The 41,297-nt window shown below is 66.8% G+C and carries 46 protein-coding genes and 1 pseudogene (1 of these 47 only partly in view); 20 read left to right on the top strand and 27 right to left on the bottom strand.

From position 1 onward, the window contains the following. Window positions 1-162: 162 nt before the first annotated feature. Window positions 163-2,466, bottom strand: a complete 2,304-nt coding sequence (locus C5F44_RS06450; protein ID WP_107672678.1) for a DNA topoisomerase IV subunit A — start codon at window positions 2,464-2,466, stop codon at window positions 163-165. Window positions 2,467-2,611: 145 nt separating this feature from the next. Here C5F44_RS06450 and C5F44_RS06445 point away from each other — a divergent pair, with 145 nt between their 5' ends. The 7 genes from C5F44_RS06445 to C5F44_RS06415 all read left to right on the top strand — a co-directional run bounded on the left by C5F44_RS06445 (window position 2,612) and on the right by C5F44_RS06415 (window position 7,848). Then, window positions 2,612-3,202 (top strand): SH3 domain-containing protein, encoded by a 591-nt coding sequence (locus tag C5F44_RS06445; protein ID WP_107672677.1) that lies wholly within the window; start codon window positions 2,612-2,614, stop codon window positions 3,200-3,202. 92 nt (window positions 3,203-3,294) lie between these two features. After that, window positions 3,295-4,125, top strand: a complete 831-nt coding sequence (locus C5F44_RS06440) for an SDR family NAD(P)-dependent oxidoreductase (RefSeq protein WP_107672676.1) — start codon at window positions 3,295-3,297, stop codon at window positions 4,123-4,125. Between the two features lie 78 nt (window positions 4,126-4,203). After that, a complete protein-coding gene (locus tag C5F44_RS06435; protein WP_107672675.1) occupies window positions 4,204-4,407 on the top strand; it encodes a twin transmembrane helix small protein in 204 nt (67 codons plus the stop codon). 3 nt (window positions 4,408-4,410) lie between these two features. Beyond that, a complete protein-coding gene (locus C5F44_RS06430; RefSeq protein ID WP_107672674.1) occupies window positions 4,411-4,983 on the top strand; it encodes a cob(I)yrinic acid a,c-diamide adenosyltransferase in 573 nt (190 codons plus the stop codon). Window positions 4,984-5,153: 170 nt separating this feature from the next. Beyond that, a complete protein-coding gene (locus tag C5F44_RS06425; protein ID WP_107672673.1) occupies window positions 5,154-5,915 on the top strand; it encodes an electron transfer flavoprotein subunit beta/FixA family protein in 762 nt (253 codons plus the stop codon). Then, complete coding sequence (locus C5F44_RS06420; RefSeq protein ID WP_107672672.1) at window positions 5,915-6,841, top strand: electron transfer flavoprotein subunit alpha/FixB family protein; 927 nt, start codon at window positions 5,915-5,917, stop codon at window positions 6,839-6,841. Before C5F44_RS06425 ends, C5F44_RS06420 begins: the two co-directional genes overlap by 1 nt. Window positions 6,842-6,972: 131 nt before the next feature. After that, entirely contained in the window at window positions 6,973-7,848 is an 876-nt protein-coding gene (locus C5F44_RS06415; protein ID WP_107672671.1) for a 3-hydroxybutyryl-CoA dehydrogenase, read from the top strand. Window positions 7,849-8,178: 330 nt separating this feature from the next. Here the strand turns inward: C5F44_RS06415 and C5F44_RS17795 are convergent, their stop codons facing one another. From C5F44_RS17795 to C5F44_RS06380, 8 genes and pseudogenes are all read right to left on the bottom strand, one after another. Continuing rightward, window positions 8,179-8,733 (bottom strand): hypothetical protein, encoded by a 555-nt coding sequence (locus tag C5F44_RS17795; protein ID WP_146161910.1) that lies wholly within the window; start codon window positions 8,731-8,733, stop codon window positions 8,179-8,181. Window positions 8,734-8,867: 134 nt separating this feature from the next. Beyond that, window positions 8,868-9,791 (bottom strand): lysophospholipid acyltransferase family protein, encoded by a 924-nt coding sequence (locus C5F44_RS06410; RefSeq protein ID WP_235822545.1) that lies wholly within the window; start codon window positions 9,789-9,791, stop codon window positions 8,868-8,870. Next, on the bottom strand, window positions 9,788-10,057 hold the full coding sequence (locus C5F44_RS06405) for an HPr family phosphocarrier protein (protein WP_107672670.1): 270 nt from the start codon (window positions 10,055-10,057) through the stop codon (window positions 9,788-9,790). The genes C5F44_RS06410 and C5F44_RS06405 overlap by 4 nt, the downstream gene beginning before the upstream one ends. A gap of 11 nt (window positions 10,058-10,068) precedes the next feature. Further along, window positions 10,069-10,464 (bottom strand): PTS sugar transporter subunit IIA, encoded by a 396-nt coding sequence (locus C5F44_RS06400; protein WP_107672669.1) that lies wholly within the window; start codon window positions 10,462-10,464, stop codon window positions 10,069-10,071. Beyond that, window positions 10,461-11,369, bottom strand: a complete 909-nt coding sequence (rapZ, locus tag C5F44_RS06395) for an RNase adapter RapZ (RefSeq protein ID WP_107672668.1) — start codon at window positions 11,367-11,369, stop codon at window positions 10,461-10,463. Before rapZ ends, C5F44_RS06400 begins: the two co-directional genes overlap by 4 nt. A gap of 3 nt (window positions 11,370-11,372) precedes the next feature. Beyond that, a complete protein-coding gene (locus C5F44_RS06390) occupies window positions 11,373-11,777 on the bottom strand; it encodes an HPr kinase/phosphorylase (protein ID WP_235822542.1) in 405 nt (134 codons plus the stop codon). 27 nt (window positions 11,778-11,804) lie between these two features. Further along, window positions 11,805-13,497: pseudogene (locus C5F44_RS06385) on the bottom strand (sensor histidine kinase). Beyond that, the gene (locus C5F44_RS06380; RefSeq protein ID WP_107672667.1) at window positions 13,494-14,195 is read right to left on the bottom strand and encodes a response regulator transcription factor; all 702 of its coding nucleotides are present in this window, start codon (window positions 14,193-14,195) and stop codon (window positions 13,494-13,496) included. The pseudogene C5F44_RS06385 and the gene C5F44_RS06380 overlap by 4 nt, the downstream one beginning before the upstream one ends. A 351-nt stretch (window positions 14,196-14,546) precedes the next feature. Here C5F44_RS06380 and C5F44_RS06375 point away from each other — a divergent pair, with 351 nt between their 5' ends. Beyond that, window positions 14,547-16,145: a phosphoenolpyruvate carboxykinase gene (locus tag C5F44_RS06375; RefSeq protein WP_107672666.1), complete on the top strand. Its 1,599-nt coding sequence runs from the start codon at window positions 14,547-14,549 to the stop codon at window positions 16,143-16,145. 101 nt (window positions 16,146-16,246) lie between these two features. Here the strand turns inward: C5F44_RS06375 and C5F44_RS06370 are convergent, their stop codons facing one another. Beyond that, a complete protein-coding gene (locus C5F44_RS06370) occupies window positions 16,247-17,014 on the bottom strand; it encodes a sulfite exporter TauE/SafE family protein (RefSeq protein ID WP_235822541.1) in 768 nt (255 codons plus the stop codon). A 207-nt stretch (window positions 17,015-17,221) separates the two neighbouring features. Between C5F44_RS06370 and C5F44_RS06365 the strand changes: the two genes are divergently transcribed. The 3 genes from C5F44_RS06365 (at window position 17,222) to C5F44_RS06355 (ending at window position 21,258) form a co-directional block, all read left to right on the top strand. Continuing rightward, window positions 17,222-18,886: an acyl-CoA dehydrogenase family protein gene (locus C5F44_RS06365; RefSeq protein ID WP_107672665.1), complete on the top strand. Its 1,665-nt coding sequence runs from the start codon at window positions 17,222-17,224 to the stop codon at window positions 18,884-18,886. 93 nt (window positions 18,887-18,979) lie between these two features. Beyond that, window positions 18,980-20,170, top strand: coding sequence for a Hint domain-containing protein (locus tag C5F44_RS06360; protein ID WP_107672664.1), 1,191 nt, complete (start codon window positions 18,980-18,982; stop codon window positions 20,168-20,170). 71 nt (window positions 20,171-20,241) lie between these two features. Beyond that, window positions 20,242-21,258, top strand: coding sequence for an SDR family oxidoreductase (locus C5F44_RS06355; protein WP_107672663.1), 1,017 nt, complete (start codon window positions 20,242-20,244; stop codon window positions 21,256-21,258). Between the two features lie 9 nt (window positions 21,259-21,267). On the opposite strand, the gene C5F44_RS06350 is transcribed toward C5F44_RS06355, so the two are convergent. From C5F44_RS06350 to folK, 15 genes are all read right to left on the bottom strand, one after another. Beyond that, window positions 21,268-22,488 carry an MFS transporter gene (locus tag C5F44_RS06350; protein WP_107672662.1) on the bottom strand — a complete coding sequence of 407 codons (1,221 nt, stop codon included), beginning with the start codon at window positions 22,486-22,488 and terminating at the stop codon, window positions 21,268-21,270. Between the two features lie 78 nt (window positions 22,489-22,566). Continuing rightward, window positions 22,567-23,286 carry a DNA repair protein RecO gene (gene recO, locus C5F44_RS06345; RefSeq protein ID WP_107672661.1) on the bottom strand — a complete coding sequence of 240 codons (720 nt, stop codon included), beginning with the start codon at window positions 23,284-23,286 and terminating at the stop codon, window positions 22,567-22,569. A 58-nt stretch (window positions 23,287-23,344) separates the two neighbouring features. Next, a complete protein-coding gene (locus C5F44_RS06340; RefSeq protein WP_107672660.1) occupies window positions 23,345-23,695 on the bottom strand; it encodes a hypothetical protein in 351 nt (116 codons plus the stop codon). A gap of 94 nt (window positions 23,696-23,789) precedes the next feature. Next, window positions 23,790-24,128 carry a DUF1491 family protein gene (locus tag C5F44_RS06335; protein WP_107672659.1) on the bottom strand — a complete coding sequence of 113 codons (339 nt, stop codon included), beginning with the start codon at window positions 24,126-24,128 and terminating at the stop codon, window positions 23,790-23,792. A gap of 57 nt (window positions 24,129-24,185) precedes the next feature. Then, a complete protein-coding gene (era, locus tag C5F44_RS06330) occupies window positions 24,186-25,103 on the bottom strand; it encodes a GTPase Era (protein WP_107672658.1) in 918 nt (305 codons plus the stop codon). Then, window positions 25,096-25,785 (bottom strand): ribonuclease III, encoded by a 690-nt coding sequence (gene rnc, locus C5F44_RS06325; protein ID WP_107672657.1) that lies wholly within the window; start codon window positions 25,783-25,785, stop codon window positions 25,096-25,098. Before rnc ends, era begins: the two co-directional genes overlap by 8 nt. Next, entirely contained in the window at window positions 25,782-26,570 is a 789-nt protein-coding gene (gene lepB, locus C5F44_RS06320) for a signal peptidase I (RefSeq protein WP_107672656.1), read from the bottom strand. The genes rnc and lepB overlap by 4 nt, the downstream gene beginning before the upstream one ends. A gap of 63 nt (window positions 26,571-26,633) precedes the next feature. Next, window positions 26,634-27,053 carry a holo-ACP synthase gene (acpS, locus tag C5F44_RS06315; protein ID WP_107672655.1) on the bottom strand — a complete coding sequence of 140 codons (420 nt, stop codon included), beginning with the start codon at window positions 27,051-27,053 and terminating at the stop codon, window positions 26,634-26,636. Window positions 27,054-27,072: 19 nt separating this feature from the next. Next, the gene (locus C5F44_RS06310; RefSeq protein WP_107672654.1) at window positions 27,073-27,828 is read right to left on the bottom strand and encodes a pyridoxine 5'-phosphate synthase; all 756 of its coding nucleotides are present in this window, start codon (window positions 27,826-27,828) and stop codon (window positions 27,073-27,075) included. Between the two features lie 119 nt (window positions 27,829-27,947). After that, window positions 27,948-29,570 (bottom strand): Hint domain-containing protein, encoded by a 1,623-nt coding sequence (locus C5F44_RS06305; RefSeq protein ID WP_107672653.1) that lies wholly within the window; start codon window positions 29,568-29,570, stop codon window positions 27,948-27,950. 204 nt (window positions 29,571-29,774) lie between these two features. Continuing rightward, window positions 29,775-30,470, bottom strand: a complete 696-nt coding sequence (locus tag C5F44_RS06300; protein WP_228156729.1) for a DUF2062 domain-containing protein — start codon at window positions 30,468-30,470, stop codon at window positions 29,775-29,777. A 300-nt stretch (window positions 30,471-30,770) separates the two neighbouring features. Beyond that, window positions 30,771-31,430 (bottom strand): DUF2062 domain-containing protein, encoded by a 660-nt coding sequence (locus C5F44_RS06295; RefSeq protein ID WP_235822540.1) that lies wholly within the window; start codon window positions 31,428-31,430, stop codon window positions 30,771-30,773. Between the two features lie 38 nt (window positions 31,431-31,468). After that, complete coding sequence (locus C5F44_RS06290) at window positions 31,469-33,586, bottom strand: RelA/SpoT family protein (protein WP_107672652.1); 2,118 nt, start codon at window positions 33,584-33,586, stop codon at window positions 31,469-31,471. A 43-nt stretch (window positions 33,587-33,629) separates the two neighbouring features. Then, window positions 33,630-33,983: a DNA-directed RNA polymerase subunit omega gene (gene rpoZ, locus C5F44_RS06285; protein WP_107672651.1), complete on the bottom strand. Its 354-nt coding sequence runs from the start codon at window positions 33,981-33,983 to the stop codon at window positions 33,630-33,632. 91 nt (window positions 33,984-34,074) lie between these two features. Beyond that, window positions 34,075-34,644 (bottom strand): 2-amino-4-hydroxy-6-hydroxymethyldihydropteridine diphosphokinase, encoded by a 570-nt coding sequence (gene folK, locus C5F44_RS06280; protein WP_235822538.1) that lies wholly within the window; start codon window positions 34,642-34,644, stop codon window positions 34,075-34,077. A gap of 158 nt (window positions 34,645-34,802) precedes the next feature. Here folK and C5F44_RS06275 point away from each other — a divergent pair, with 158 nt between their 5' ends. The 9 genes from C5F44_RS06275 (at window position 34,803) to C5F44_RS06235 (ending at window position 40,133) form a co-directional block, all read left to right on the top strand. Then, window positions 34,803-35,378 carry a LabA-like NYN domain-containing protein gene (locus C5F44_RS06275; protein WP_107672649.1) on the top strand — a complete coding sequence of 192 codons (576 nt, stop codon included), beginning with the start codon at window positions 34,803-34,805 and terminating at the stop codon, window positions 35,376-35,378. Window positions 35,379-35,437: 59 nt separating this feature from the next. Then, the gene (locus tag C5F44_RS06270) at window positions 35,438-35,875 is read left to right on the top strand and encodes a YqaA family protein (protein ID WP_107672707.1); all 438 of its coding nucleotides are present in this window, start codon (window positions 35,438-35,440) and stop codon (window positions 35,873-35,875) included. A 72-nt stretch (window positions 35,876-35,947) separates the two neighbouring features. After that, entirely contained in the window at window positions 35,948-36,895 is a 948-nt protein-coding gene (gene ispH / locus C5F44_RS06265; protein ID WP_107672648.1) for a 4-hydroxy-3-methylbut-2-enyl diphosphate reductase, read from the top strand. A 9-nt stretch (window positions 36,896-36,904) separates the two neighbouring features. After that, complete coding sequence (locus C5F44_RS06260; RefSeq protein WP_107672647.1) at window positions 36,905-37,384, top strand: hypothetical protein; 480 nt, start codon at window positions 36,905-36,907, stop codon at window positions 37,382-37,384. A gap of 22 nt (window positions 37,385-37,406) precedes the next feature. Beyond that, entirely contained in the window at window positions 37,407-38,024 is a 618-nt protein-coding gene (locus C5F44_RS06255) for a LysE family translocator (RefSeq protein ID WP_107672646.1), read from the top strand. Next, window positions 38,021-38,476 carry a DUF3429 domain-containing protein gene (locus C5F44_RS06250; RefSeq protein ID WP_107672645.1) on the top strand — a complete coding sequence of 152 codons (456 nt, stop codon included), beginning with the start codon at window positions 38,021-38,023 and terminating at the stop codon, window positions 38,474-38,476. The genes C5F44_RS06255 and C5F44_RS06250 overlap by 4 nt, the downstream gene beginning before the upstream one ends. Next, window positions 38,476-38,937: a ribonuclease HI gene (gene rnhA, locus C5F44_RS06245; protein WP_107672644.1), complete on the top strand. Its 462-nt coding sequence runs from the start codon at window positions 38,476-38,478 to the stop codon at window positions 38,935-38,937. Before C5F44_RS06250 ends, rnhA begins: the two co-directional genes overlap by 1 nt. Then, complete coding sequence (locus tag C5F44_RS06240) at window positions 38,934-39,584, top strand: trimeric intracellular cation channel family protein (RefSeq protein WP_107672643.1); 651 nt, start codon at window positions 38,934-38,936, stop codon at window positions 39,582-39,584. Before rnhA ends, C5F44_RS06240 begins: the two co-directional genes overlap by 4 nt. A 48-nt stretch (window positions 39,585-39,632) precedes the next feature. Then, window positions 39,633-40,133, top strand: coding sequence for a TetR/AcrR family transcriptional regulator (locus C5F44_RS06235; RefSeq protein ID WP_107672642.1), 501 nt, complete (start codon window positions 39,633-39,635; stop codon window positions 40,131-40,133). Here the strand turns inward: C5F44_RS06235 and C5F44_RS06230 are convergent. After that, a complete protein-coding gene (locus tag C5F44_RS06230) occupies window positions 40,126-40,359 on the bottom strand; it encodes a GlsB/YeaQ/YmgE family stress response membrane protein (protein ID WP_107672641.1) in 234 nt (77 codons plus the stop codon). The two genes, C5F44_RS06235 and C5F44_RS06230, sit on opposite strands and share 8 nt — an antisense overlap. Before the next feature lie 65 nt (window positions 40,360-40,424). Next, window positions 40,425-41,297, bottom strand: the 3' portion of a protein-coding gene (gene fmt, locus C5F44_RS06225) for a methionyl-tRNA formyltransferase (RefSeq protein ID WP_107672640.1). The gene runs 24 nt beyond the window's last position; the window shows 873 of its 897 coding nt (coding positions 25-897); its start codon lies off the right edge, out of view — the gene reads right to left on this strand; the stop codon is at window positions 40,425-40,427.

Genomic DNA, 41,297 nt, shown 5'->3' with positions numbered 1-41,297 from the left:
GGACCCCCAGGATATTTGAGGACAGATGAAAGGGCAAAGGCGGCGCCGGCCTTCATCTGTCTGGAAATATCCCCGCCGGAGGCGCGCCCGAGCCGGTTGGCGCGGAACGCGCCAGAGGCGAGAGACCGGACGTGCAGCCGCGCCCTGGCGCGGCTGCGCCGTTCAGGTAAAGCGGTTGTCGCGGGGGAAGCCGCGCGGGGCCATCTTGCCCGCCCCGGCGCGGGCGCCCTGCCATTCGGTCAGGTCGGCCTCGGTCCGGGTCCGGCCGGCGGGGTCTTTCCACGTCAGGCCCTCGGACAGGGTGAAGGTGATCGCGTCCGACAGGCCGCCGTCCTTGTATTTCTGCAACCGCACGCCCTTGCCCCGCGCCATTTCCGGCAGATCGGCCAGCGGGAAGACCAGAAGTTTGCGATTGTCGCCCACCACGGCCACATGATCGCCGCGCACCGGCAGGCAGACCCGGGCCTTTTCGCCCTCTTTCACGTTCAGCACCTGCTTGCCCGTCTTGGTCTGGGCCAGCAATTCCTCGGCCGGAACAACGAAGCCGTCGCCCGCGGTCGAGGCCAGCAGGTATTTCACCCCGGGCCGGAACACGATCATGTCGGTGATGCCGGTGTCATTCGGCAGATCGACCATCAGGCGCAGCGGTTCACCCATGCCGCGCCCCCCCGGCAGGTTGGCGCCAAGAAGGGTGTAGAACCGGCCATTCTCGGCCACGACCAGGATCTTGTCGGTGGTCTCGGCATGGAAGGCGAAACGGGGGCCGTCACCATCCTTGAACTTCTGTTCGGCGGCCAGATCGACATGGCCCTTCATCGCGCGGATCCAGCCCATGCGGGAACAGATCACGGTGATCGGCTCGCGCTCGATCATCGCCTCGACGGGAACCTCCTCGATCTCGCCCGCCTCGGCAAAACTTGTGCGGCGGTCGCCCAGCACGGTGCCCTTGCCGAACTTCTTGCGAATCTCTTCCAGCTCGGCGCCGATCTTCTTCCATTGCAGCCGGTCGCTTTCCAGCAGGTCGGCCAGCCCGGCGCGTTCCTGCATCAGCTCATCGCGCTCGCGGCGCAGCTCCATCTCTTCCAGCCGGCGCAGACTGCGCAGGCGCATGTTGAGAATGGCCTCGGCCTGCACCTCGGTCAGCTCGCCCTCGCCCGCCGGCGGGGTGCGGTAGTCCTTTTCCGAAACGGCGCGCGGATGGTCGCGGCCCCAGTCCTCGCGCATCAGGGCGGAACGGGGATCGTCGTCGTAGCGGATGATGTCGATCACCCGGTCAAGGTTCAGGTAGGCAATGATGAAGCCTTCCAGCACCTCAAGGCGGGCGTCGATCTTCTCGATCCGGTGCTCCGACCGGCGGCGCAGCACTTCGCGGCGGTGGTCCAGAAAGGCGCGCAGCACTTCCTTCAGCGAACAGACCTTGGGCACGCGGCCGTCGATCAGCACGTTCATGTTCAGCGAGAACCGGGTTTCAAGGTCGCTGTTGCGGAACAGCATCCCCATCAGAACCTCGGGGTCCACGGTGCGGGCGCGGGGTTCCAGCACGATGCGCAGGTCTTCGGCAGATTCGTCGCGCACATCGGCCAGCAGCGGCACCTTCTTCAGTTCGATCAGCTCGGCCAGCTTTTCGATCAGCTTGGACTTGGCCACCTGGAACGGAATTTCGGTCACGACGATCTGCCAGGTGCCGCGCCCCAGATCCTCGACCTGCCATCTGGCGCGGGTGCGGAAACTGCCGCGCCCCGTTTCATAGGCTTCGAGAATCGCCTCCTTCGGTTCGACCATGACCCCGCCGGTGGGGAAATCGGGGCCGGGAATATGGGCAACCAGATCGGCGGTGGTCGCCTCGGGGTTCTTCAGCAGCAGGTGGCAGCCCTGGATCAGCTCATCCAGATTGTGCGGCGGAATGTTCGTCGCCATGCCCACCGCAATGCCGCTGGACCCGTTGGCCAGCAGGTTCGGAAAGGCGGCCGGCATCACCACCGGCTCTTCCAGCGTGCCGTCGTAATTCGGGCGGAAATCGACCGAATTCTCGGCCAGACCTTCCATCAGCGTCTCGGCGATGGCGGTCAGCCGGGCCTCGGTGTAGCGGCTGGCGGCGGGGCTGTCGCCGTCGATGTTGCCAAAGTTGCCCTGCCCGTCAACCAGCGGATAGCGAACGTTGAAATCCTGCGCCAGACGCGCCATCGCGTCATAGATCGCGGCATCGCCATGCGGGTGATAGTTCCCCATCACGTCGCCCGCAATCTTGGCCGATTTGCGGAAGGCGCTGGAGGCGGTCAGCCGCAGTTCCCGCATCGCGTACAGGATTCGCCGGTGAACCGGCTTCAGCCCGTCGCGCGCATCGGGCAGGGCCCGGTGCATGATGGTGGACAGTGCATAGGTCAGGTAGCGTTCACCGATGGCCCGCGAAAGCGGCTCGGAAACGGTGACGCCATAGGTCTTGTCGGGTTCGTCTTCTGCGGACATGGATGTTGTGTATTGCGGGCGGCGGGCGCGGTCCAGCCGGTTTTGCCGGCGGCACCGGGATGACCGGGGTGATTTTCCCCCTGCAGGGCCGGGGGGATTGTGCTAGACCCGGGTCAACGCCTTCTGCCTTATCCCTGGTGACCTGATGTTCCGTCTGACCGCGCTTCTCTGTGCTGCCATGTTTGCAACCCTGCTGATCGCGGGCGCCGACCGGGGCCAGATGCGCCCGGGCCTGGCGCGGGCCGTGGCCCAGGGCGAGAAGATCGTGATCGTTGAACGCCGCATGGCCGAGGCGGCGCCAGCCCCGGCCCCCGCGCCGGAACCCGCCGCCATGACAACGGTCGAGCTGGCCCCCGCCCCGCAGATTGCGGCCTATGTGCCGCCGCCGGAACCGACGCCGGCCGAAGCCATGCCCGAACCCTCGCCGGTCTTCACCCTGTCGGCCCTGCCCTCGCTGGGCGGCGACCGGGTCGATGCCACGGCCAGCCTGCCGCAGGAAACCGCCCCCGAGGCAACCCCGCCCGTTGTCGGCGGTGATGTCTGGTATGTGGCGGCCAGCATGGTGAACGTGCGGCAAGGGCCGTCGACCGACGCCTCGGTCGTGGGCAAGCTGGGCGCGGGCGAAGCGGTCACGGTGCTGGGCAGCGTCGATTCCGAATGGACCGAGATCGCCATCGAAGGCGATGGCCTTCAGGGCTTTGTCGCCACCCGTTTCCTCAGCGCCGAAGCGCCCTGAACACACCCAGACCTGCCCCTGCCGGTTTGACGCGCGGCCATGCGCGGCCTAAGTCCGGTCGGAACAGGGCGCGGGCACAGGCAGGCAGGACCATGGGCAGATCGATTCTCATCACCGGCTGCTCATCGGGCATCGGCCTGGATGCCGCGCGGGGGCTGCGCGCCCGCGGCTGGCGCGTCTTCGCCACCTGCCGGCAAGAGGCCGATTGCGAAAGACTGCGCGCCGAAGGCTTCGAAAGTTTCCGGCTGGATCTGGTCGATGAAGACAGCATCGCCGCGGCCGTGGCAACGGTGGTGGACCTCACCGGCGGCACGCTGGATGCGCTTTACAACAACGGCGCCTTCGCCTGCCCCGGCGCGGTCGAAGACCTGCCGCGCGGCGCCCTGCGCGAGATCTTCGAGGTCAACCTCTTCGGCACGCATGACCTGACGCGCCGGGTGATCCCGATCATGCGCGCGCAGGGGCATGGCCGGATCGTCAACTGCTCCTCCGTTCTGGGCATCGTCGGCGCGCGCTGGCGCGGCGCCTATGTCTCCACCAAATTCGCGCTTGAGGGCCTGTCCGATGTGCTGCGGCTGGAAATGCAAGGCACCGGGATTCAGGTCATCCTGATCGAGCCGGGGCCGATCACCAGCCGCATCCGCGAAAACTCGGTCGCGCATTTTGAAAAATGGGTGAACTGGCAGGCCTCGGCCCGGGCCGACGAATACCGCAGCCTGCAACACCGGCTCTACAAGGCGAAGGACGCGCCCGATACCTTTGAACTGCCGCCGTCCGCCGTGACCGCAAGGCTGGTGAAGGCGCTGGAAAGCCCCCGGCCGCGCGCGCGCTACTATGTGACCACGCCCACGCATATCGCCGGCCTTGCACGGCGGCTGCTGCCCACGCGGGCGCTGGACTGGCTGGTCGGGCGCGGAAGCTGATCCGCCTGTCGGCTTTGCGATTGGACGGCGGGGCCTTTCCGCATTAACTGCTTGAGACGGATTCAGGGGGGAACGGACATGCTGAACGATCCGCTGGCGATAGTGGCCGCCGTGGCTTCGGCCGTTGTGGCGGGGATTCTGATCTTCGGCATCCTGACCTTTGCGCGCGGCGGCGAATACAACCGCCTGAACGCCAACAAGATCATGCGCTGGCGGCTGATGGCGCAATTCGTGGCCGTGGTGCTGATCGCCGGCCTGGCCTGGCTGATGTCAAAGGGATAAATCATGGTTGTGCTGTCGAAGATCTACACCCGCACGGGCGATGCGGGCGAAACCGCTCTGGGCAACGGCACGCGGGTGCCCAAACATGCCCTGCGCGTTTCGGCTTATGGCACGGTGGATGAAACCAACGCCACGGTGGGCCTGGCCCGGCTTCATGCAACCGATGAGATGGCCGCCGCGCTGGCGCGGATTTCCAACGACCTGTTCGATCTGGGCGCCGATCTCTGCACCCCCGACCGGCATCTGGATTCCACCCTGTCCTACACGCCCCTGCGGATGATCGAAACGCAGGTCGCCCGGCTGGAAGCCGAGATCGACGTGATGAACGCCCGGCTGCAGCCGCTGCGCAGCTTCATCCTGCCCGGCGGCAGCGCGCTGGCCGCGCAACTGCACCTGTGCCGCACCATCAGCCGCCGCGCCGAACGCATGGTCGTGGAACTGGCCGCGGTCGAGGACGTGAACCCCGAGGCGGTGAAATACCTCAACCGGCTGTCGGACTGGTTCTTCGTGGCCGGCCGCATTGCCAACAACGACGGCAAGGATGACGTGCTCTGGGTTCCGGGCCTGACCCGCTGACCGCAGCGGGGACGGGCGGCCCTTCCTCCCCCCCTTCAGAAGCGCCGAAACGCGACGTCCGGACGCGCGACTTCGTCGCATTTGCCCTGTTGAATCGGCCCCGTCTGCGGTAACAGGCCAACGGGAGCTTGAGCGGGCGCCTTCGCGCCCACGGATAAGGAGATTACCGCATGAAGGTGCTGGTGCCTGTCAAACGGGTGATCGACTACAACGTGAAGGTTCGCGTCAAGGCGGACGGAAGCGGAGTCGATCTGGCCAACGTCAAGATGTCGATGAACCCCTTTGACGAAATCGCCGTCGAAGAGGCGATCCGTCTGAAGGAAAAGGGTCTGGCGACCGAGGTCGTCGTGGTGTCGATCGGCGTCAAGCAGGCACAGGAAACGCTGCGCAACGCGCTGGCGATGGGCGCCGACCGCGCGATCCTGATCGAAGCCACCGCCGATGTGCATCAGGACATCGAACCGCTGGCCGTGGCCAAGCTGCTGGCCGCCGTGGTCAAGGAAGAAGGTCCGGGTCTGGTGCTTTGCGGCAAGCAGGCCATCGACAACGACCTGAACGCCACCGGCCAGATGCTGGCCGCGCTGCTGGGCTGGGCCCAGGGCACCTTCGTTTCCGAAGTGGCGCTGGACGGCGATGCCGCCAAGGTCACCCGCGAAGTGGACGGCGGTCTGCAACAGATCAGCGTCAAGCTGCCCGCGGTGCTGACCGTGGACCTGCGCCTGAACGAGCCGCGTTATGCCAGCCTGCCGAACATCATGAAGGCCAAGGCCAAGCCGCTGGCGACCAAGACGCCGGCCGACTATGGCGTCGATGTCAGCCCGCGCCTGACCGTGATCAAGACCGCCGAACCCGCGGGCCGCAAGGCCGGGGTCAAGGTCGGCTCGGTGGATGAGCTGATTGCGAAACTGAAAGACGAAGCGGGGGTGATCTGATGGCCGTTCTTCTTCTTGCCGATGTGAACGACGGGCATCTGGCGACCGATCAGGTCGCCAAGACGCTGGCCGCCGTCAAGGGTCTGGGTGAGGTTCACCTTCTGGTGGCCGGTCAGGGCGGCGATGCCGCTGCCGCCGATGCCGCCAGGCTGGAAGGCGTCTCCAAGGTGCTGTTCGCGGGCGATCATGCCTATTGCCACGGGCTTGCCGAACCGACCGCCGCGCTGGTCGTGTCGCTGGCCGGCGGCTACGAACACATCTGCGGCGCCGCGACCGCCTTCAACAAGAACGTGCTGCCCCGCGTGGCCGCCCTTCTGGACGTGATGGTGCTGACCGACGTGACCGCCGTGGTCGATGCCTCGACCTTCGAGCGCCCGATCTATGCCGGCAACGCCGTGCAGACGGTCAAGACCGCCGACGCGAAAAAGGTCTTCACCGTGCGGACCGCGAACTTCACCGCCGTCGGCGCCGGCGGCTCGGCCCCGGTCGAGGCGATCAGCGGCCCGGCGGACGGATCGCTGTCGAAGTGGCTGGAAGACAAGGTTGCCACCAGCGACCGTCCCGAGCTGACCAGCGCCAAGATCGTCGTCTCGGGCGGCCGTGGCCTGGGTTCGGAAGAAAACTTCGCGATGATCGAAAAGCTGGCTGACAAGCTGGGCGCCGCCGTCGGCGCCTCGCGCGCGGCGGTCGATTCGGGCTATGCCCCGAATGACTGGCAGGTCGGCCAGACCGGCAAGGTCGTGGCGCCGAACCTCTATGTCGCCATCGGCATCTCGGGCGCGATCCAGCACCTGGCCGGCATGAAGGACAGCAAGGTGATCGTCGCGATCAACAAGGACGAAGAGGCGCCGATCTTCCAGGTCGCCGATTACGGCCTGGTGGCCGACCTGTTCACCGCCGTGCCGGAACTGACCGGCAAGCTGTGATCCGGCCCTGATCCCTTGGACGGGCGCCCCCTGCGGGCGCCCGTTTTCGTTTGCGGCCCGCGCAGGCCCGGCCTTGTCCTGCCGGGGGCCGGACCGTAAGGTCGGCGGCGACAGCGTGAAAGGACGGAACGATGGAGATCAGATCGGTCGGCGTGGTGGGCGCGGGGCAGATGGGCAATGGCATTGCCCATGTCTTTGCACTGGCGGGCTATGACGTGCTTCTGAACGACATCAGCGAAGAGGGGCTGCAAAAGGCGCTGGCCACCATCGAGAAGAACCTCGACCGGCAGGTGTCGCGCGGCAAGATCACGGCCGAGGTGAAGGCGGCCGCGCAGGCCCGCATCGAAACCACCCTGAAACTGGCCGATCTGGGCCAGTGCGACCTGATCATCGAAGCCGCCACCGAACGCGAAACGGTCAAGCAGGCCATCTTCGAAGACCTGCTGCCCTATCTGAAACCCACCACGATCCTGACCTCGAACACCTCGTCGATCTCGATCACCCGGCTGGCCAGCCGCACCGACCGGCCGGAAAAGTTCATGGGCCTGCACTTCATGAACCCCGTGCCGGTGATGCAGCTTGTGGAACTGATCCGCGGCATCGCCACCGATCAGGACACCTGGGACACCATGCACGAGGTGGTGCGACGGCTGGGCAAGACCGCCGCCAGCGCCGAGGATTTCCCCGCCTTCATCGTGAACCGCATCCTGATCCCGATGATCAACGAGGCGGTCTATACGCTGTACGAAGGCGTCGGCAGCGTGAAAAGCATCGACGAATCGCTGAAGCTGGGCGCGAACCACCCGATGGGCCCGCTGGAGCTGGCCGATTTCATCGGTCTGGACACCTGCCTTGCCATCATGAACGTGCTTTATGACGGGCTGGCCGACAGCAAGTACCGCCCCTGCCCGCTTCTGGTGAAATATGTCGAGGCCGGCTGGCTGGGCCGCAAATCCCAGCGCGGCTTCTACGACTATCGCGGCGACGTGCCGGTGCCGACACGGTAAGGCGCCGGCGGCGGCGAAGCCCCGAGCCACGCGCGGCCGTTGCAAGGAATCTTGCCGGGTGGATCAGCCCCGCCCCGGCCGGACAGAAGCCCCGGCCGGGTTAACAGCCGCGAAGCGGCCCCGGCCAGCGCCCGACCGCCCCATGGGCGGGCGCTTCTGCGGTGTCGGTTCCTCGCTCAACCATCAGAAGAGGCCGCCCCATAAAACGCCCGCCTCGCGCCGTTGGAAGCGCCCACCCGCGGTCGGGTGCTGGCCTGACGTTGTGGCAAGAACAGGGGGGGGCGGCTTTGAGCCCATATTGCCAAATGCTGCGCGGTAAACGAAAGGCAGCTATGAGGCTAAACGCGAAAGGAAATTTTCGTAGTCTTCAATCCACCGCTGCTCACACCATGTGTTTTCTCCAAATCTCTTGATCTGCGAAAGTTCACTTTCTTCCGTGAGCGTTTGGGTCCACGGCAAGACGCGTTTGAGGATAGTTGAGCGAAGCTTCTTAAGTTGTGACTTGAGCTTTGCCGCACCCAATTCGGCATAGTTTATATCATGAATTCGCCAGCGGCCCGAGTTTTCGGGCCGGTAGTTCAGCGACGGGCGGAACCATCCATCAAAATCATCAAACGTCAATTTTCTAGGGCAATCCTCAACGTAAATTGGATTTTTTGTTGGATCATCACTTTCGATTGGCCGCAGGAATGTGTGACGAAAGCAGATCACTGACCTTGCGACGCCGTGTCGCGCAAGCCGTCCGCCCTGTCTTAAGATGAGAAGTTCACGGGTGCCATCGACGTGGTGTATCGAACTGCCACGTCCAATCGTTTGAAAACCGTGCTCAATTAGCGGTTCGGCAAACTCTGTTGTGAAAAGACTGTGGAACTCTTCGCTTTGCATGGAGTGACTTTAAGAGCATCCGCGAAATGTAGCCACCAACAAATCTTCTTACGACCCTATACAGCTGACATTGGCGCAGCCGCAGCGAAATGGCACTTCGTCCTGCATAGCCGCCAAACAGACGGACGCTGCCCTTACTTCCCCAACCCCAGCGTATGCTCCCGCAGCCAGGCCAGGAACCCCCTCGGGTTGCCTTCCCATTTCTTCAGCTCTTCCGCCGGGATCGGTTCGCCGATCACCGGGCGGGTGGGTTTGAACAGGCAGCGCTTGATTTCATACAGCAGCAGGCCCTGGCGCAGGGTATCGCTGATCTGGTTGGCAATCTGGAACAGGCGCGAATTCTGGCCGGGGAAGAAGATCGGCAGGATCGTCGCCCCGGACGACCGCACGATCTTGTGGGTGAACACGTTCCACTCGGCTTCCACCGCCGGGCCCCACCAGCCCTCGCTCATGGCCACCTTCCCGGCCGGGAACAGGATGATCACGCCCCCCGCCTTCAGGTGCTTCATCGTCTCGTCCCGCATCTGCAGGCCCAGTTCGCGCGCATTGTCCTCATGCGGGAAGGGCACGGGGATCATGAATTCCTCAACCTCGGGAATCCCGGTCAGCAGGCTGCGCGTCAGGATTTTGAAGTCGGACCGGACGCGGTTGACCATCTCGGCCAGCACCATCCCATCCACCAGGCCCGACGGATGGTTCGACACCACGACCAGCGGCCCAGTCTTCGGAATCCGGGCAATCTCCTCGGGCGGGGTGTCGATGCGAATCCCCATGTGGCGAATGGCCTTCGGCCAGAACGGGGCGCCGAACGGGGCGCCCGATTTCTCGAAGCTGCGGATCAGGCTGAGAAGCTGGACCTTGGCGGTCAGCCATTCGATGGCGCGGATGCTGCCGGCCTTGAACGGGTTCTTGAAGGTTCCCGCATAGGAGAGCCGCCGCATGTCATAGGCTTTTTCGACCTTGGGTACCGCAGGCACCTTTGCAGCGATCTCGCTCTGTTCGGTCACGACGTGGCGATCCTCGGGGTCCACCCCATAGGCCGGGGCATCAAGGTTCAATAATCCTCTCCGAAGCGACCCGCAACAAGCGCCTCCAGCGCATCGGCAAGTTTCTCCGCTTCGGGCCCCGAGGTCGTGACGTCAATCGTGGTCCCGCGCGAGGCGGCCAGCATCAGAAGGCCCATGATCGAATCGCCCGACACGTCGATCCCGTCCTTGGAAACCGTGGCGCGGGCATCATGTGTTTCGACCACCTCGACGAATTTGGCCGAGGCGCGGGCGTGCAGGCCCTTTTCGTTGACGATGCGAAAGGTTCGGCTGGCCATGGGAGAACCCCTTACGCCCCGCCGCCAAGGTCAAGGCTGTTGATATACTTGCGCCCCGCGTCCAGCGCGGCGGCCACGGCATCGGGAACCGACAGGTCGCGCGACTTGGCCAGCTTGATCAGCATCGGCAGGTTCGCCCCGTACAGAATGCGCCGCCCCGTCGCCGCGCAGGCCGGAAGTGACAGGTTCGACGGGCTGCCCCCGAACATGTCGGTCACCACCACCACGCCTTGCCCGGCATCCACGGAATCGGCGGCGGCCATGATCTCGGCCTGTTTCTGGCTGCGGTCGTGCTCATCCTCGATGGCAATAGCACGCATGCCGTCCTGCCGGCCGACCACATGTTCGACCGCAGCGAGGTATTCGCGCGCCAATCCACCATGAGCAACGATGACGATACCGATCAAGCGCCAGACACCTTGCCTGCTGGGGCGACACTCCCGCCCTTGCGTTCCAGTTCCCTGTGCCGTTTTGCCACTGGCCAGCCCGCCTGCGCAAGGGTGGCCCCCAGCAATTCTGCGACGGCGACCGAACGGTGTTGCCCACCGGTACACCCAAAGCCGATGGACAGATGCGCCTTGCCCTCGTCCAGGTTCGCCGGAAGCAGAAACAGGATCAGCTCCTGCACCTTGCGGAAGAATTCGGCAAAGCGCGGGTCGGCACGCACAAAGGCCGCCACCGCCGGATCGCGGCCATCCAGCGCGCGCAGGTCAGGCTGCCAGTAGGGGTTGGCCAGAAAGCGGCAGTCGAAGATCATGTCCACACCGCGCGGCAGGCCCCGCTTGTAGCTGAACGACTGCACCGAAACCGCCAGACGCTGCGCGCCGCCGGTGTCGAACCAGCGCGCAAGTTCCGCCTTCAGGTCATGCGGCGTCAGGTCGGTGGTGTCGATCAGATGGTCCGCCCGCGCCCGCACCGGGGCCAGCAGGTCGATCTCGCGCTCGATCCCCTCATCGGGGGTTTCGGCGGGGGCCAGCGGGTGGCGGCGGCGGGTTTCGCTGAACCGGCGGATCAGTTCGGCGGGCGAACAGTCCAGATACAGCACCTCAAGGCTGACGCGCGGGTCACGGGTCAGCCGGTCGATCAGTTCGATCAGCGCCGAGGCGGCGAAATCGCGGTTGCGCACATCCAGCCCCAGCACGATGGGGCGCCCCAGCGGCGGGCCATCGATCAGCCGCGGCACAAGGCTGAGCGGGATGTTGTCAATTCCTTCATACCCCAGATCCTCCAGCACGCGGATCGTGGTTGTCCGCCCGGCGCCGGAAGGCCCGGTCACCAGCACCAGCCGGTGTTCCTGTGCGGACTCGGTCATTCGCTACTCCTGCCGATCCCCTTGAAGATAGAGCATCAAGGCCTCGGCGACAGGGTCGATCTGCGGCTTTCGAAGCAGCGGAAGCGTCATTCCCAGCAAGTTGATCTGCCGCCGCGGCGGCAGACGGTCGGTTTCCACGGTTCCAAGGTCGATCACCAGCGCCACCGGCGCCTCGTTCAGCGGTTCGGCGCGCAAGAGGCCAACCCCCCGCGCCTCGATCAGCCCGCGGATCGCGGGGCCGGGGCAAAAGGCCATCAGGCCCGCAGCCCCGCGCCGCAGCGCCGTGCGGTCATCCGACACCAGCCGCGCGCCCAGCGCCAGCATCCGCAGGCACAGCGACGACTTGCCCGCCCCCGAAGGCCCCCATGACAAGAACGGCGCGGCCAGACACCGCCACGCAGCTTGCATGTACGATCAGCGGGGCGTCGTCGCGGGTCAAACCGGCAGGCCCACCACGAAGCGGGCGCCCAGCGGTGGGGTGCTGATGTCGGCCGTTGCCGGGCGGATGTTCTCGGCCCAGATCACGCCGCCATGCGCCTCGACGATCTGTTTCGAAATCGCCAGCCCAAGGCCGGAATGATTGCCGAAATCACCCGAAGGCCGTTCGGAATAGAACCGCTTGAACACCTTGGTCAGCGCCTGTTCTGGAATACCTGGACCCGTATCCTCTACCACCACCAGCACCCGGTTGTCACGCCGCCGCGCCCAGACCCGCACGGCGTCGCCCTCCTCGCAAAAGGAAACCGCGTTGCTGATCAGGTTGACGAACACCTGCGCCAGCCGCGCCTCAAGCCCGCGGATCATGATCGGGTCCGCCGGCAGGTCGGTCAGGAAATCAACGCCCTTCTCGCGCGCCTGCTGGCCCATGTAATCGCCCAGACCGGCAATGGTCCGGATCAGGTCAAAGCGGTCTTCCTCTTCCTTCACCAGCTCACTGTCCAGCCGCGAGGCGTTCGAGATGTCGCTGACCAGACGGTCCAGCCGGCGCACGTCATGTTCGATCACGTCCAGCAGGCGGGTGCGGTGCTCATCCTTCTTGACGAAGCGCATCGACCCCACGGCCGACCGTAGCGAGGCCAGCGGGTTCTTGATCTCATGCGCCACATCGGCGGCAAACTGTTCGTTGGCGTCGATCCGGTCATACAGCGCCGCCACCATGCCCCGCATGGCCACCGACAGACGGCCAATCTCGTCGGGCCGGGCGGCAAGGTCGGGGATTCGCACCCGCCCCGTCACCGGGCCGCGATTGTCGCGGTCGCGGCCGATCTCGGCGGCGGCGGCCAGATCCGACAGCGGATTGGCAATGGTCGAGGCCAGCACCAGCGACAGCCCGATCGACACCAGCAGCGCCACCACGAACATCTGCAGGATCTGCTCGCGCTCATAGCGGACAAGCGTGTCGATCTCGCCCTCGGTCGAGGTCAGGGCCACCACCCCCACCACCTGCCCGGCCACCCGGATCGGCGTGGCCACCGAAAACAGCGTGCTGCCGGACGGGTCGCGCCCGGTGTGCGACCAGGTTTCCCCGGCGCGGGCAATGGGAAAGACCTCGCGCGCCAGCGCGGCGCCGTCCACCGGCGGCGCCTCCGCGCGGCCAAAGGTCAGCACGCCCGAAACGCCATCCCAGACCGCGTTCAGGAAATCGGTGATCACGGTTGACCGCACCCGATCAGGGGCCGGCTGCACCGGCGGCGGCACCATGCGTGAAGCCAGCAGGTTGCCCGCCGGATCGAACACGAAAACCTCGACCCCGCCACCCATCCGGATGCCGTCCAGCGTGGCGCGATAGTCGGGGCCGGGCGCGGCCGGCTGCATCTGCGCCTCGAACACGGTGGCAACCAGCTCCGCCTCGCGCGCAAGCCCGGCCTCGCGCTGAACGACCAGACTGTCGCGAAACGGGTTCAGGAACAGCACGCCGCCCACCAGAACCACCAGCGCCATCAGGTTGAAGATGATGATCTTGCGCGCCAGCGGGCTGCGGTTCAGCGCGACCAGCCCCCCGCCCGCGCACCTCGCGCAGGGTCTCGACGGTGGCATCGGGCGAAACCCAGTCCTCGCCCAGAAGCACTTCGCCGGAGTTTCTGGGGCGGGGCCGGTCTTCCATCTCCATTCGCGGCGCGGCGCTCATTCCTCGTTGTAACGGTAGCCGATACCATAAAGCGTTTCGATGGCGGTGAAATCATCATCGACCGACCGCATTTTCTTGCGCAGCCGCTTTATGTGGCTGTCGATGGTGCGGTCATCGACATAAACCTGGTCGTCATAGGCCACATCCATCAACTGATCGCGGCTTTTCACGAAGCCGGGCCGTTGCGCCAGCGCCTGCAACAGCAGGAATTCCGTCACCGTCAGGGCCACGTCGCGCCCTTTCCAGGTTACCGAATGGCGCAGCGGGTCCATCCGCAGATTGCCCCGCTCCATGATCTTGTTTTCTTCCGTGGTGGCCGTCTCGCCCGAGGCAATCGCCTCCTGCCGGCGCAGCAGCGCGCGGATGCGTTCGACCAGAAGCCGTTGCGAGAACGGCTTTTTCACATAATCGTCCGCGCCCATGCGCAGGCCCAGAACCTCGTCGATCTCGTCATCCTTCGAGGTCAGGAAGATGATGGGGATGGCTGTTTTCTGTCGCAGCCGCTGCAACAGATCCATTCCGTCCATCCGCGGCATCTTTATATCCAGCACCGCCATATCCGGCATCCGGCGGCTGAAGGCCTCAAAGGCCGACTGGCCGTCATTATAGGTTTCCACCTCGAAACCCTCGGCTTCAAGCGTGATCGAGACCGACGTCAGAATATTCCTGTCGTCGTCGACAAGGGCGATCCTCGACATGTCTATTTGTCCCTGCTCTGGGTTATTTGTTTTCTGACATACTGGGAACAGGCACGCAGGCGCCGGCACAGACCGAATCACCCGTGCCACTATCCTGTCAGGGATTTGCCAAATCCCCAAGCCTTGGCGAATTCATGCCTGTCTGCCGGATCAACCGCAATTGGTTGCGCTAACCCCGATCTGGTTGCGCTAACTATGCGAATCGGTGCTATTCCATCGGAAATCCCGCATGTTATAGGCCAGCGGACAGGTGCTTCGTCGGGGCACCTCTGTCGGCGCCCAATTGGCCCGGGCGCCGCGCCATCAACGTCAGATCATGGCCGCGCAGCGCGCGGCAACGGGAGCTTGCAGATGATGAACGGTCGCGTGAACCCCAATCGCACCTTGGACAAACAGGGCATCGCAGGGGCGTCGGTCGTCCACTACAACCTGCTTGAACCCGCCCTGGTCGAGGCCGCCGTGTCGCGCGGCGAGGGCCATCTTGGCCTTGGCGGCGCCTTCCTCTGCTCGACCGGGCAATTCACCGGCCGCTCGCCGAAGGACAAGTTCGTCGTCCGCACGCCCTCGGTGGAAGACACGATCTGGTGGGAAAACAACGCCCCCATGGCCCCCGAAGCCTGGGCGCGGCTCAAGGCCGACATGCTGGCCCATGTGAAGGACCGCGAACTTTTCGTGGAAGACCTTTATGCCGGCGCCGACCCGGTGCTGCGCGTCGATGTGCGCGTGGTCACGGAACTGGCCTGGCATGGCCTCTTCATGCGCCACATGCTGCGCCGCCCGTCGCGCGCCGATCTTGATACGTTCGAGCCGGAATGGACGATCCTGAACATGCCGTCCTTCAAGGCCGACCCGGCCCGCCACGGCTGCCGCACCGATACGGTGATCGCGCTGAACTTCGACGAAAAGACCGTGCTGATCGCCAATACCGGCTACGCCGGCGAGAACAAGAAATCGGTCTTCACCATTCTGAACTACCTGCTGCCCGGCAAGGGCGTCATGGCGATGCACTGCTCGGCCAACCACGCCCTTGGCAACCCCGATGATGCGGCCGTGTTCTTCGGCCTGTCGGGCACCGGCAAGACCACGCTTTCCGCCGCCCCCGACCGCACGCTGATCGGCGATGACGAACACGGCTGGTCTGACCGCGGCATCTTCAACTTCGAAGGCGGCTGCTACGCCAAGACCATCAACCTGTCCAAGGAAGCCGAACCCGAGATCTATTCCACCATGTCGCGCTTCGGCACCGTGGTCGAAAACATGGTCTATGACCCGGAAACCCTGGTGATCGACTTTGCCGACAACAGCCTGACCGACAACACCCGCTGCGCCTATCCGCTGGAGGCGATCTCGAACGCCTCGGCCACGGCCCTGGGCGGGCATCCGAAGAACGTGGTGATGCTGACCTGCGACGCCTTCGGTGTGCTGCCGCCCATCGCGCGGCTGACCCCGGCGCAGGCGATGTATCACTTCCTGTCGGGCTTCACCTCCAAGGTGGCCGGCACGGAACGCGGCATCACCGAACCGCAACCCACCTTCTCCACCTGCTTCGGCGCGCCCTTCATGCCGCGCCGGCCGGAAGTCTATGGCAAGCTCTTGCAGGCACAGATCGCCAAGCACGGCGCAACCTGCTGGCTGGTCAACACCGGCTGGACCGGCGGCGCCTATGGCACCGGCAAGCGGATGCCGATCAAGGCCACCCGCGCGCTCCTGACGGCGGCGCTGGACGGCTCGCTTGACCGCGCCGAATTCCGCCGCGACCCGAACTTCGGCTTCGATGTGCCGGTGGCCGCGCATGGCGTGGACAGCACGCTGCTGAACCCGCGCGAAACCTGGGCCGACAAGGCGGCCTATGACGCGCAGGCGAAAAAGCTGGTGGACATGTTCTCGAAGAACTTCGGCCAGTATGTGCACTATATCGACGAAGACGTGAAAGCCGCCGCAATCGGCTAACGCTTCGCCCACAAACCGGATGACGCGCCCGTGCAGCCCCCTGCACGGGCGTTTCCTTTGCCGCGCAGCCCGGGCGGGGGCCAGCCCCCGCGGCGGAACGGTCACATCAGCGCCTGCCGCACCAGATTCAGCCCCGTCACCACCAGCAGCCCCTGCGTCCAGCGGCGGAAGCGGGCCTGATCCAGCCGGTCCTGCAGCCGATAGCCGGCCCACATGCCGATCTGCGCCGGAATCACCAGCAGCGCCGAAAAACCAAGGCTGGCCGGGTTCGCCAGCCCGGTGCCCAGATGCGCGCCCAGCAGCGTGACCGCCCCGATCAGGAAGATCACGCCCTGCACCCGCACCATCTCGGTCTTCTCGGCGCCGATGGACAGCAGGAACACCAGAAGTGGCGGCCCCCAGATGCCGGAAATCCCGCCATAAAGCCCGCCGATCACCCCCAGCGCCCATTCGGCCCGGTTCCGGTGATGCAGCGGCAGCGCCAGCGGCAGGCCGGCCAGTTGCGCCGCGGCAAAGGCCGTGACCGGCAGGCCAAGGATCAGCAGATAGGCCATGCGCGGGATCAGGTCGAAAAGCTGGGCCGAGACGATGATGAACACCACCGTCGCAATCAGGAACCGGCGGTAGGTCCAGGCACTGTCGCGCGCCGGTTGCCAGCCCTGCCGGAACGCCTGTGACAGGTTGGTCACCAGCGTCGGCAGGATCATTCCCGCCAGCGCCAGATCGGGCGGCAGAAAGGCGGAAAAGGCCGAGATCATGATCAACGGCATGGCAAAGCCAACCGCCCCCTTCACGAACCCCGCCACCAGCGACACCGCCACCGCGCCGGCCCCCGCCGCCGCCGGCAGCCCCGCCATCACCCAATCCATACCGCCCCCCTGCCCGTGCCCCCTGTTCTGGCAGGCGGGCGCGGAAAGGGAAAGCCGGGGCGTGACCGCCCCGCCCCGCGCCCGAACCGGCGCACAGCGGCGGCGACACTTTCATTCGCCACGCACATTTCCAGCGAAAGGATATTGCGCTGCAACTGCGAAATGCCTATTGCTTCGCCGACGCAGAATCTATGCCGGAATCCCGCCATGCCGCATGATGGACAGCCGATGACCCCCTCGCCCCTTCTTGCCGATCTTCGCAGCCTGACCACCGCCGCGCTGCCCGAAGTGGCCGCCCTGTCCGATCAGGGCCGCACCGCCCTGCGCGATCTGGTCAGCAGCGGCGGCAAGGTGTCGAACGCGGCGATGGAGACGCATCAGTTCGCCGCCCATGCCCTGTCCTGGCTGGCCACCTATGTGCAGGCGCTGCAACAGCTTGATGCCTGGGCCGGGCGGCTGGAAACCGCCGGGCAGTTCTCCGAGATCGAGGCGCTGATCCTGCAGATCGGCTTTGGCGAATACCTTGCCCAGATCGCCGGCGGCATCCCGATGAGCCAGGGCGAAACCGCCCGCCTGTCGGATCTGGGGCTGAGCTGGGCCCCCGGCACCGCCGCGCAGGCGCTGATCGCGGGCGGCAACACCGCCGCGGCGCGGGCGCGGCTGGTCGCGCTGATGCGCGACAATCACGGCCGCGCCACCTTTGGCGCCACCGGGCTGGACGAAGAGCTGGAGATGATCCGCGACCAGTTCCGCCGCTATGCCGATGAAAAGGTGATCCCGGTCGCGCATGACTGGCACCTGAAGGATGAGCTGATCCCGATGCAGGTGATCGGCGAACTGGCCGAAATGGGCGTGTTCGGCCTGACCATCCCGGAAGAATTCGGCGGCTTCGGCCTGTCCAAGGCCAGCATGGTGGTGGTCAGCGAGGAACTGTCGCGCGGCTATATCGGCGTCGGCAGCCTGGGCACCCGGTCCGAGATCGCGGCCGAGCTCATCCTCTGCGGCGGCACGCCCGAACAGAAGGCGAAGTGGCTGCCAGGGCTGGCCAGCGGGGAAATCCTGCCCACCGCCGTCTTCACCGAACCGAACACCGGGTCGGACCTCGGCAGCCTGCGCACCCGCGCGGTGCGCACCGAAGACGGCTGGGAAATCACCGGCAACAAGACCTGGATCACCCATGCCGCGCGCACCCATGTGATGACGCTGCTGGCGCGGACCGATCCCGACACCACCGATTACCGTGGCCTGTCGATGTTCCTGGCCGAAAAGACCCCCGGCACCGACGACGCCCCCTTCCCCACCCCCGGCATGACCGGCGGCGAGATCGAGGTGCTGGGCTATCGCGGCATGAAGGAATACGAGCTGGCCTTCGACGGCTTCAAGGTCGGGGCCGACAACCTGCTGGGCGGCCAGCCCGGGCAGGGCTTCAAGCAGTTGATGCAGACCTTCGAATCCGCCCGCATCCAGACCGCCGCCCGCGCCATCGGCGTGGCACAATCGGCGCTGGAAACCGGCCTGCAATATGCCGAGGACCGCAAGCAGTTCGGCAAATCGCTGGTCGAATTCCCGCGCGTCGCCGGCAAGCTGGCGATGATGGCGGTCGAGATCATGATCGCCCGGCAACTCACCTATTTCAGCGCCTGGCAGAAGGATCACGACAAGCGTTGCGATCTTGAAGCCGGCATGGCGAAACTGCTGGGCGCCCGCGTGGCCTGGGCGGCGGCCGACAATGCGTTGCAGATCCACGGCGGCAACGGCTTTGCGCTGGAATACCGCATCAGCCGCATCCTGTGCGACGCGCGCATCCTGAACATCTTTGAAGGCGCGGCCGAGATCCAGGCCCAGGTGATTGCCCGGCGGTTGCTGGACTGACGCTTGCCCGAAGGGAAATCTTGCATCACACTCGTCACAGCGAAGTCCGGGAAACACCGGGCGTTTCATGGTGCGATCACGATTGGGTGCTGAATGGCCGACGCCGTCCGGGGTAGCATCGTCATCAACGAAGTGCTGCCTGATCCCAACAGCGCCATTGGCGGAACCGGCCCGCGATTTGACACCGACCAGAGCGGCACCGTAACGGCGCTGGACGAATTCGTTGAAATCTACAACTCCGGCCCCACCGCCGTGAACATCTCCGGCCTGCAACTCTGGGACCGGGCCACCGGCAACTGGTTCACCTTCCCGACCGGCACGATCCTGCAACCCGGCGCCCATGCGATGGTGATGGTCGGGTCGAATCTTGGCACAGGGCCGGCCCTTGGCCCCAACGACCTGGCCTTCTATGCCGGGCGCGGAACCTCGGTCCTGAACAACAGCGCAGCGGAAAACGCCCTTCTCTACGACCCGGCCACGAACACCTATGTGCAGGTCGCCTTCAATGGCGCCGGCATGGCCACGCCGGGCGTGGGCGGGGCCTTCACAGGCCTGCCCGCCGGCGCAACCCAGATCGGCAGCGGCGAGAATTTCGGCACCGCGACCCCGGGATATTCGTTGCAACGCAACCCGGATGGTGGGGATACCATCACCAGCGGCCCACCCAACCCGGCCAATGACAATATCTGCTTTGCCGAAGGCACCCTGATCGCCACGCCCAATGGGCCACGCGCGGTTGAAACGCTGCGGCCCGGCGATCTGGTCCTGACCACGGACGAAACGGCGATGCCCGTGCTTTGGCTGGGCAGCAGCCGCTTTGCCGCCGCAAGGCTGTGGCGGGAACCGCGGCTTTGGCCCGTCACCCTGGCCGCGGGCTGCCTTGGCCCCGGCCTGCCGGCGCGCGATCTGCGGCTGTCGCGGCAACACCGGCTTCGGCTGGGCGGGGCCATCGCGCAGCGGATGGCGGGCACCCCGCATGTGCTGGTGCCGGCACATGCGCTTCTGGGCCTGCCGGGCATCACCCTGTCGCGCCCGGCGGGCGACATCACCTATTACCACCTTCTGCTGCCGCGCCATGCCATCGTGCTGGCCGAGGATCTGCCGGCCGAAAGTTTCTACCCCGGCCCGCAGGCGCTTGAAGCCCTTGATGCCGAGGCACGGGCCGAACTGGCCCGACTTCTGGGCGATACGCCGCCTGAACCGGCGCATCCCTTCCTGAACGCACAGCAGGCGCGGGCCCTGGTGCAGCGCCACCTGCGCCACGGCCGGCCGCTGCACCCCTGACCGGGTTTTGCTTGCCAGACCCGCCCCGAACGCGCAGGTTTTAGCAAGGAAGCGGTCGGAGGACAGCACGCATGACCGAAACGATCCTGCTGACCGGGGTGTCAGGCTTCATCGCCAAGCATATCGCCCTTGCCGCCCTGCTGCGGGGCCACAGCCTGCGCGGCACCCTGCGCAGCCCCGACCGGGCCGAGGAAGTGCGCGCCGCCCTGCGCCCCCACCTGCCCGATGCTTCGGCGCTGGACAGGCTGAGCTTTGCCGTCGCCGATCTGGAGCGGGACGAAGGCTGGCCCGAGGCGATGGTCGGGGTAACGGCGGTGATCCACTGCGCCTCGCCCTTTCCGCTGGTGCAGCCAAAGGATGAACAGGCGCTGATCCGCCCCGCAGTCGAAGGCACCCTGCGCGTGCTGCGCGCGGCGCAGGCGGCGGGCGTGACGCGGGTGATCCTCACCTCCTCCTGCGTGGCGGTGCTGAACGACGGCAAGGATGCCCTGCAGGATGAAGACGACTGGTGCGATCTGGCCGCCCCCGGCACCACGGCCTATGCCAAGTCAAAGACACTGGCGGAAAAGGCCGCGTGGGATTTTGCCCGCGCCAACGGTCTTGGCCTGACCACCATCAACCCCGGCCTTGTCGCCGGCCCACCGCTGGATGGCCATTTCGGATCGTCTCTCGGGCTGATCGAACGCATCCTCAAGGGCCGCGATCCGATGCTGCCGCCCTATGGCCTGCCGGTGGTTGATGTGCGCGACGTGGCCGAAATGCACCTGCGCGCGCTGGACCGGCCCGAAACCGCCGGCAAACGCTATATCTCGGCCGCCGGGTCAATCCCGCTGGCGGGAATCGGGCAATTGTTCAAGGCCGCCTATCCCACCCGCCGCATCCCCACGCGCGAAGCGCCGGGGTTCCTGCTGCGGCTGATGGCGCCCTTCGATCCGTCGATCCGCGCGCTTCTGCCCAAGCTGGGGCGGCTGGAACGGGTGTCCAACCTGCGCGCCGTGCAGGAAATGGGCATGACCTTCATCCCCGTCTCGCAGGCCCTGAAGGCCAGCGCCGACTGGCTGGTGACATCGGGCCGCATCTGGGCCTGACGCCGCCTCTCAGGCCCCGCCGCGCGACGGCCGGGCCGCGCCCAGCCGTGGATGCAGCCGCCCCGCAATCGCCCAGCTTGCGAACAGCCCCGCCGCGCTGGCGGCAAAGATGCCGGGCAGCGGCAGGATGAACAGCACCAGCCAGGCCGCGCCGGGCGTCAGTATCCCCGACACATCGCGGAAGCTGGAATAGACCGCGCTCATCTCGGTCCGCTCGGACGGCTTGACCGACATCAGGAAGGGCAGGCCGCCCACCACATCCAGCATGACCAGAAAGAACGACGATCCGAACACCAGCACCACAGTGGCCCAGGGCAGCACCGACAGCAGCGCCGCCGACAGCATCAGCGTGCCGCAACCCAGAAAGGCCAGCCGCACCGACCGGCGCACCGACAGCCGCCGCGCCCAGCGGTTGACCGCCGGCGCCGCGAACAGAAAGGCGTTCGACAGCGACAGCGCGATGCCGCCAACATGGTCGCCCAGGCCCGCCTCGACACAGAAGATCGGCAGATAGACGACATAGACCCACCAGCCGCAGGACCGCATCACCGCGAAGAACCAGCCGGCAATCAGCCGGGGCTGATGGAAGAACCGGCCCAGATAGCCCAGCGGGTTCACCGCCGGCCCCTTGGCGCGGGTGATCTGCTTGCCGTTGCCCAGCCGCAGCACCCAGAACACCGCCAGCAGCAACAGCGCGAAGGTGCCCGCCAGCAGGAATGGCGCCGCGTGCCATTCACCCAGCAGCCAGACGCCCGTCATAGGCCCCAGCGACCAGGGCAGCGCCGCATAGACCATCTGCACCGACTGGCTGCGCCCCAGGTTCACCCGGTCCACATAATCCAGCACATAGGCGTTGAAACAGACAAAGGTGGTGGCCGTGGCCATGGCGTTGCAGATCAGCGCCGCGTGAATGGCCAGCGGCGTGCCGATCACCGCCAGCGCCATGCCCAGCACATACAGCCCGCAGCCCGCGCTATAGGTCCATCGCCGCGGAATCCAGCGCGTCGCCCAGGGCACCATCAGCCCCCAGACCAGCGCCACGATTCCGGCGGCGAAATAGGCGGCCGAGGTGGCCTGCGCATCATCGCCCAGCGCCTTGTAGACGGCAATCGGCATGGCGCTGATCAGGGTGCCGCGCACCGCCGCCTCAAGCCCCGCCAGCAGCGCGAAGTTTTCGATCCGGGGGGGTGCGCTGTGCTTCAGCGCCAGGGGGATATAGCGGACGGCCATGATGATGCCATCCAGCCCTGCGGCGCCATGTCGCGTCTGTCACGAAACCGACATTTCCCGTCGCTGCGGAAAATCCCTTCAGCCGGCGCGCGCCAGCAGGTCCAGAAGCCGCCCGCGCGCCTCGGGCAGGGGGCGGCCGTGGTGGGTTTCCACCAGTTCGCGGGTCAGGAAATGGCCGGTGATCGCCAGCCCCTGCACCACGGCCTGCGGCGCCAGCGGCCCCTGCCCCGCCATCCCCTCGGGCAAGGGGAAAAGTTTTTCGGCCCAGTCGCCCGCCCCGGCCTGCGTGACGGCCCGCCCCGTGCGCGGGCTGACGAAGGCCAGCCCCTCGGTCGCCCCCGTCACCGCACAGGACGAAAGGTCCAGCCCGTAGCCCAGCTCCTCCAGCAGCCGCAACTCCCAGCGCAGATAGGCGCTGGCCCAGTCCGTCTCGCCCAGCGCATCCATCAGCGGCATGGTGGCCAGCCACAGCGCCGGGCAGGGCGCGCGCTCCGGCAGGGTGGTGTGCAGCAGGGCGCAGACCGCCGACAGGCCCGCCAGCGCCAGCCGGTCGCCCAGCACATGGGCGCGGCTTTTCAGCGGCTCGATGGTGAAGGTGCCGATATGTTCGCCCAGACGGGCGTGCCAGTCGGCCATGACCTGGGTGCCCGGTTGCAGATGCGCCGCCATCCGGCGCGAGGCCCCGCCCCGCACCACCCCCGCATGGCGGCCATGGCCGCGGGTGAACACCTCGATGATCGCCGCCGTCTCGCCATGCGGGCGCATCGCGATCAGCAGCCCTTCCTCACGCCACTCCATGCCGCAACTATCGGCGCCGCACCGCGCCCCCGCAAGGGCCGGCAGGGTCAGGCCCGCTTCAGGACCGCCACTGCCGCCGCTTGCGCGCCCACCAGCGGCGGACCCGGATGAACCCCACGGCCACCGGCCCCTGCAAGGCCGGAATGTCGATGGCCAGCAGCATCAGCCCGGCCGGCAGCATCCACAGGCCCAGCACCGGCAGGAACCACAGCATCCCGCCCAGCGTCAGCAGAATCGCGATGGGCAGACGGATCAGCGCCGCCCGGTCGGATTGCAGATGCCGGATCCAGCCATTCAGCCAGGGCAACATGCGGCGCAGCTTGTCGAACTGGCGCATCAGCCGGGCATGGCGGCGCTGCCGCGGCGTGGCGCGCGAAGGCGAAGGCTGCGGGCGAAGCGGATCGGTCATCGGGGTTCCTCTGCCCCCCAGATCGGAAGGCCGGGCCTTGGGCACAATGCCGCCCCGATCCTGCACCGGCAATGTAACGCAGGTGTTATGCCGCTCAGCCCTCGGCCAGACCGTCCTGGTCCAGCAGGGTGCGGCCGGCGCGGTCCTCGATCTCGACCACCCACAGGTCGGGGTCGCGCGCCCCCTCGCGCGCCAGGGCGGCATCCACCGCCGCCTCGTCGCCTTCGGCCAGCACGGCCCACAGCCGGGTATCGCTGGCAAAGTCCCAGCGCCGCACATAGGCCCGCGCCTGCCCGTCCAGCGTGGCCAGCTTGACGATCACCGCCCCCGCCGTGGCATCGCCGCGCCGGGCCAGATAGGCCGGGATCGCCGCCGCCTGCAACCGCGCCATATAGGCCGAAACCCACAGCCCCGACGCCAGCCGGGGCGTCACGAGGCAAGTTCCTTCGAAGGAACCTGCAAAATTCTTCGAAGAATTTTGCGCGCGCCCTCAGGCATCGCCATCCTTGAACTCAAGCCCCATCTCGGAATAGCGCTCGGCCTCTTCCAGCCAGTTCGGCCGCACCTTCACCGTCAGGAACAGATGCACCGTGCGCCCCAGGAATTCGGAAATCTCGGCCCGCGACGCCGCGCCGATGGCCTTGATCGTCTCGCCCCGGTTGCCCAGCACAATGCCCTTGTGCCCGTCGCGCGCCACATAGACCACCTGGTCGATCCGGGTGGTGCCATCCGCCCGGTCCTCCCATTTCTCGGTTTCCACGGTCAGTTGATAGGGCAGCTCCTCATGCAGCCGCAGCGTCAGCTTCTCGCGCGTCATCTCGGCCGCGATCATCCGCATCGGCACATCGGCCAACTGGTCCTCGGGATAGAACCACGGCCCTTCCGGCAGTTCCGCCGCCAGCCATTCCCGCAGGTCCGCCACGCCATAGCCCTTTTCGGCGCTGATCATGAAGGTCTTGGCAAAGGGATAGGCGCCGTTCATTTCCTCGGCCAGCGCCAGCAGGGTTTCCGCCTTTACCCGGTCGATCTTGTTGATCGCCAGCGCCACCGGCCGGTCGCGCGGCAACTGATCGGCCATCCGGTCGATGATCGCCTGCGCGCCCTCGGTCAGGCCGCGATGCGCCTCGACCAGCAGCACCACGATATCGGCATCCGCCGCCCCCCCCCAGGCCGCCTTGACCATGGCCCGGTCCAGCCGGCGGCGCGGCCGGAACAGGCCCGGCGTATCGACAAACACGATCTGCGCCTGCCCCTCCATGCACACCCCGCGAATCCGGGTGCGCGTGGTCTGCACCTTGTGGGTGACAATACTGACCTTCGCCCCCACCATCCGGTTCAGCAGCGTGCTCTTGCCGGCATTCGGCTCACCGATCAGGGCCACGAAGCCCGCGCGTGTGGTTTCAGTCATGTCCCGCCTCCATCCGCGTGAGCAGCGCCTTGGCTGCAAGGTGTTCTGCCGCGCGTTTCGATCCGGCCTGCGCCGTTTCGCCCGCGCCGTTTTCCAGTGTCACCCGCACGGTGAACACCGGCTGGTGGTCCGGCCCGGTGCGGCCGGTTTCCACATAGGCGGGCGGCGGCATACCGCGCGCCTGTGCCCATTCCTGCAAGGCGGTCTTGGCGTCGCGCGCATCGGGCTCCACCGCGCCGATGCGCGGCCCCCACAGCCGCAGCACCAGCGCGCGCGCCGCCTCGAACCCGGCGTCCAGATAGACGGCGGCGATCACCGCCTCCATCGCATCGGCCAGAAGCGCCTCTTTCCGGCGCCCCCCCGACAGCATCTCGCTGCGCCCCAGCTTCAGCACATCGCCCAGGCCCAGCTCCCGCGCCACCTCGGCGCAGGTTTCCTTGCGCACCAGCGCGTTGAAGCGCGGCGCCATCTGGCCTTCGGTCGCGGTCGGGTCGGCGGCGAACAGCGCGTCGGCCATCGCCAGCCCCAGCACCCGGTCGCCCAGGAATTCCAGCCGTTCGTTATGCGGTCGCGTGGCCGAGGACAGCGAGGCATGAGTCACCGCACGGATCAGCAGATCCGAGCGGCGGAAGACATGCCCGATGCGGCCCTGAAAGGCCTGAAGATCGGCCGCAAGCCTCACTCGACGGCCTTGAAGAAGCGGTCGGCGCGCCAGGTCCAGAAATACCACATCCGGGCCCCGGCCGAGGAGAAGATGATCCGGTCGGCGCGGCCGATCAGATATTCGGCCGGCACCATGCCCACCCCGCCCGAGGCCTGCGAATAGCGGCTGTCCTGGCTGTTGTCGCGGTTGTCGCCCATGAAGAAGTAATGGCCGTCCGGCACGGTGAACACATCGGTGTTGTCGGCATAGCCGTTGGCGTCGATGTTCAGCACGTCATGGCTGCGCCCGTTCGGCAGCGTCTCGATGAAGCGCGACTTCTGGCAGATGCCGCCTTCGGCCACGGCGCCGTTTTCGCAGCGCGGGCGGTTGCGCATCGGGCCCTGCGGCTCGAACACTTCCTCGAAGATGCCATCGGGCTGCTGCGGCGCGGCGGTGCCGTTGATGTAAAGGATACCATCCTTCATCTGGATCTTGTCGCCCGGCAGGCCGATCAGCCGCTTGATGAAATCGGTGCCGTTGACCGGGTGGCGGAACACCACCACATCGCCCCGCTCCGGCTCAGACCCCAGGATGCGGCCGGTGATCGGGCACAGCGCGAAGGGGCAGGAGTATTTGGAATAGCCATAGGCCATCTTGTTGACGAACAGGAAGTCGCCGATCAGCAGCGTGTCCTTCATGGATTCCGACGGAATCCAGAACGGCTGGAAGAACAGGGTGCGGAACAGGCCGGCAATCACCAGTGCCCAGAATACCGTCTTGATCGTCTCGACGATCCCGCCTTCGCCCTTGGTCTTCGATGCCATGTCTGTGCTGCCTCTGCCTCGGTCTTTGCGGCGTCATTGCGCCGCGCGGGGGGTGGAGTCAAGTCAACCGCCCGCCGCAGGCGGCCCAAGGGGGCGGGCTTCGATCACCACGAAGGCCTGCGCCCAGGGGTGGTCGTCGGTCAGGGTGACATGGATCACCGCTTCGTGTCCGGCGGGCGTCATCTGCGCCAGCCGCTCGGCCGCCCAGCCGGTGACATGCATCACCGGCTGCCCCGACCGCAGGTTGGTGACGGCCATGTCCTTCCAGGCAATGCCCATGCGCAGCCCGGTGCCCAGCGCCTTGGAACAGGCCTCCTTCGCCGCCCAGCGTTTCGCATAGGTGGCAGCCACCTGTTGGCGGCCTTCGGCCTTGCGCTGCTCGGCCTCGGTGAACACCCGGTTGCGAAAGCGGTCGCCGAACCGCGCCAGCGCGCCTTCGATCCGGTCGATATTGGCCAGATCGCTGCCGATGCCCAGGATCATGCCGCGGCCATCCGTCCGGTCACGCCCGGCCCCGCGCCACGTCCATCCGGCGGCGCATCTCCTCGATCGCCGGGCCAAGGCCGCGGAAGATCGCCTCGCCCACCAGGAAATGACCGATGTTCAGCTCCATCACCTCGGGAATGGCGGCAACGGGTTCGACATTCTCATAGGTCAGGCCATGGCCGGCGTGCACCTCAAGCCCCAGCGCCGCCGCCTGTGCCGCCCCCCGGCGCAGCGCGGCCAGTTCTTCTTCGGCCTCGTCGCAGCGGCCTTCGGCCAGCAGGTCGGAATAATGCCCCGTGTGCAGCTCCACCACCGCCGCGCCGATCCGGGCGCTGGCCTCGATCTGGCGCGCATCATGGCCGATGAACATGCTGACCCGGATGCCCGCCTCGCGCAGCGGTCTCAGATAGGCCGTCAGCCGCTCCACGTCGCCCGCCACGTCCAGCCCGCCCTCGGTGGTGCGTTCCTCGCGCTTTTCGGGCACCAGACAGGCGGCATGGGGCTTCAGCCGCAGCAGAATGGCCTGCATCTCGTCGGTCGCCGCACATTCGAAGTTCAGCGGAATCCCGATCCCGGCCCGCAGTGCCTCCATATCGGCATCGCGGATGTGGCGGCGGTCTTCACGCAGATGCGCGGTAATGCCATCGGCCCCCGACGCTTCGGCCAGGATCGCGGCGCGCAGCGGGTCAGGCCAGGCGCTGCCCCGCGCGTTACGCACGGTGGCCACATGGTCGATGTTCACACCCAGCCTCAGTCTGCCGCCCGTCACCATGACCGCCCCCGCGTTGCGATGCCACACGCATCCCCGGCAGACTAGGCCAGCGGGCGGCCCAACCGCAACCCGTTCCCCGATGCCCGTTCCCCGATGCCGGTGCGCAGACCGCCTGACGGTCAGGCCAGCACCGGCCGGCCCGTGCGCAGATGCCGCGCAACCAGCCGGCGCTGCTGCCGCCCCCCGGGCACCGGCCGCGCGGTTTGCCCCGGCCCGTCGCCCAGCAGTTCGGGGAACAGCCGCGCGATTTCCAGCATCGCCTCAACCCCCAGCAGGCGCAGCGCCTCGGCGCCAATATGCAGGCTTTCGGTCGGGGCGCCCTCGGCAAAGATGACCTCGTGCCGCTCCAGCAGGATGTGATGATAGACCACCGGCGACAGCCCATCCTCAACCGCGATTCCGGGCAGTCCCAGCAGGCGAACGGCAGGCAGCAGCACCTCGTCGCAGCCCAACATGCGCTGCGCGATCGTCGAGGATACCAGCATCCGGTGCTGGCGCGACACCCGCAGATCGCGCCGGGGCAACCCCTTGCCCAGCGCCCCTGCGGCAATGCGGACCGGCCGCAGCTTCGGCTCGGTGGCAAGCCAGCCCTCGTCCACCTCGCGCCGGAACACGCGCGCAACCCGCACCGCGCGCGGCGGGCCGCCCGGCCCCTCGGGCGCGGCCAGCACCTCGTCGCCCGGACCCAGCGCCTCAACCGCGACCGGCCCCTTCGGCGTGTCGATCAGGGTGCCGCCGGCGAAACAGGGAATCCCGATCGCCGCCAGATTGGGCTTGCCGGTCACCTGGGCGGGCTGGATGCCGCGCAGCGTGACCCGCTCGCCATTCGGGAAGGTCAGGATCGAACCGCCCTGCCCGTCAGAGGTGATGGTGACATCCTGATAATTCACCGGCGCATTGCCGGCATCATGCAGGGCCGAGACATCCAGCAGATCCTGCCCGATGACGAAATCGCCAACCACATCGTTGCCCGACCCGTCGCCCAGGGCAAAGACATCGTTGCCGATGCCGCCTTCCATGTAATCGTTGCCGGTGCCGCCGATCAGCCGGTCATCGCCTTCCTGGCCATAGATCCGGTCATTGCCGGTGCCGCCATCCAGCGTATCGTTGTAACTCAGCCCGCTGGCCGCCGCCGAGGCCGGCGTCAGCGTGACGCGCACATTGTCCAGCAGCACGCCATAGGAGTTGTTCTCGCCCGAAAGTTCGCGGAACCCGATGGTGTCGGTGCCGCTGCCCCCCGTGATCGTGACCGATGTCGTGGTGAACTGGCTGGTCGAAGACGGGGTGACGGTGGCCACCACCGTGCCGTTGACCACCACCTGAAAGGAATCGCCCGCCGCTTCGGCCCGGGCCGCGCTGTCAAAGCTGAGGACATAGGTCGTGCCGGTCGCCAGCGCGGCCGTCGTGGTGATGTAATCGACCGCACCGCCGGAATTGACATCAAGCTCGATGAAACTTGTCCCGTCGGCGGGCGTCAGGCCCTGGAACCCCGCCCCCCAGCGTTCGATCTGGCCGCCCGACCCCGCATTGGTCCAGCCGTTCACGGTTCCAAGCGACCAACCGCCCGCGCCCTGGTTGGAATCCAGCGCGCCGTTGCTCAGGACGTTCCGGTCGCCATAAAGCGTGTCATCGCCGCCGTTGCCGACAAGCGAATCGTTCCCGCCCAGCCCCTGGATACTGTCTGACGCCGCGTTGCTGGACAGCGTGTTGTTGCTGTCATTGGCCGTGCCGGTTACCGCCATGCCGGCCCCCCTGAAACCAAGGGGCTGGCGTCAGCGGCTGTCGCCCGCTCCGCCCGCATGTTCTGCCCGAATCCCACCTGCCCGCATGGCGCACCCGGCGCCGGCAACCAAAGCTCTTGACTCAAAATGTACGGATCCCCGCCCCACAGCGGACAACATCTACCATTTGTTGCGCAGATTCGGAACAGAATTCGTTAATATTGCTTAATCGGGCGCCTTCGATCCCGCTTCGCCCGGCGGCGGCGCGTCAGCCGCGCCGGGCCGGTCGCGATGGGCCACCCGCGCGGCCGCCTCGGCCAGCGCCTTGCGCAGGCTGATCCGCCGCTCGCTCCGCTCGCTTGCCTTGGCGGCGCGGGCCTTCTGATAGGCTTCCACCAGCGGGATGGTGACGAAATAGCCCACCGCGCTCAGCACGATGCCGGGGCCAAGGGCGCCAATGAAATAGGGCACATAGATTTCATGCCAGAACTGGATCAGCCCTTCCCACTGGGCATGGGCCGGGCCGAAGGCCGCCTTGATGTTGTACCACAGGTCGGCCCCGGCATTGGCAAAGGCCATGCCGATGTATTCGGCCGACAGCGGCTTTTCGATCCCCATGATCCAGTGGCCCAGCGACATGGCCAGCACCGCGAAGAAGGGCGTCGTCAGCGGGTTGGTGTTGAACGTGGCCAGCAGCGCCGCCAGCACATTGCCCCGGATCAGCCGCGCCGCGCCCCAGGCGGCCAGGAACTGCATCCCCGGCAAGGGCAGGAACCCGATCAGAGATCCGGCGAACACCCCGCGCGCCACCCGATGCGGCTGATCGGGCAGCCGCCGCATACGGTAGATCACATACAGGACCGCGCGCCGGATGCCGCTGCGCGGATAGACCTGCTCGCGCAGCCACGCGCCCCAACCCAAGGGATCTCTGCGCTTGAAGACCAATCTTTCGTCCTTCCTCTCCGGCCCGCAGGGACCGGCCCGCCCGTTCGGGGCCTGCACATCACAAACGCGGCGCCGGCCAGGGGCATATCCGCCGGCCCCGCCCGGATTGCGGTCAGGGCCCCTGCCCAAGATCGACATCGCCCGCGCCTGCGTCAATGGCCCGCCGGTAAAGTTCCGGTTTGCCGTCGCAAGGCGCGCTGTCCGGGGATATTGGCCTTCGGCCCGCCGATCAACGAACAAATGCGCGGGATCGGCAATCCCTGACCCGGCGCCCCCTTACACCGGCCGGGTTGGGCTCTGCCCCGGCAGCGGCACCGGCCTTGCCCGCTTCAGCTCCGCCCGCTCGCGGCGGCGGCGGTCGCGCAGGGCACGAAACGCGGTGATCATCGGCAGGCTGACCAGATAGCCGGCGGTCGCCAGAAACAGACCCGGTGCCAGACCGCCCACCAGATAGGGCAGGAAATACCAGTGATAAAAGCTGTAAAGCCGGCCCCATTGCGTTGGCTCGGACGTGACCATCGCCCGCACATTGGCCCAGAACTCGGCCCCCGCCTGGCCAAAGACGAACAGGATGTCCGCCGTCGGCGGCGCATCCACCGCATTTCCAAGGATCATGTGCCCCAACTGGATCGAGGCCACCGCGATCAGCGGAAAGGTCAGCGGATTGCCCACCAGCGTCGCCAGCAGCGCGGCGATCACGTTTCCGCGCAAGACCCAGGCCAGCACGGCCGCCAGCCCCAGATGCGCCCCGAACAGCGGCGTGAACGACGCGAAGACCCCCGCCCAGATGCCCCGCGCAATCCGGTGCGGCGGATCGGGCAGCCGCGTCATCCGCGCCCAGACATAGCGGATGCCCCGCCCCCAGCCCCCGCGCGGCCAGACAAGGGCGCGCAGCCGTTCGGCAAGGGCCGGTTTGTCGCGGCGTCGGAAAATCAAGCGGTGTCCTTTCCAGGCGTCAAAGGCCCGAAAGGGCCTCAGGGCTTGCGCGTGGCATCCCTGTGGCGGGACACCTGCGCCACATCCGTCTCGGCTTCGAGCGCGGTCATGATCATGTGCAGATGTTCGACATCCCGCAGGTCCACGTCAACGATCACCCGGTAAAAATCCGGTTTGCGATCCGTGAACCGCAGATCCGAGATATTCGCCTTCTGCTCGCCGATCAGGGTGCAGATCCGGCCCAGCACGCCGGCATCGTTGGAAATCGTCAGCTCCAGCGACACGGTGTTCACCGGCGCATGGCGGCCCGCCTTCCAGTGCAGGTCCACCCAGCGTTCGGTCTGGGTCTCGAACTCTTCCAGCGCGGGGCAGTCGATCGCGTGCATCACCACGCCCTGCCCGCGATAGGTGATGCCGACGATCCGTTCCCCCGGCAGCGGCTGGCAGCAGGGCGCGCGGCGGATCGACTGGTCGTTCTCCATCCCCACCACCGGGCGCTTGGCATCCACCACTTCGGTCGTGGCCATCGCCAGTTCGGGGTACAGCGTTTCAACCACGCGCCGCGCCGCCACCTCGGCGCTGCCGATGCGCGCCAGAAGATCGGTCTCGTCGGCCAGCCCCATGGTCTTGGCCGCCGTCCGCAGCGCCTTGTCGGTGGCCTTCTTGCCCACATGGTCAAAGGCCGCCCGCGCCAGCTCCATCCCCAGCTTGACGAAGCGCCCGCGGTCTTCCTCGCGCAAGGACCGCCGGATCGCGGCCTTGGCGCGGCCCGTCGTCACGATGTCGATCCAGCTTGCCTGCGGGCGCTGGCCCTCGGCGGTGATGATCTCGACCGACTGGCCGTTCTTCAGCCGCGTCCACAGCGGCACCCGGATGCCGTCCACCTTGGCGGACACCGTGCCGTTGCCAATGCGCGTATGGATCGCATAGGCGAAATCCAGCGGCGTCGCGCCGCGCGGCAGTTGCACCACATCGCCCTTGGGGGTGAAGCAGAACACCTGGTCGGAATACATCTCAAGTTTCACGTTTTCGAGAAACTCGTCATGGTCCTCTTCGTCCAGACGTTCGGTCAGGCTGGCAATCCACTTGGCCGGGTCCACGGCAAAGGGGTTCTGCGCCCGCACGCCTTCACGATAGGACCAGTGCGCCGCAACGCCGGCCTCGGCCACTTCGTGCATCTGCCGGGTGCGGATCTGCACCTCCACCCGCTTGCCGTCGCGCCCCGAAACCGTGGTGTGGATGGATCGGTAGCCGTTCGATTTCGGCTGGCTGATGTAATCCTTGAACCGCCCCGGCACCGCGCGCCAGCGCTGGTGGATCACGCCAAGGATGCGATAGCAGTCGGCCACGCTGTCGCAGATCACCCGGAAACCATAGATGTCGGACAGCCGGCTGAACGCCAGATCCTTTTCCTGCATCTTGCGCCAGATCGAATAGGGCTTCTTCGCCCGGCCATAGACATCGGCCTCGATCTGCGCCTTCTCCAGCTCATGCCGGATGTCGCCGGTGATCTTGTGCACCACATCGCCGGTCTCGCGTTGCAGCGTCAGGAAGCGGCGGATGATGGAATTGCGCGCCTCGGGGTTCAGAACCTTGAAGGACAGATCCTCCAGTTCCTCGCGCATCCACTGCATCCCCATCCGCCCGGCCAGCGGCGCGAAGATCTCCATGGTCTCGCGGGCCTTCTGGGCCTGTTTTTCCGGCTTCATGCTGCGGATGGTGCGCATGTTGTGCAGCCGGTCGGCCAGCTTGACCAGGATCACCCGCAGGTCCTTGGACATCGCCATGAACAGCTTGCGGAAGTTTTCCGCCTGCTGGGTCTGGGCGCTGCCCAGTTGCAGGTTGGTCAGCTTGGTAACGCCATCGACCAGCTCGGCCACTTCCTCGCCGAACTGGGTGGCAATGTCGGAAAAGGTGGACCGGGTATCCTCGATCGTGTCGTGCAACAGCGCGGTGACAATCGTCGCATCATCCAGCCGCTGTTCGGTCAGGATGGCGGCCACGGCCACGGGATGCGTGAAATAGGGCTCGCCCGACTTGCGGGTCTGCCCCTCGTGCATCTTCAGCCCATAAGCATAGGCCCGGCGGATCAGATCGCCGTTGCAGCGCGGATTGTAGTTGCGAACCAGGGCGATCAGGTCTTCAACGTCGATCATTCACGCCCTGCCTGCCGGGATTTTCTCCCGATCTGGTGCCGCCTCAGTTCTCGCCCTGGGCTTCCATCAGCGCGCGAAGAAGTTTCTCTTCCGACATGTCGTCCACCACCGGGCGGTCGATCTCGCCGGCCATCAGCAGGGCCATCTGGTCCTCTTCCGGCTCGTCCACTTCGATCTGCGTCTGATAGCTTTCGATCATGCGCTCGCGCAGCACGTCGGCGCCCTGGGTTTCCTCGGCAATCTCGCGCAGGGCAACGACGGGGTTCTTGTCGTTGTCGCGGTCGATGGTAAGCGGGGCGCCCGACGCCACTTCGCGCGCCCGATGGGCGGCCAGCAGCACCAGTTCAAACCGGTTCGGCACCTTGTCAACGCAATCTTCGACCGTCACGCGGGCCATCGGACACCTCAGTCTCTTGGGCTAGGAAGCTGCCTCCTTACGCCGGAAGCCGCCCGTTGACAAGCGTGGAATCGCCCGGATCACGGGGGTTTCACCCCGCTTCAAGCGGCACCACCGCGTCTCGGTCGGCCTGCGGCAGCGCGGCCAGCATCGCGGCAACGCTCTGCCCGCTGCGCGGATGCACCCAGTCCGGCGCCACCTCGGCCAGCGGCACCAGAACGAAGGCCCGGTCCTGCAACCGCGGATGCGGCAGGATCAGCCGGTCCGGCGCGCGCCCCACCTGCTCCTCGGGCGGCAGGCTGCGCCAGCGGTCCGCGGTGGCAGCATCGGGCAGCACCAGCCCGCCCATCGCCAGCAGGTCGATGTCCAGCGTCCGCATCCCCCAGCGCACCTCGCGCTGCCGGCCGAACTCGGCCTCGACGCTGTGCAGATGCGCCAGCACCGCCTCGGGCGTCACATCGCCCGCAACCCGCAGCACGGCCGCCGCGTTCACATAGTCAGGCCCCGCCCCGGCCGGAAAGCAGGGCGTCCGGTAAAGCCGGCTCATCGCGACAAGGGTCATGCCGGGCGCCCGCAGCCGCTCTGCCGCAAGAAGCAGCGTTGCCGCCGGGCTCTGCCCCCCCAGTGGCAGATTGGCGCCGAAGGCAATCAAGGCGTGCATGGCTTCGCTATCTCGCGTCAAATTCATATCCTATAGTTCCCTTGTCGCCCCGCCCGCCCGGCGTTATCTGCCTTTTGTTCCCCACCGGGTCTCGATACTCCAGTTCCACCCATCCAGGAAGTTGCTCGCCGGGGGCGTATTTCGAAGGGAAGTCACTGATGTTCTACAAGGACGAGCGGCTTGCGCTGTTCATCGACGGGTCAAACCTCTATGCGGCCGCCAAGGCCCTGGGATTTGACATTGATTACAAACTGTTGCGCATGGAGTTCATGCGTCGCGGCAAATTGCTGCGCGCTTTCTACTACACGGCCCTTCTGGAAAACGACGACTATTCCCCGATCCGTCCGCTGGTCGACTGGCTGCACTACAACGGCTTCACCATGCGCACCAAGCCCGCCAAGGAATACACCGACAGCCAGGGCCGCCGGAAGGTGAAGGGCAACATGGACATCGAACTTGCCGTCGATGCCATGGAACTCGCCCCCCGTCTTGATCACATTGTCTTGTTCTCGGGCGACGGCGATTTCCGCCCGCTGATCGAAAGCCTGCAACGGCAGGGTGTGCGGGTTTCGGTCGTTTCGACCATCCGCAGCCAACCGCCGATGATCGCCGACGAACTGCGCCGCCAGGCCGACAATTTCATCGAACTGGACGAGTTGCGCGACGTGATCGGTCGCCCGCCGCGCGAACCGCGCGCTGCGCATCCCGAGGATGCCACGCTTGACGCGAAGTGATGGGTCCGGGCGCCGGGTTTTCCCCGGTGCCCGACCGTTGCGCCCGGAATGACCGCGGTATGACCAGCGGCCTTCTTGCCCTGTTCGCGGCCGCCTTCCTGGCCGCCACCCCGTTTCCCGCCCAGTCCGAAATCGTGTTCCTCGCCCTACAGGCGGCGGGCTGGCCGGCCGTCTGGCTGGTCCTCGTCGCCTCGGTCGGCAACACGCTGGGCTCCTGCGTCACCTATGCGGCGGGGCGCGGTGCCGAATCCTTCCGCGACCGGCGCTGGTTTCCGCTGACACCCGACCGGCTGGCCCGCGCGCAGGGCTGGTGGAATCGCTGGGGGCTGTGGTCGCTGCTGCTGTCCTGGGCGCCGGGGGGCGATCTTCTGGTCGCGATGGCGGGCCTGATGCGGGTGCCCCTGCCCCTGTTCCTGGCCCTTGTCGCGCTGGCCAAGACCGCCCGCTACATCGTTCTGGCGCTGGTCGCCGCCGGGGTCATCGGCGCGGCCTCCTGACGCCCCCACTGGACCCGCCCGCCCTTTGGCCTTACCTCTGGCCCCATCCCTGCCCATCGCCCGAGGCCGCGAATGACCGACAAGCCCGCCCTCACGCTTTATCTTGCCGCGCCGCGCGGCTTCTGCGCCGGTGTCGATCGCGCCATCAAGATCGTCGAGATGTCGCTGCAGAAATGGGGCGCCCCGGTCTATGTCCGGCATGAGATCGTCCACAACAAATATGTGGTCGATGACCTGCGCGCCAAGGGCGCCGTCTTCGTCGAGGAACTGGACGAATGTCCCGATGACCGGCCGGTGGTGTTTTCCGCCCATGGCGTGCCGAAATCCGTTCCGGCCGAGGCCGGGCGCCGCAACATGATTGCCGTCGATGCCACCTGCCCGCTGGTGACCAAGGTCCATCTGGAAGCCGCCCGCCATGCCGAGGCGGGCTTGCAGATGATCTACATCGGCCACCGCGGCCACCCCGAGGCGGTGGGAACCCTTGGCCAGTTGCCCGAGGGCGAGGTGCTGCTGATCGAAACGGTTGAAGATGTGGCCACGCTTCAGGTCCGCGATCCCGCGAAACTGGCCTATATCAGCCAGACCACCCTGTCGGTGGACGATACGAAAGACATCATCGCCGCGCTGATCCGCCGCTTCCCCGGCATCGAATCGCAAAGCCGCGAAGACATCTGCTATGCCACCACCAACCGGCAGGCGGCGGTCAAGGCCGTGGCGCCCAGGATCGACGCGCTTCTGGTGATCGGGGCGCCCAATTCCTCGAACTCGAAACGTCTGGTCGAGGTGGGCCGCAACGCCGGCTGCGCCTATTCCATGCTGGTGCAGCGCGCGTCCGAAATCGACTGGCCCGCGCTGGCAGAGGCCCGCTCGGTTGGCCTGACGGCCGGGGCCAGCGCGCCCGAAGTGCTGGTGAACGAAGTGATCGACGCCTTCCGCGCCCGCTATGACCTGACGGTCGAGCCGGTGGAAACCACGGTCGAGCGGGTCGAGTTCAAGGTTCCGAAAGTCCTGCGCGACTAGGGGGTCGTCATGCTGCGCCGTCTTGCCCTGACGCTGACGCTGCTGTCCGTGCCGCTGGCCGGCCAGGCCGAAGACGCCCCCGTTCTGGCCACCTACTGGGCCAATTCGGGCAGCCTGCCGCCGGAATACGCCTGGGATGTCTCGGTCACCATCCTGGCTGACGGCCACCTTACCCTGAAACATTGCAAGGGCTATGAAACCGAAGGCCCCGCCTGCAAGACGCGCAAAGCCACCGTCGGCGCCGATGCGCTGGCCGGCATCCGCGCCGCCGTCACCGAACAGGGTCTTGACCGCAAGCCCGCCCGCAAGGAAGAAGACATTCCCGTAGGCGGGGGCGCAAGCGGCGGTGCGGTTTATCTGGACGGCCAGAAGATCAACCTGCCGGCCTTTCCCGCGAAAGCCGACATCCCGCGCGTCAACGCCGTGCTGACCGCCATCACCGCCGCCATCCCGCAACGCCTGCGCAACCGCTTCCTCAAAGACACCTGACCCTTCCCGCCCAAGGATCCCCATGACAGCGCTTTCCCCGGAATTCCTGCTGACCGCCTTCATCGTCTGCATCACGCCGGGCATCGGCGTGGTCTATACCCTGTCGGTCACCCTTGGCGGCGGCTTCCGGGCCGGCTTCTGGGCTACCATCGGCTGCACCATCGCCACTGTCCTGCACATGGTGGTGGCCATGGCAGGGCTGGCGGCCGTGCTGCACACCTCGGCCGTGCTGTTCCAGACCATCAAATACGCCGGCGTCGCCTATCTGCTGTGGATGGCCTGGGCCGTGCTGCAATCCACCGGCTCGCTTGCGGTCGAGGCGTCGGACGGCGGGTCGCCCCGCAGGCTGGTTGCCCGCGGCATCCTGCTGAACATCCTCAACCCCAAGCTGCCGCTGTTCTTCGTGGCCTTCCTGCCGCAATTCCTGCCCGCCCATGCCGCCGGCCTTGGCCCGCTGCTGGAACTGGGCACCGGCTTCACGGTGATGACCTTCCTCACCTTCCTCCTCTATGCCGTCGTCGCGGCCTCGGGGCGCAAGGCCATCCTGTCCTCGCCCTCGGTGCTGACCTGGATGAAACGCGCCTTCGCGGCGTCTTTCGCGGCGCTTGGCGCCCGCCTCGCGCTGGAGCGTGCCCCGTGACCGACGACCGCCGCATCCCCCCCGCCGCGCTGGCGCTTGGCCTGGCCGGGCTACTCCCGTTCCTTTGGTCCGCCGCCACCCAGCTTTTCCCCGCCGTGGCCGCCTTTGGCGCCACCTGGCTGCCGCCCATGTTCCTGGGGTCGTACGTCGGCCTCACCTATGGCACGGTGATCCTGTCCTTCATGTCCGGCGCGCTCTGGGGCTTTGCCGCCCGCGCGCCCGAGGCCGGCCCGCTGCCCTATGCGCTGGCGGTCATCCCCGCGCTCTGGGTGTTCTTCACCGTCACCGATGCCAGCGACACCTCGTCGATCTTCCTGATCGCCGGCTTCGTCGGCCTGCTGCTGCTGGACGCCACCTTCGCCGCCCAGGGCCTTGCCCCGCGCTGGTGGATGAAGCTGCGCCTTCTGCTTACCGCGGTCGTGGTCGCCTGCCTTTCCGTGGCGCTGCTCTGATGCCCGATCTTTTCGCCTATACAGACGGAGCCTGCTCCGGCAATCCCGGCCCCGGTGGCTGGGGCGTCCTGCTCCTTGCGCGCGAAAACGGTGCCGTCCTCAAGGAACGCGAACTTTCGGGAGGCGAGCCGCAGACCACCAACAACCGGATGGAGCTGATGGCGGCGATTTCCGCGCTGGAAAGCCTGACCCGCCCCTCGGCCCTGACCATCGTCACCGACAGCGCCTATGTGAAGAACGGCGTCACCGAATGGATTCACGGCTGGAAACGCAACGGCTGGAAAACCGCCGACAAGAAGCCGGTCAAGAACGCCGAACTGTGGCAAAGGCTTGATGCCGCGCAGGCCCGCCATTCCGTCACCTGGCGCTGGATCAAGGGCCACGCCGGCCATGCCGAAAACGAACGCGCCGACGCGCTGGCCCGGGCCGGAATGGCCCCCTACAAACCCTCTGCCGCATGACGCCCGAAACGGCGCTCCAACTGCTGGATTACGCCGCCGTGGCGGTCTTTGCCGTCACCGGCGCGCTGGTCGCCTCGCGCTCGCAGCTTGATGTCGTCGGCTTCATCTTCATCGCCTGCCTCACCGCCACCGGCGGGGGCACCACCCGCGATGCGATCCTTGACCGCACCGTGTTCTGGGTGGCCGATCCGGTGATCCTGGCCGTCGCCACCGCCGCGGCCATCCTGGTGTTCTTCACCGCGCATCTGCTGGAAAGCCGCTACCGCGCCCTGCTGTGGATTGACGCCTTCGCCCTGGCCGCCGCCGTTCCGGCCGGCGTCGCCGCGGCCCAGGCCTCGGGGCAGGACTGGCCCATCGTCATTGTCATGGGCATGGTCACCGGCTGCCTGGGCGGGCTGATGCGCGATGTCGTCTGCAACGAGGTGCCGCTGGTTCTGAAACAGGGCGAACTTTACGTCACCTGTGCCTTTGCCGGCGCAGGCACAGCCGTGCTGGCCGGCGTTGCCGGCGCGCCCGAGATGGGCGCGCTGGCCGCCTGCGCCCTTGTGGTGCTGGTGCTGCGCGCGGGCAGCCTGGCCTTCGGCTGGCGCCTGCCGGTCTATCGCACCCGCCCGCCCCAGCCCGACCAGCCCAAGCGCGGACCGTGACCACAGCTTTCCCTTGAAACCGAACACGGGTTCGCCCATTCTGGCCCCATGCCACGCCAGAAAACCCTTCCCGACAGTCAGGTTCTTGCCGCCGCGCGCCGTCTTTACGCGCAAGGGGGCGAAAAATCGGTTTCCTTCGGCAGCGTGGCCCGTGCCACCGGACTGGCCGGATCAACCCTTGCGCAACGCTATGGCAGCGTCGAAGGGATGCTCTCCGCCGCCGCCCGCGATGGCTGGGCCGTGCTGACCGAAGCCGCCACCGCCGCCGATGCCGCCACCACCGGCAAGGGTCCGCAAGGGTTTCTCAAGGCGCTGGACCCCACCGCCCGCAAGGCGCCGCTGCTCTTGTCGCTGGGCACCCGCGATCCGGTCGCCCGCGAAGCCGGCGCCGTCTGGCGTGCCCAGATCGAGGCCGCGCTGGCCCGCCGCATCGGCAGCGGCGAAAAGGCCCGCAGCGCCGCGCAGGTGCTGTTTGCGGTCTGGCAGGGCCAGATCCTGTGGGAAGATCCCGAAATCCGCATCAAGGATCTGGCGCGCCGGCTTACCTGATATAAGTCTTCCACAGCCAGATCAGCGCCAGCGCGCCCAGAAAGGCGCCCACAAAGCCGGCCACCGCCCCCAGCATCGCCACCAGCGCCCGCAGGATGAAGCCGCCGATCAGCGCGCCGAACACGCCGATGGCCACCGTGGTCGGCACATCGGTCTCCAGCCTCATCAGCCGGGTGGCCAGAAACCCGGCCGCCGCACCGATGATCATCAGCATGAAAAAGGGCATCGCAGCCTCCGCGCGTTCCGTGCCCCCAATATGGGGGCTGCACCGCCCCGGCACCAGACGCCGCGTCAGCCCAGATGCGGCGGCAGCACCAGCCCTTTCAGAACCTCGGCCGCCGGCATCGGCCGCTTGCCCTCGCGCTGCGCCTCCAGCACCTCGACCGCGCCCTCGCCGCAGGCAATGGTGAACCCGCCCAGCACCTGTCCCGGCGTGCCCGTCCCCGCCGCCAGCCGCGACCGCAGCAGTTTCACCCGTTCCCCGCCCACCGGCACCCAGGCGCCGGGGAACGGCGACAGCCCCCGGATCTGCCGGTCCACCTGCACCGCCGGGCGCGTCCAGTCCACCCGCGCCTCGGCCTTGTCGATCTTGGCGGCATAGGTCACGCCGTCCTCGGGCTGCGGCACGGGCGTCAGTTCGCCCAGCCGGTCCAGCGCCACCCCGATCAGCCGCGCGCCCATCCCGCTCAGCCGGTCGTGCAGCTCGGCGGTGGTTTCGCCCGCCCCGATCGCGGTCGCCTCGCGCAGCAGCACCGGCCCGGTGTCCAGGCCTGCCTCCATCTGCATGATGCAGATGCCGGTTTCCACATCGCCCGCCAGAATCGCGCGGTGGATCGGCGCCGCCCCGCGCCAGCGCGGCAACAGCGAGGCGTGGATGTTCAGGCAGCCAAGGCGCGGCGCATCCAGCACCGCTTGCGGCAGGATCAGCCCATAGGCCACCACCACCGCCACATCCGCCCCCAGATCGGCCACCGCTTTCGCCGCCTCTTCGCTGCGCAGCGAAACCGGCGTGCGCACGCTCAGGCCCAGCGCCTCGGCCCGGGCATGAACCGGAGTTTTCCGCAGCTCTTTCCCGCGCCCGGCAGGGCGGGGCGGCTGGCTGTAAACGCACAGGATTTCATGCTGTTGCGCCAGCGCCTCCAGCACCGGCACGCTGAACTCGGG

Origin of the sequence: Fuscovulum blasticum DSM 2131 (genome assembly GCF_003034965.1) — a bacterium.
GTDB lineage: Bacteria > Pseudomonadota > Alphaproteobacteria > Rhodobacterales > Rhodobacteraceae > Pseudogemmobacter > Pseudogemmobacter blasticus.
The sequence above is the reverse complement of the archived record's forward strand: the minus strand, read 5'-3'. Positions and strand labels throughout refer to the sequence as shown.

Excerpts from the sequence above, each read along its gene's own strand:
- C5F44_RS06450 (WP_107672678.1), bottom strand. The coding sequence starts at position 2,466 with ATGTCCGCAGAAGACGAACCCGACAAGACCTATGGCGTCACCGTTTCC.
- C5F44_RS06445 (WP_107672677.1), top strand. The coding sequence starts at position 2,612 with ATGTTCCGTCTGACCGCGCTTCTCTGTGCTGCCATGTTTGCAACCCTG.
- C5F44_RS06440 (WP_107672676.1), top strand. The coding sequence starts at position 3,295 with ATGGGCAGATCGATTCTCATCACCGGCTGCTCATCGGGCATCGGCCTG.
- C5F44_RS06435 (WP_107672675.1), top strand. The coding sequence starts at position 4,204 with ATGCTGAACGATCCGCTGGCGATAGTGGCCGCCGTGGCTTCGGCCGTT.
- C5F44_RS06430 (WP_107672674.1), top strand. The coding sequence starts at position 4,411 with ATGGTTGTGCTGTCGAAGATCTACACCCGCACGGGCGATGCGGGCGAA.
- C5F44_RS06425 (WP_107672673.1), top strand. The coding sequence starts at position 5,154 with ATGAAGGTGCTGGTGCCTGTCAAACGGGTGATCGACTACAACGTGAAG.
- C5F44_RS06420 (WP_107672672.1), top strand. The coding sequence starts at position 5,915 with ATGGCCGTTCTTCTTCTTGCCGATGTGAACGACGGGCATCTGGCGACC.
- C5F44_RS06415 (WP_107672671.1), top strand. The coding sequence starts at position 6,973 with ATGGAGATCAGATCGGTCGGCGTGGTGGGCGCGGGGCAGATGGGCAAT.
- C5F44_RS17795 (WP_146161910.1), bottom strand. The coding sequence starts at position 8,733 with ATGCAAAGCGAAGAGTTCCACAGTCTTTTCACAACAGAGTTTGCCGAA.
- C5F44_RS06405 (WP_107672670.1), bottom strand. The coding sequence starts at position 10,057 with ATGGCCAGCCGAACCTTTCGCATCGTCAACGAAAAGGGCCTGCACGCC.
- rapZ (WP_107672668.1), bottom strand. The coding sequence starts at position 11,369 with ATGACCGAGTCCGCACAGGAACACCGGCTGGTGCTGGTGACCGGGCCT.
- C5F44_RS06390 (WP_235822542.1), bottom strand. The coding sequence starts at position 11,777 with ATGCAAGCTGCGTGGCGGTGTCTGGCCGCGCCGTTCTTGTCATGGGGG.
- C5F44_RS06380 (WP_107672667.1), bottom strand. The coding sequence starts at position 14,195 with ATGTCGAGGATCGCCCTTGTCGACGACGACAGGAATATTCTGACGTCG.
- C5F44_RS06375 (WP_107672666.1), top strand. The coding sequence starts at position 14,547 with ATGATGAACGGTCGCGTGAACCCCAATCGCACCTTGGACAAACAGGGC.
- C5F44_RS06370 (WP_235822541.1), bottom strand. The coding sequence starts at position 17,014 with ATGGATTGGGTGATGGCGGGGCTGCCGGCGGCGGCGGGGGCCGGCGCG.
- C5F44_RS06365 (WP_107672665.1), top strand. The coding sequence starts at position 17,222 with ATGCCGCATGATGGACAGCCGATGACCCCCTCGCCCCTTCTTGCCGAT.
- C5F44_RS06360 (WP_107672664.1), top strand. The coding sequence starts at position 18,980 with ATGGCCGACGCCGTCCGGGGTAGCATCGTCATCAACGAAGTGCTGCCT.
- C5F44_RS06355 (WP_107672663.1), top strand. The coding sequence starts at position 20,242 with ATGACCGAAACGATCCTGCTGACCGGGGTGTCAGGCTTCATCGCCAAG.
- C5F44_RS06350 (WP_107672662.1), bottom strand. The coding sequence starts at position 22,488 with ATGGCCGTCCGCTATATCCCCCTGGCGCTGAAGCACAGCGCACCCCCC.
- recO (WP_107672661.1), bottom strand. The coding sequence starts at position 23,286 with ATGGAGTGGCGTGAGGAAGGGCTGCTGATCGCGATGCGCCCGCATGGC.
- C5F44_RS06340 (WP_107672660.1), bottom strand. The coding sequence starts at position 23,695 with ATGACCGATCCGCTTCGCCCGCAGCCTTCGCCTTCGCGCGCCACGCCG.
- era (WP_107672658.1), bottom strand. The coding sequence starts at position 25,103 with ATGACTGAAACCACACGCGCGGGCTTCGTGGCCCTGATCGGTGAGCCG.
- lepB (WP_107672656.1), bottom strand. The coding sequence starts at position 26,570 with ATGGCATCGAAGACCAAGGGCGAAGGCGGGATCGTCGAGACGATCAAG.
- acpS (WP_107672655.1), bottom strand. The coding sequence starts at position 27,053 with ATGATCCTGGGCATCGGCAGCGATCTGGCCAATATCGACCGGATCGAA.
- C5F44_RS06310 (WP_107672654.1), bottom strand. The coding sequence starts at position 27,828 with ATGGTGACGGGCGGCAGACTGAGGCTGGGTGTGAACATCGACCATGTG.
- C5F44_RS06305 (WP_107672653.1), bottom strand. The coding sequence starts at position 29,570 with ATGGCGGTAACCGGCACGGCCAATGACAGCAACAACACGCTGTCCAGC.
- C5F44_RS06290 (WP_107672652.1), bottom strand. The coding sequence starts at position 33,586 with ATGATCGACGTTGAAGACCTGATCGCCCTGGTTCGCAACTACAATCCG.
- rpoZ (WP_107672651.1), bottom strand. The coding sequence starts at position 33,983 with ATGGCCCGCGTGACGGTCGAAGATTGCGTTGACAAGGTGCCGAACCGG.
- folK (WP_235822538.1), bottom strand. The coding sequence starts at position 34,644 with ATGCACGCCTTGATTGCCTTCGGCGCCAATCTGCCACTGGGGGGGCAG.
- C5F44_RS06275 (WP_107672649.1), top strand. The coding sequence starts at position 34,803 with ATGTTCTACAAGGACGAGCGGCTTGCGCTGTTCATCGACGGGTCAAAC.
- C5F44_RS06270 (WP_107672707.1), top strand. The coding sequence starts at position 35,438 with ATGACCAGCGGCCTTCTTGCCCTGTTCGCGGCCGCCTTCCTGGCCGCC.
- ispH (WP_107672648.1), top strand. The coding sequence starts at position 35,948 with ATGACCGACAAGCCCGCCCTCACGCTTTATCTTGCCGCGCCGCGCGGC.
- C5F44_RS06260 (WP_107672647.1), top strand. The coding sequence starts at position 36,905 with ATGCTGCGCCGTCTTGCCCTGACGCTGACGCTGCTGTCCGTGCCGCTG.
- C5F44_RS06255 (WP_107672646.1), top strand. The coding sequence starts at position 37,407 with ATGACAGCGCTTTCCCCGGAATTCCTGCTGACCGCCTTCATCGTCTGC.
- rnhA (WP_107672644.1), top strand. The coding sequence starts at position 38,476 with ATGCCCGATCTTTTCGCCTATACAGACGGAGCCTGCTCCGGCAATCCC.
- C5F44_RS06240 (WP_107672643.1), top strand. The coding sequence starts at position 38,934 with ATGACGCCCGAAACGGCGCTCCAACTGCTGGATTACGCCGCCGTGGCG.
- C5F44_RS06235 (WP_107672642.1), top strand. The coding sequence starts at position 39,633 with ATGCCACGCCAGAAAACCCTTCCCGACAGTCAGGTTCTTGCCGCCGCG.
- C5F44_RS06230 (WP_107672641.1), bottom strand. The coding sequence starts at position 40,359 with ATGCCCTTTTTCATGCTGATGATCATCGGTGCGGCGGCCGGGTTTCTG.